Annotated in this window: 42 protein-coding genes and 3 tRNA genes (1 of these 45 cut by a window edge); 14 read left to right on the top strand and 31 right to left on the bottom strand. The window is 68.7% G+C overall.

Annotated features, from left to right (window positions below):
• The 3 genes in view from atzF to BMW75_RS26205 are tightly spaced (at most 27 nt apart) and all read left to right on the top strand, a layout consistent with a single transcriptional unit that may run on beyond the window.
• Positions 1 to 114: the final stretch of an allophanate hydrolase gene (gene atzF, locus BMW75_RS26195; protein WP_092582475.1), read on the top strand. It extends 1,728 nt beyond the left edge of the window; only the last 114 of its 1,842 coding nucleotides appear in the window; its start codon lies beyond the left edge, outside the window; it ends in the stop codon at positions 112 to 114.
• 27 nt (positions 115 to 141) lie between these two features.
• Complete coding sequence (gene uca, locus BMW75_RS26200; protein WP_092582476.1) at positions 142 to 3,780, top strand: urea carboxylase; 3,639 nt, start codon at positions 142 to 144, stop codon at positions 3,778 to 3,780.
• Positions 3,777 to 4,505: a GntR family transcriptional regulator gene (locus tag BMW75_RS26205; RefSeq protein ID WP_197685586.1), complete on the top strand. Its 729-nt coding sequence runs from the start codon at positions 3,777 to 3,779 to the stop codon at positions 4,503 to 4,505. Before uca ends, BMW75_RS26205 begins: the two co-directional genes overlap by 4 nt.
• A 96-nt stretch (positions 4,506 to 4,601) precedes the next feature.
• On the opposite strand, the gene BMW75_RS26210 is transcribed toward BMW75_RS26205, so the two are convergent.
• The 12 genes from BMW75_RS26210 to BMW75_RS26265 form a co-directional block, all read right to left on the bottom strand.
• Positions 4,602 to 5,429: an anti-sigma factor family protein gene (locus BMW75_RS26210; RefSeq protein ID WP_092582477.1), complete on the bottom strand. Its 828-nt coding sequence runs from the start codon at positions 5,427 to 5,429 to the stop codon at positions 4,602 to 4,604.
• Positions 5,426 to 5,956, bottom strand: coding sequence for an RNA polymerase sigma factor (locus BMW75_RS26215; RefSeq protein ID WP_076516205.1), 531 nt, complete (start codon positions 5,954 to 5,956; stop codon positions 5,426 to 5,428). Before BMW75_RS26215 ends, BMW75_RS26210 begins: the two co-directional genes overlap by 4 nt.
• Positions 5,957 to 5,980: 24 nt before the next feature.
• Positions 5,981 to 6,349, bottom strand: coding sequence for a COG4315 family predicted lipoprotein (locus tag BMW75_RS26220; protein ID WP_076516203.1), 369 nt, complete (start codon positions 6,347 to 6,349; stop codon positions 5,981 to 5,983).
• 97 nt (positions 6,350 to 6,446) lie between these two features.
• Entirely contained in the window at positions 6,447 to 6,911 is a 465-nt protein-coding gene (locus BMW75_RS26225; RefSeq protein WP_076516201.1) for a GNAT family N-acetyltransferase, read from the bottom strand.
• Between the two features lie 70 nt (positions 6,912 to 6,981).
• Positions 6,982 to 8,388 (bottom strand): DUF1501 domain-containing protein, encoded by a 1,407-nt coding sequence (locus BMW75_RS26230; protein ID WP_092582478.1) that lies wholly within the window; start codon positions 8,386 to 8,388, stop codon positions 6,982 to 6,984.
• Positions 8,389 to 8,417: 29 nt separating this feature from the next.
• Positions 8,418 to 9,968, bottom strand: a complete 1,551-nt coding sequence (locus BMW75_RS26235; RefSeq protein ID WP_092582479.1) for a DUF1800 domain-containing protein — start codon at positions 9,966 to 9,968, stop codon at positions 8,418 to 8,420.
• 140 nt (positions 9,969 to 10,108) lie between these two features.
• Positions 10,109 to 10,813: an SDR family oxidoreductase gene (locus BMW75_RS26240; protein WP_092582480.1), complete on the bottom strand. Its 705-nt coding sequence runs from the start codon at positions 10,811 to 10,813 to the stop codon at positions 10,109 to 10,111.
• Between the two features lie 47 nt (positions 10,814 to 10,860).
• On the bottom strand, positions 10,861 to 12,177 hold the full coding sequence (locus BMW75_RS26245; RefSeq protein WP_092582481.1) for a PQQ-dependent sugar dehydrogenase: 1,317 nt from the start codon (positions 12,175 to 12,177) through the stop codon (positions 10,861 to 10,863).
• 10 nt (positions 12,178 to 12,187) lie between these two features.
• Positions 12,188 to 12,616, bottom strand: a complete 429-nt coding sequence (locus tag BMW75_RS26250) for a universal stress protein (RefSeq protein ID WP_092582482.1) — start codon at positions 12,614 to 12,616, stop codon at positions 12,188 to 12,190.
• Positions 12,617 to 12,631: 15 nt separating this feature from the next.
• Entirely contained in the window at positions 12,632 to 13,057 is a 426-nt protein-coding gene (locus BMW75_RS26255) for a universal stress protein (protein ID WP_092582483.1), read from the bottom strand.
• Positions 13,058 to 13,143: 86 nt separating this feature from the next.
• A complete protein-coding gene (gene murI / locus BMW75_RS26260; protein ID WP_092582484.1) occupies positions 13,144 to 13,962 on the bottom strand; it encodes a glutamate racemase in 819 nt (272 codons plus the stop codon).
• Positions 13,963 to 14,071: 109 nt separating this feature from the next.
• On the bottom strand, positions 14,072 to 15,004 hold the full coding sequence (locus BMW75_RS26265) for a LysR family transcriptional regulator (RefSeq protein WP_076516181.1): 933 nt from the start codon (positions 15,002 to 15,004) through the stop codon (positions 14,072 to 14,074).
• A 138-nt stretch (positions 15,005 to 15,142) separates the two neighbouring features.
• Here BMW75_RS26265 and BMW75_RS26270 point away from each other — a divergent pair, with 138 nt between their 5' ends.
• From BMW75_RS26270 to BMW75_RS26285, 4 genes are all read left to right on the top strand, one after another.
• Positions 15,143 to 15,718 carry a chromate transporter gene (locus BMW75_RS26270; RefSeq protein ID WP_092582485.1) on the top strand — a complete coding sequence of 192 codons (576 nt, stop codon included), beginning with the start codon at positions 15,143 to 15,145 and terminating at the stop codon, positions 15,716 to 15,718.
• On the top strand, positions 15,715 to 16,239 hold the full coding sequence (locus BMW75_RS26275) for a chromate transporter (protein ID WP_076516177.1): 525 nt from the start codon (positions 15,715 to 15,717) through the stop codon (positions 16,237 to 16,239). The genes BMW75_RS26270 and BMW75_RS26275 overlap by 4 nt, the downstream gene beginning before the upstream one ends.
• Before the next feature lie 68 nt (positions 16,240 to 16,307).
• On the top strand, positions 16,308 to 17,066 hold the full coding sequence (locus tag BMW75_RS26280) for a DUF1345 domain-containing protein (RefSeq protein ID WP_092582486.1): 759 nt from the start codon (positions 16,308 to 16,310) through the stop codon (positions 17,064 to 17,066).
• 163 nt (positions 17,067 to 17,229) lie between these two features.
• Entirely contained in the window at positions 17,230 to 18,474 is a 1,245-nt protein-coding gene (locus BMW75_RS26285) for an arsenic transporter (protein ID WP_092582487.1), read from the top strand.
• A 30-nt stretch (positions 18,475 to 18,504) separates the two neighbouring features.
• On the opposite strand, the gene BMW75_RS26290 is transcribed toward BMW75_RS26285, so the two are convergent.
• From BMW75_RS26290 to BMW75_RS26320, 7 genes are all read right to left on the bottom strand, one after another.
• Positions 18,505 to 19,623 (bottom strand): methyltransferase, encoded by a 1,119-nt coding sequence (locus BMW75_RS26290; RefSeq protein ID WP_092582488.1) that lies wholly within the window; start codon positions 19,621 to 19,623, stop codon positions 18,505 to 18,507.
• 139 nt (positions 19,624 to 19,762) lie between these two features.
• Positions 19,763 to 21,430 carry an OFA family MFS transporter gene (locus BMW75_RS26295; RefSeq protein ID WP_092582489.1) on the bottom strand — a complete coding sequence of 556 codons (1,668 nt, stop codon included), beginning with the start codon at positions 21,428 to 21,430 and terminating at the stop codon, positions 19,763 to 19,765.
• A gap of 127 nt (positions 21,431 to 21,557) precedes the next feature.
• Positions 21,558 to 21,815 (bottom strand): formate dehydrogenase subunit delta, encoded by a 258-nt coding sequence (locus tag BMW75_RS26300; protein ID WP_092582490.1) that lies wholly within the window; start codon positions 21,813 to 21,815, stop codon positions 21,558 to 21,560.
• A gap of 18 nt (positions 21,816 to 21,833) precedes the next feature.
• Positions 21,834 to 22,655 (bottom strand): formate dehydrogenase accessory sulfurtransferase FdhD, encoded by an 822-nt coding sequence (fdhD, locus tag BMW75_RS26305; protein WP_092582491.1) that lies wholly within the window; start codon positions 22,653 to 22,655, stop codon positions 21,834 to 21,836.
• Between the two features lie 26 nt (positions 22,656 to 22,681).
• On the bottom strand, positions 22,682 to 25,558 hold the full coding sequence (gene fdhF, locus BMW75_RS26310; protein WP_092582492.1) for a formate dehydrogenase subunit alpha: 2,877 nt from the start codon (positions 25,556 to 25,558) through the stop codon (positions 22,682 to 22,684).
• 13 nt (positions 25,559 to 25,571) lie between these two features.
• On the bottom strand, positions 25,572 to 27,152 hold the full coding sequence (locus tag BMW75_RS26315; protein WP_092582493.1) for a formate dehydrogenase beta subunit: 1,581 nt from the start codon (positions 27,150 to 27,152) through the stop codon (positions 25,572 to 25,574).
• Positions 27,149 to 27,706, bottom strand: a complete 558-nt coding sequence (locus tag BMW75_RS26320; protein ID WP_076516148.1) for a formate dehydrogenase subunit gamma — start codon at positions 27,704 to 27,706, stop codon at positions 27,149 to 27,151. Before BMW75_RS26320 ends, BMW75_RS26315 begins: the two co-directional genes overlap by 4 nt.
• Positions 27,707 to 27,864: 158 nt before the next feature.
• On the opposite strand from BMW75_RS26320, the gene BMW75_RS26325 reads away from it, so the two are divergent.
• From BMW75_RS26325 to mobA, 3 genes are read left to right on the top strand one after another with little or no spacing between them, the layout of a single operon-like run.
• Positions 27,865 to 28,974, top strand: a complete 1,110-nt coding sequence (locus tag BMW75_RS26325; protein WP_092582494.1) for a substrate-binding domain-containing protein — start codon at positions 27,865 to 27,867, stop codon at positions 28,972 to 28,974.
• A gap of 7 nt (positions 28,975 to 28,981) precedes the next feature.
• The gene (gene moaA / locus BMW75_RS26330; protein ID WP_092582495.1) at positions 28,982 to 30,085 is read left to right on the top strand and encodes a GTP 3',8-cyclase MoaA; all 1,104 of its coding nucleotides are present in this window, start codon (positions 28,982 to 28,984) and stop codon (positions 30,083 to 30,085) included.
• Positions 30,078 to 30,737, top strand: coding sequence for a molybdenum cofactor guanylyltransferase MobA (mobA, locus tag BMW75_RS26335; protein ID WP_092582496.1), 660 nt, complete (start codon positions 30,078 to 30,080; stop codon positions 30,735 to 30,737). The genes moaA and mobA overlap by 8 nt, the downstream gene beginning before the upstream one ends.
• Here the strand turns inward: mobA and glp are convergent.
• Genes glp through moaC form a run of 5 tightly spaced genes read right to left on the bottom strand, consistent with a single transcriptional unit; the run spans position 30,722 to position 33,656 of the window.
• Positions 30,722 to 31,927, bottom strand: a complete 1,206-nt coding sequence (gene glp, locus BMW75_RS26340; RefSeq protein ID WP_092582497.1) for a molybdopterin molybdotransferase MoeA — start codon at positions 31,925 to 31,927, stop codon at positions 30,722 to 30,724. The two genes, mobA and glp, sit on opposite strands and share 16 nt — an antisense overlap.
• 3 nt (positions 31,928 to 31,930) lie before the next feature.
• Positions 31,931 to 32,452: a molybdenum cofactor biosynthesis protein B gene (gene moaB / locus BMW75_RS26345; RefSeq protein WP_076516140.1), complete on the bottom strand. Its 522-nt coding sequence runs from the start codon at positions 32,450 to 32,452 to the stop codon at positions 31,931 to 31,933.
• Positions 32,449 to 32,931 carry a molybdenum cofactor biosynthesis protein MoaE gene (locus tag BMW75_RS26350; protein ID WP_092582498.1) on the bottom strand — a complete coding sequence of 161 codons (483 nt, stop codon included), beginning with the start codon at positions 32,929 to 32,931 and terminating at the stop codon, positions 32,449 to 32,451. Before BMW75_RS26350 ends, moaB begins: the two co-directional genes overlap by 4 nt.
• Positions 32,932 to 32,935: 4 nt before the next feature.
• Positions 32,936 to 33,187, bottom strand: coding sequence for a MoaD/ThiS family protein (locus BMW75_RS26355; protein WP_092582499.1), 252 nt, complete (start codon positions 33,185 to 33,187; stop codon positions 32,936 to 32,938).
• Entirely contained in the window at positions 33,168 to 33,656 is a 489-nt protein-coding gene (gene moaC / locus BMW75_RS26360; RefSeq protein ID WP_092582500.1) for a cyclic pyranopterin monophosphate synthase MoaC, read from the bottom strand. The genes BMW75_RS26355 and moaC overlap by 20 nt, the downstream gene beginning before the upstream one ends.
• A 167-nt stretch (positions 33,657 to 33,823) precedes the next feature.
• Between moaC and BMW75_RS26365 the strand changes: the two genes are divergently transcribed.
• Together BMW75_RS26365 and BMW75_RS26370 are read left to right on the top strand one after the other, a co-directional pair.
• A complete protein-coding gene (locus BMW75_RS26365; protein WP_092582501.1) occupies positions 33,824 to 37,336 on the top strand; it encodes a DUF748 domain-containing protein in 3,513 nt (1,170 codons plus the stop codon).
• A 67-nt stretch (positions 37,337 to 37,403) separates the two neighbouring features.
• A complete protein-coding gene (locus BMW75_RS26370) occupies positions 37,404 to 38,282 on the top strand; it encodes a dienelactone hydrolase family protein (RefSeq protein WP_092582502.1) in 879 nt (292 codons plus the stop codon).
• 53 nt (positions 38,283 to 38,335) lie between these two features.
• Here the strand turns inward: BMW75_RS26370 and BMW75_RS26375 are convergent, their stop codons facing one another.
• Complete coding sequence (locus BMW75_RS26375; protein WP_092582503.1) at positions 38,336 to 38,758, bottom strand: hypothetical protein; 423 nt, start codon at positions 38,756 to 38,758, stop codon at positions 38,336 to 38,338.
• Between the two features lie 251 nt (positions 38,759 to 39,009).
• Between BMW75_RS26375 and BMW75_RS26380 the strand changes: the two genes are divergently transcribed.
• Positions 39,010 to 39,513 carry a peroxiredoxin gene (locus tag BMW75_RS26380; RefSeq protein ID WP_076516125.1) on the top strand — a complete coding sequence of 168 codons (504 nt, stop codon included), beginning with the start codon at positions 39,010 to 39,012 and terminating at the stop codon, positions 39,511 to 39,513.
• 85 nt (positions 39,514 to 39,598) lie between these two features.
• Positions 39,599 to 40,978 carry an MFS transporter gene (locus BMW75_RS26385; RefSeq protein WP_092582504.1) on the top strand — a complete coding sequence of 460 codons (1,380 nt, stop codon included), beginning with the start codon at positions 39,599 to 39,601 and terminating at the stop codon, positions 40,976 to 40,978.
• 58 nt (positions 40,979 to 41,036) lie between these two features.
• Here BMW75_RS26385 and BMW75_RS26390 read toward each other — a convergent pair whose 3' ends face one another.
• From BMW75_RS26390 to BMW75_RS26415, 6 genes are all read right to left on the bottom strand, one after another.
• Positions 41,037 to 41,912: a DMT family transporter gene (locus BMW75_RS26390; protein WP_076521766.1), complete on the bottom strand. Its 876-nt coding sequence runs from the start codon at positions 41,910 to 41,912 to the stop codon at positions 41,037 to 41,039.
• A complete protein-coding gene (gene bioB / locus BMW75_RS26395) occupies positions 41,909 to 42,934 on the bottom strand; it encodes a biotin synthase BioB (RefSeq protein ID WP_092582505.1) in 1,026 nt (341 codons plus the stop codon). The genes BMW75_RS26390 and bioB overlap by 4 nt, the downstream gene beginning before the upstream one ends.
• Before the next feature lie 261 nt (positions 42,935 to 43,195).
• Complete coding sequence (locus tag BMW75_RS26400) at positions 43,196 to 44,689, bottom strand: helix-turn-helix transcriptional regulator (RefSeq protein ID WP_092582506.1); 1,494 nt, start codon at positions 44,687 to 44,689, stop codon at positions 43,196 to 43,198.
• A 221-nt stretch (positions 44,690 to 44,910) separates the two neighbouring features.
• Positions 44,911 to 44,987, bottom strand: a tRNA-Asp gene (locus BMW75_RS26405).
• Positions 44,988 to 45,076: 89 nt separating this feature from the next.
• Positions 45,077 to 45,152 (bottom strand) — tRNA-Glu (locus tag BMW75_RS26410).
• Positions 45,153 to 45,202: 50 nt separating this feature from the next.
• Positions 45,203 to 45,278, bottom strand: a tRNA-Ala gene (locus BMW75_RS26415).

Here is a 45,278-nt window from a genome sequence, read left to right on the forward strand (position 1 = left end):
CGGCTCGTCAAGGGCTTCATCTGCGAGCCGCGCGGCCTGGACGGCGCGCGCGACATCACCGCCTTCGGCGGCTGGCGCGCCTACCTGGCCAGCCTCGGCGCCGCCACCCGATAACCCCGCCCTATACCTGGGAGTCGCATCGTGTTCGATACCGTTCTGATTGCAAACCGCGGCGAAATCGCCGTCCGCGCCATCCGCACCCTCAAGCGCCTGGGCATCCGCAGCGTCGCGGTCTATTCCGACCCGGACCGCAACGCCGCGCATGTGCGCGAGGCCGACGTGGCCGTCGCGCTGGGCGGCGAGAAAGCGGCAGACAGTTACCTGCGCATGGATCTGCTGCTGGCCGCCGCGCGCGAGCATGGCGCGCAGGCGATCTATCCGGGCTATGGCTTTCTTTCCGAGAGCGCCGATTTCGCCGAAGCCTGCGAGGCCGCGGGCATTGCCTTCGTCGGTCCCACTCCGCTGCAGATCCGCGAGTTCGGCCTGAAGCACCGTTCGCGCGAACTGGCGGCCGAGGCCGGCGTGCCGATGACGCCCGGCACCGGGCTGCTCGCCAGCCTGGGCGAGGCGTTGTCGCAGGCCGAGCGCATCGGCTATCCGGTGATGCTCAAGAGCACGGCGGGCGGCGGCGGCATCGGCCTGTCGCGCTGCGAGAACGAGGCCGAACTCACGGTGGCGTTCGACAGCGTGCAGCGCATGGGCGAACACTTCTTCCGCGATGGCGGCGCCTTCATCGAACGCTATGTGGACAATGCGCGGCACGTCGAGGTGCAGATCTTCGGCGACGGCGCGGGCCGCGTGCTGGCGCTGGGCGAACGCGATTGCTCGGTGCAGCGCCGCAACCAGAAGGTCATTGAGGAAACGCCGGCGCCGGCCTTGCCGGCCGCCACGCGCGCCGCGCTCCTGGACGCCGCCGTCAAGCTCGGCGAATCCGTGAAATACCGCTCCGCCGGCACGGTGGAGTTCATCTACGACCCCGCGCGCGACAGCTTTTATTTCCTGGAGGTCAACACGCGCCTGCAGGTCGAACATCCGGTCACCGAGGCCGTCACCGGCCTGGACCTGGTGGAATGCATGCTGCGTGTCGCGGCGGGCGAACCGCTGGACTACGCGGCCATGTCGCGCGCCCCGCAGGGCGCATCCATCGAGGTGCGCCTGTACGCCGAGGATCCGCTGCGCCAGTTCCAGCCTTCGCCCGGGGTGTTGACCGAAGTGTCCTTCCCGGATGGCGTGCGGGTCGACGGCTGGGTCGAGACCGGCACGGACGTGCCCGCCTTCTATGACCCGATGCTGGCCAAGCTGATCGTGCACGCGGACACGCGCGAGGCCGCGCTGGACAAGCTGGCCGACGCGCTGGCCCGTACGCGGCTGCACGGCATCGCGACCAACCTGGACTACCTGCGCCAGATCGTCGCCGACGAACGGTTCCGCGCCGGCAAGCTGTCCACGCGCTTTCTGGAAAGCTTCGCGTACCGGCCCGCGGCCATCGAGGTGCTGGAAGCGGGCACCTACACCAGCGTGCAGGACTATCCCGGCCGTGCCGGCTACTGGGACATCGGCGTGCCGCCGTCCGGGCCTATGGACGACTACGCCTTTCGCATCGCCAACCGCATCGTGGGCAACGCGCCGGACGCGGCCGGCCTGGAAACCACGCTGGTCGGCCCGACGCTGCGCTTTCACGGCGACGCGGTCGTGGCGCTGACCGGGGCGTCCTGCGCCGCCACGCTGGACGGCGAGCCCGTGCCCATGTGGCAACCCATCTCCGTGCGCTCGGGGCAAGTGCTGGCCACCGGCCGCGCGCTGTCCGGCTGCCGCAGCTATCTGGCGGTGCGCAACGGCCTGGACGTGCCGCTCTACCTGGGCAGCCGTTCCACCTTTGCACTGGGCCAGTTCGGCGGCCATGCCGGCCGCACGCTGCGCGTGGGCGACATGCTGCCCGTGATGCGGCATGAACTGGCCGGCGCGACGGCGGCGGCGCCCCAGGCGCAGCCCCAGGCCGCGCCCGCCGCGCTGATTCCCGAATACGGCAACACCTGGGAAATCGGCGTGCTGTACGGCCCGCATGGCGCGCCGGACTTTTTCCAGCCCGAAGCCATCGACGCCTTCTTCGCCGCGGACTGGGAGGTGCACTACAACTCCAACCGCCTGGGCGTGCGCCTGATCGGCCCCAAGCCCACCTGGGCGCGCGAGAACGGCGGCGAGGCGGGGCTGCATCCGTCCAACATCCATGATTGCGAATACGCGGTCGGCAGCATCAACTTCACCGGCGACAGCCCCGTCATCCTGACGCGCGATGGCCCCAGCCTGGGCGGCTTCGTGTGCCCCGTCACCATCGCCCGCGCCGAGTTGTGGAAGGTCGGGCAGGTCAAGCCCGGCGACCGCATCCGGTTCGTACGCATCGACTACCCGCAGGCGGTGGCGCTGGAAGCCGCGCAGGACCGGAGCATCGTCGACCTGGCGCTGGCGGCGCCCGCGGCGACCGCGCCCGCGCCGGTGCCCGCCACCGTCTCCGAGACCATCGTCGCCGCGCTGCCGGCCGAAGGCGCGCGCCCGTCCGTGTCGTACCGGCAGGCGGGCGACGGCTACCTGCTGCTGGAATACGGCGACAACGTGCTGGACCTGGCGCTGCGCATGCGCATCCACCTGTTGATGGAGGCGCTGAACGCCGACCCCGTCTCGGGCGTGCTGGAGCTGTCGCCGGGCGTGCGGTCGCTGCAGATCCGCTACGACAGCCGCGTCATTCTGCAAGGCGCGCTGATCGCGAAGCTGCTGGAGATCGAGGCGGGGCTGGCCGACGTCGCCACGCTGAAGGTGCCGACGCGCGTCGTGTACCTGCCCATGGCGTTCGAGGATTCCGCCACGCTGGGCGCCGTGCAGCGCTACCAGGAGACCGTGCGCGCCAGCGCGCCCTGGCTGCCGAACAACGTGGACTTCATCCAGCGCATCAACGGCCTGGACGACCGCGACGAGGTGCGCCGCATCGTATTTGACGCGAGCTACCTGATCATGGGCCTGGGCGACGTCTACCTGGGCGCGCCGTGCGCGGTGCCGATCGATCCGCGCCATCGCCTGCTGACGTCCAAGTACAACCCGGCGCGCACCTTCACGGCCGAAGGCACGGTGGGCATCGGCGGCGTGTACATGTGCATCTACGGCATGGATTCGCCGGGCGGCTACCAGCTCGTTGGCCGCACGCTGCCCATCTGGAACAAATTCCTGAAGAACCCGGTGTTCCAGGACGGCAAGCCCTGGCTGCTGCGCTTTTTCGATCAGGTGCGCTTCTATCCCGTCACGGAAGCCGAACTCGACGTCCTGCGCGAGGATTTCCGCGAAGGCCGCGCCACGGTCCGCATCGAAGAAGAGATGTTCGACTTCGCGGCGCACCAGCGTTTCCTGGCCGAACAGGCCGACAGCATCGCCGACTTCCAGGCCCGCCAGAAGACGGCCTTCGATGCCGAGGTGGCGCTCTGGAAGACGGAAGACGTGGCGGCCGAACCGCCTGCCGCCGAACCCGAGGCCGAGACCGTCCTGCGCGACGGCGAGCGCCTGGTCAGCGCCGACATGTGCGGCAACATCTGGAAGATCCCGGTCCAGGTGGGGCAGAGCGTCTCGGCCGGCGACACGCTGGTGGTGGTCGAAGCCATGAAGATGGAGCTGTCCGTCATCTCGCCCGTGTCGGGCACGGTGTCGGCCATCCGCTGCGTCCCCGGCAAGCCCGTGAACGCGGGCGATCCGCTCATCGTCATCACTGAAGACGCCACGTGCGTCGTCGCCGGATGATGCGCCTGGAAGCCGTCCAGGCCGGTCCGGCCATCCGCCAGGCGCCGGCGCTGGCCGGCTCGCTGGCCGATCAGGTCTACCAGCGCATCAAGGACGACCTGTTCGCCTTTCGCATGCTGCCCGGCGAACGCTTCACCGAGGCCGACCTGGTGGCGCGCCTGGGCGTGAGCCGCACCCCCGTGCGGCTCGGCCTGGCGCGCCTGGAACGCGAGGGCTTCGTGCTGGCTCGTCCGCGCAGCGGCTGGCAGGTCCGTCCGTTCGACTTCGAACGCTTCGAGGCGCTGTACGACGTGCGCGTGGTGCTGGAACTGGCGGCCGTGGACAAGCTGTGCGCGCGCGAACACATGGACACGACCGGGATCCTGGGCGCGCTGACCGACGTGTGGCTGGTGCCGCCGCCGCAGCGCATCCTGGACGGGCGGCTGGTGGCGCAGCTGGATGAGGCGTTTCATTGCTCGCTGGTGGCCGCCGCGGGCAATCCCGAGATGGCGCTGATCCACCGCGACGTCACGGAAAAGATCCGCATCGTGCGGCGGCTGGATTTCACCAAGGATTTCCGCGTCGACGCCACCTACGACGAGCACGCGGCCATCCTGCGCGCGGTGCTGGCGCGCCGCGCCGACGAGGCGGGGCGCATGCTGCGGTCCCATATCGACATGAGCAAGGCCGAGGTCCGCAAGATCACGCTGCACATGCTGCACGAGGCGCGCGCCAGCGCGGGATGAAGGCCAGGCGAAGGCCGGGGATAGGTCAGATGCAGGCCGGATGCCGGCCGGATGCGCCCCGCCGGCCGCGGGCCGGGGGCGCTGGGCGATCGGGACCTAGCCCTGGCCCTCGCCCTGAAGCTGCCGATAGACCTCTTGCGACACGCGCTGCAGCTCATCGCGGCTGACGGTGCCGGACAAGGCATAGCCGAGCCCGCCTTCGACCCAATAGAACACCCGCACCGGGCCTTCCTGCGTGAACTGGAAGGCATTCTGTCCGCCGGCCGCTTCGCGCGTGACGTACAGGGTCAGGCGCTGGCCGTCGGCCGCGCCGTACATGAATTGCGCCACCGGCCCCGCGCCGCCGGGCAGCAGGCGTCCGCCGATCAGCGCATACCCCGCCTGCGACAGCGACGGCGCGCGCATCGGCTCGCCCATGCGCTTGGTCAGCCAGGTCACCAGCCCCTTCTCGTTGTCGGCGCCGACCTCGACGGGGCGGCCCATGTCGGGCGCATAGACCGCGTGGGCGATGGCGGCGCGCTGCGCGTAGCTGGCCGCGGCGCGGTCCGCGCCGGCAGCCGCCAGCACCGTTTGCAGGTGGCGCGCGTCCATCGCGCCGCGCGCGACCCACGCCGCGCTGGCGCTGACCACGGCGACCGCCACGCTGGCCGCCAGCGCGCGCCAGGGCCAAGCGCGAGCGGGCGCCTTGAGCGGCAGGCGCAACGGCAGGGGCTCGTCCAGCACCGGGTCCAGCATGGCGCGCAGCGCGCGCCGCTGCGCCTGCCAGTCGTCCACGCGGGTCTGGTCCTGCGGATGCGCGGCCAGGAAGGCGGCCACCTCCGCATGGCGCGCGGCCGGCAGTTGGCCGTCGGCGTAGCCATGCAGATCGGCTTCGGTGATCGGCGTGCCCGCGGTGGGAACCGGTTGGAGGCGTTTGTCGTTCATGGCATTTCACGCGGGGTGGGTACGGGCCGCAGGCGCCTGCCGGCGTCGCGGCCCTGCATCAGCGCGCCGAGCTTCTCGCGAGCCCGCGAGAGGCGCGACATGACGGTGCCGATCGGCACCGACAGGATCTGGGCGGTCTCCTGGTAGGTCAGGTCTTCCACGGCGATCAGCAGCAGGATTTCGCGCTGTTCGGCGGGAAGGGCCTGCAGGCAGCGGTCCAGGTCCCGCACCTCGAGCTGGTCGGCCTGCGTGGCGCGCACCGGCGCGTCGGGCAGGTCGCCCGGGACCGTCACGTCGGTGCGCCGGCCGGCGGCGCGCACGCCGTCGATGAAATGGTTGTGCATGATGCCGAACATCCACGCGCGCAGCTCGCCGCGCCGCTGCCATCGGGAGTAGCGGCTCCAGGCGCGCTCCAGCGTGTCCTGGACCAGGTCGTCGGCCCGGTCGGGATCGCCCGTCAGCCCGCGCGCGTAGCGGCGCAGGCTGGGGATGCAGGCGAGGATGCGGGCTTCGTCTTCGGCGCGCATGGCGTGGCCGGGCGACCGTCCGGATCAGGGCTTGACGACGTGCCAGATGTCCCTGACGTTGTCGCCGGTCCTGTCGCCCGGCTTGGCGTCCTTGGCGAACAGATAGAGCGGCTTGCCCTTGTAGGCCCACTGCTTGCTGCCGTCGTCGCGGGTGATGATCGTCAGGTCGCCCATCGGCTTGGCGTCGGCGGCGGCCATGGCGGGCGGCCAGGCCTTCGCGCACTGGTCGACGCAGACGCTCTTGCCCGCGGAGTCCTTGTCGAAGGTGTACAGCGTCATGCCGGCGCTATTGACCAGGATGCCGTCCTGGGTCTTGACGGCCTGGGCGTGGGCGCCGGCCGAGAACAGGGCGGCGCAGGCGAGTGCCAGGGCCGCGGCGGTGTGTTTGCGCATGGTGTGCCTCGTAGGTGGGTAAGGTTGGGGACTGCCCTCTACGGACGCTTGCGGGCGCCGCCTTATTCCAGCGGCGCCAAAAAAAACCGCAGAGAGGTCAGGCGCCCGGCCGGACTGCGCCGGGTTCATACCGCATTTCATGCTCCAGCTCGGTCTCCTCGACGGGGGTGAAGCCCAGCGCTTCGTACAGCCGCCGGGCGGGATTGCCTTTCAGCACGCTCAACGTGACGGGCGCGCCTTCCGCGTCCGCCCGGTCCAGTACCCCGGCCAGCAGCCGGCGGCCCAGCCCCTGGCCCTGGAAAGCGGGATCGATCTGGATCTGCACGATGCGCCAGCCCACGGCGTCGCGGTAATGCTTGAACAGCCCGGCCGGCCGGCCGCCCAGCCAGACGATCTGCGCGTCGTCGAAGCGGTACTGGATCCGCGCCAGGTGCTGCGCGTCGTCCAACGGCGCCCCGGCGCGCCGCAGATGCTCGGTCATGGTCGACTTGCGCAGGGACAACAGGAACGGCAGGTCTTCTTCGGTGGCGGACTGCAGCGCCAGATCGGGGGACAGGTTCATCGTGCGGTGCGAAGGAAATGAAAGGAAACGCCATGCGCCGCCGCCAGGCGGGCGGGCCGTATGCATGACGTTATAGAACGGATGCGGGGCGGTGCGCCAGAATGTCCAACGGCTCAGGACCGAAATGCCGCAAATTCGGGAACACCGTCCGCAGGTCGTCCCGGCTGGCGCCGAACCACGCGCCCAGTTCGGCGCCCAACTGATCGACCGCCGTGGTGGGCAGCAGGCGGCCATTGTCGACGAAGCCTGGCCCGTTCAGGGCGATCTCCGGATGGGCGCCGTAGCAGCGGCCGCCGTTGACCGCGCCGCCCAGCACGAAATGGTGCGAGCCCCAGCCGTGATCCGAGCCGTTGCCGTTGGAGCCCAGCGTGCGGCCGAACTCGGACGCCGTGAAGGTGGTGACCTGTTCCGCCACGCCCATCGCCGACAGTGCCTGCTGGAATGCCGCCAGCCCCTGACCCAGCTCCTTCAGCAAGGCGGGGTGGGTGTCGTTCAGGCCGGTGTGGTTGTCATAGCCGTTCTGCGACACGAAGAACACCTGGCGGCGCGCGCCCAGCGCCTCGCGGGCGCCGATGATGCGCGCGACGATCCGCAACTGCTGCGCGAGCGGCGAGGAAAAGTCGCCGGGGACCGCCACGTCGGCCAGGGCCGCGCGCAGGCGCTTGTCGGCGGAGATGGACTGGGCGGCGATGCGCGACATTTCGCGCTCCATCAGGTGCTCGCGCGGCTCGGTGATCAGCGCGCGCAGCAGGGCGGTGCAGGCGCTGGAGCCGTACATGTCGCGCTGCAGCAGGTCGATCTGCGTGGACCCGTTGATGCCGACCCGATAGCCCGCCACCTTGCGGCCCGCCAGCAGCACGGTGCTGCCGCCGGCCGTGATGCCGGTGAAGGTGCGCTGCGCATTCGCGTCCGCGAACAGGTCCGTCAGCCGGCCGGCCCAGCCCGACGAGGCGCCCTCGGGGGCCAGCGCCTGCCAGACGGATTGCTGGTCGTTGTGCGAGAACAGCTTGGGCGGCAGGGGCACGCGCGCGCCGATGTATTCGGCCTTGGTGGTGGGCACGATCAGCGGGCCCACGTTCAGCAGCGCGGCCATCTCGCCGCGCTCGTACAGCGGGGCCAGCGGCGCGAGCGCCGGCGCCAGGGCGAACTGCATGCCGCCCTGCGTGTCCGCCTTGCCGCGCAGCGCCGTGGCGCGCAGCGCGTCGCGGGGCAGGGCGATGTCGCCGCGCGCCGCGGCATAGGCGCGGTAGGACGACGGATCGTAGGGAACCAGCGTGTTGTAGGGATCGTTGCCGCCGTAAAGGAAGACGCACACGAGCGCCTTGTAGGCCGGCGGAGCGGATTGCGCCGCCGCCGCGCCGATCGCGGCGAGATTGAGCGCCAGCGGGGCGGCGGCCCCGGTCGCGCCCAGCGCGCAGGCGCGCAGCAGAAAGTCGCGGCGGTCGATACCGCGGCGGTCGACACCGGGGCGGTCCATACCGCGGCGGTCGAGGCTGGGGCGGTCTGTCATTTCTGCACCAGATATTCAGGGGTGGCGGCCACCAGCATGATGGCGGCGCGGACCCGGTCGCGCGGGCGGTCCGGCGGCAGCGTGGCGACCGCCTGGGCGATGGCGGCTGCCGTGCGCGGGCTGAAGGCGTCGCCCGCCAGCAGCAGCACCACGCGCGCCACCAGCGCCTCCGGATTCCCGGCGAGCGCGATCTCCGGCGCGTAGTCGGTCTGCAGGTCTTCCCAGCCGCGGTCCGCGTAGATCGCCAGGAAGTTCAGGTAGCCGGCGATGCTGGTCTCGTCCGTGATCTGCAGTTCCGGCGCAACCAGGTGGCGCCGGGCCAGTTCGGTCACCGGCGGCACGTAGCGCGGCCGGAAGAAGTTGAACACCGTCGCCGACCGCATCGGGCTCTGCGCCAGCCGGATGGTGTTGTCGGTGGTGTCCGGCATGGCCCATTCGCCGTTGGTGGATGTCGCCCCGAAGGCGCGCGCCCAACCCGAAAAGCGCAGGATGGGCTCGCGCACCTTGCCCCAGTAGGGCGAGCCCAGGTCCGGCTGGCGCGCCTCCGGATCCAGCAGGATGGCGCGCACCACCGCTTTCAGGTTGCCGCGCCGGCCACGGCCGTCGTCGTTGAACACGGCCGACACGCGGCCGACGTAGGCGGGACTGGGATTGCTGGTCACCATGCGCTGGATGAGCTGCATGCCGATGAATGGCCCCACGTTCGGGTGGGCGCTGATGACTTCCATGGCGCGCTTGAGCGACAGGTGGCCGTCGGTGCCGGGCGGGATGACGGCGCCCAGGAAGCGCTTTTCCGACAGGGAGTGCAGGGCGTTGTTCAGCGCCATGGGACGGCGATGGAACTCTACGTCCGTTTCCGGGCCGTTGATGTCCCAGCCGGTGAAGACCTTGGCCAGGCCCTGCACGTCGGCGTTGGTGTAGGTTTCCACGGGCGCGCCGTTGACCCGTTTCACCGTGCCGTCCTGTTCCAGTTCCAGCAGGCCGATGCTGAAAAGCTGCATGACCTCGCGCGCGTAGTTCTCGTCGGGATGGCGGCCGGTCTTGGGGTCTTCCTTGCGGTTGCCGCGATACGTCAGCATGCAGCCCATCGAGAGATTGCGCGTCACGGCGGTCAGCAGGTCCTGGTAGTTGCCCAGCGCGTGCTCGGCGAGCAGGTCCATGAAGCCCGCCGCGCCGAAAAGCGGCCACGATGCGGTGATGGATGACACGCCGACGACGAAGATCTCCGACAGCGAAAACGCGACCCGCGTGCGCACCTGGTCGGGCGCGCTGATGAATTTGCGCCACAACGTGGATTCCAGCGGCGCGTTGATGCCGTTGCCCTTGAAGGCCTCGGTGTTCTTCTGCTGCAACAGCAGCCAATCGAAATGCGTCTGCGACGGCGGCATCGCCAGCTGCGCGTCCAGCCAGGCAGCGTACCCGTCACGCACGACGGCCTGGATATCGTCCGGCGTGGGGCCGAACGTGGCCTGCGCCAGAAAGCGCGAGGCCTGGCCCGGGGTGGGGGATGCGGACTGCGGCGCAGCCGCTGACGGCAGAGCGGACATGCGCCAGGCACCTCGTCGAATGCGAACACCTACGGTACTAAAGGCCGGGGGCGGGCTTCAATACCGTCATTCGGACGAGGGACTACGCCAAATGCATGATCCTCATGGCGATGGCGCTGGCGCCGTCGCGCCGCGGCGTCCTACACGGATCGCGTGATGCCGCCGTCGATGCGGATGTTCTGCCCGGTGATGTAGGAAGACGCGTCCGACGCGAGGAAGGCGATCAGGTCCGCGACCTCCTGCGCCGTGCCGTAGCGGCCCATCGGGATGCGCACGCGGCGGTCGTCCTTTTCCGGCAGGCTGTCGATAAAGCCCGGTAGCACGTTGTTCATGCGCACGTTGTGCTGCGCGTATTCGTCGGAAAACACCTTGGTGAAGGCGGCCAGCCCGGCGCGGAACACGCCCGACGTCGGAAACAGGGCTTCCGGCTCGAAGGTGGCGTAGGTGGAGATGTTGACGATGGCGCCGGACTGCTGCTGCTTCATCACCGGCGCGACCAAGCGCGTGATGCGCACCACGTTCAACAGGTAGAACTCCATGCCCAGGTGCCAGTCGTCGTCGCTGATTTCCAGCAGCGGCCCTTTCGGACCGTGGCCCGCGCTGTTGACCACCGCATCCACGCGGCCCCACTTCTGCAGCGCGGCGTCCACCAGGCGGGACAGGTCCTCGGGCGAGCGGTTCGAACCCGTGACGCCCAGACCGCCCAGTTCCTGCGCCAGGGCTGCGCCCTTGCCTGACGACGACAGAATCGCAATGCGGTAACCGTCGGCCGCCAGCTTGCGGGCCGCCGCCGCGCCCATGCCGCTGCCGGCCGCCGTGAGAATCGCCACTTTTTCCGTGCTCATGCTCGCTCCAGTCTGGAATTCGGGAGCGGCCATTGTAGGGGCGGCGCCTAGGGCGCGGGCGCTACCCGCCAGACCACGTTGCCCACGTCGTCCGCCACCAGCAGGCCGCCCCGCTTGTCGATGGCCACGCCGACCGGCCGGCCTTGCGCCTGCCCCGCGTCGTCCAGGAATCCGGTCAGCACGTCCCGCGCGGGCCCGGCGGGCCGGTTCTGGTCGAAGGGCACGAAGATCACTTTGTAGCCGCTGCGCGGATCGCGGTTCCAGGAACCGTGCTGGCCCACGAACATGCCGTGGACAAAGGGTTCCGGCAGCGCGGCGCCGCCCGACCAGGCCAGCCCCAGCGACGCGGTGTGCGGACCCAGCGCATAGTCGGGCACGATCGCCCGCGCCACCAGATCCGGCCGCGGAGGCTGCACCCGGGTGTCGACATGCTGGCCGAAATAGCTGTACGGCCAGCCATAGAAGCCCCCGTCGCGCACCGAGGTCATGTAGTCGGGCACGAGGTCGCTGCCCAGTTCGTCGCGCTCGTTGACAGCGGTCCAGAGCGTCTTGCCGTCCGGCGCCCAGGCCATGCCCACCGGATTGCGCAATCCCGTGGCGTAGAGGCGCTTTTGCCCGCTGGCGACGTCCAGTTCCCAGATCGCGGCTCGGCCTTCCTCGATGTCCAGGCCGTTTTCGCCCACGTTGCTGTTGGAGCCGACGGACACATACAGCCGGGCGCCGTCCGGGCTGGCGATCAGGTTCTTGGTCCAGTGGTGGTTCAGGCCCGCGGGCAGGTCGGTGACCCGCACGCCCGGCGCCGTGATCCGGGTCTGGCCGGGTTCGAAGGGATAGCGCACGACCGCATCGGCATTGGCCACGTAGAGATGGCCGTCGACGAACGCCATGCCGAACGGCGAGTTCAGCCCTTCCAGCAGCGCCGTGCGGGTCTCGGCCACTCCATCGTGGTCGGCATCGCGCAGCAGGGTGATGCGGTTGGCGCTGACGGTCTTTGCGCCCGCGCGCTTCATCACCAGGCCGGCGGCCCATTGCTTGATGCCGCCCGGCGCGTCCTCGGGCTTGGGCGGCGCGTTGGTCTCGGCCACCAGTACGTCGCCATTGGGCAGCACGTACAGCCAGCGCGGGTGGTCCAGTCCGCTGGCAAAGGCCGTCACGGCCAGGCCCTGGGCGGGTATCGGCTGCGCGCCCGGCGCCCAGCCCACGGCCTTGGCCGTGTTCACCGTGGGAATGAGGGTGGGGTTGGGGGCAGGCAGTTGGGGGTTCGGTCCCATGCCGGCTTCGACGGGCAGTTTGGCGACCTCGCCGCAGCCGCCGAGCATCGTCAACGCCAGCCCGGCCGCCAGCACGAGTCGCAGGGGGTGCATGGGTTTTGGCCTACTTCACCAGCGTGACCGGCACCTGCGCCAGCTGCACCACCTGGTTGGCGATCGAGCCGATCAGGATGTTGAGCAACTTGCCGTTGCCGCGCGTGCCCATGACGATGCGCGCGCAGCCATGGTCCTGCGCATAGCCCGCGATTTCGGTGGGCGCGTGCCCGAAGACGACGTGGCTCACGTAGTCCACGCCCGCCGCATTGAGCAGCTTGCGCGCTGATTCGGTGGCCTCCTGGCCCTCGCGGGCGTAGAAGTCATTGATCATCTCTTGCGTGATCAGCCGCGACACGCCGGCCCGCCCGCGCGGCGGCGTCTGGATGTTCAGGAGATGGATGCGCGCGGACTGGGCGCCTTGGGCAAGGCGGCGCGCGTACACGACGGCGCGGTCGGCGTTCTCGGAGCCGTCGACGGGAACCAGGATGTTCAGCATGGATGCTCCTTTGCCTTACTTGACCAGCGTGATGGGCAGGTCGGTCAGGGACAGGACACCCGTGGCGACCGAGCCCATGAAAAACGCCGACACCGAGCCCAGGCCGCGCGTGCCCATGAAGATCTCGTTGGCGCCGGTTTCATCTGCCACGCGGGCGATGGTCTCGGCGGGAGAGCCAGCCAGGATGTGGGTCTCGAACGGCACCCCCGACTGCGTCAGCAGGTCGCGGGCGGCCTGCAGCGCGGCCTCGCCTTCTTCCTGGTGGTAGGCGTCGATCTCTTCCTGCGACAGGCCGCTGCCGAAGGCCCCGGCCTGCAGGGGAAGCTGCACGGCCAGCAGGTCGACCCGTTCGACCGGATCGTAGCGGCGGGCGTCGAGCAGCGCCTTGACCGCATTCAGCGCGGGTTCCGAGCCGTCGACGGGGATCAGGATGCGTTTCATGGGCATTTCCTTGTGCGGGCCGTGGGGCGGTCTTGCCAATGTATCTCACATTCGCCCCGCCGGCGCCGCCCGGAAGATGCGCCAGATCAAGCCGCGGGCGTTCCCCGCCAGCGCTCGGGCACGGCGTGCGCGACCAGGTCCTGGCCCAGCAGCCCGCTTGCCAGGCGGGACAGCGCGGCAGCCTCGCCCGTGGTCTGCAGCGCCAGGGTGCCGGGGCCTTGCCCGCGCAACAGGCCGCGTTCCTGCAACTGGTGGCGCAGCCAGCGCGCCACCGGGGCGCCCGTCTCGAGCAGCGGCACGCCCGGTCCGGCCGCCTCCTGGATCAGATCGCGCAGGAAAGGAAAGTGCGTGCAGCCCAGCACCAGCACGTCCGCGCCAGCGTCCCGTAGTTCGGCCACCGGGGCGCGCACCGCGGCCTGGGCCTCGGGTCCGGACAGCACCCCCCGTTCGACCAGCCGCACCCACTGCGGGCAGGGCCGCAGCAGGATGCGCACTTCGGGCGCCTCGCGTTGCGCCAGCGCGGCGAACTTGGGGCTGGCGAGCGTGCCGGTCGTGGCGAAGACGCCCACCACGCCCGTGTGCGTCAGGTGCGCCGCGGGCTTGATGGCCGGTTCGACGCCGATGATGAGCAGGCCGGGATGGCGCTGGCGCAGCAACGAGATCGCGGCGGCCGTGGCCGTGTTGCAGGCCACCACCATCGCGCGCGCCTGGCGGGACACAAAGTAGTCGGCGATCGCGCAGGCGCGGCGCTCGACGAATTCCTGGGATTTTTCCCCGTAGGGCACGTGGGCGGCGTCGGCCACGTACAGCAGCGGCTCATGGGGCAGCGCGTCGCGGATCGCGCGCAGCACGCTCAGGCCGCCGACGCCGGAGTCGTACACGCCGATGGGGGATTCGGAAAGCATGGGATAAGGCGGGTGCTAAATGCGGTGGCGGCAAGTGTAGCGCCGGGGCAGGGAGGCGGCGCCGGGCCTCGTTCCTGGTGCCGCGCCGCCCCGGCGCCGGGAGCGCGCCTCAGAGGCCTTCGCCCGCCTGCGGCTCGTCCCGCTGCCGCCGCGCCTGGTCGATCAGCTTGCGGGCGGCGCCGGACAGGGGCTCGTCCCGCCAGATCAGATTCAGCGGCGCGCGCAGCGCGGCGGGATGCGTGACGCTGACGTACACCACGCCCTCGATGTTCACGCGGCGCAGCGACGCCGGCACCAGCGACACGCCCAGCCCGGCGGCCACCAGGCTCAGCGTCGACAGCATGCGGGGCGCCTCCTGCGTCACCCGCGGGCTGAAGCCTTCGGCGCTGCATGCGGTAATGATCGCGTCGTACAGGCCCGGACCGCTGTGGCGGCGATACAGGATGAGCGATTCGTCCGCCAGCTCCGACAGGGCGATGTGCGTGCGCGTACGCCCCTTCACCGCGGGATGGTCCGCCGGAAAGGCCGCCAGCATGGCTTCTTCAAGCACGGTTTCCATCTGCACGCCGCGGTCCGCGCCGTGCGCGCCCCGGATGAACGCCACATCGATGCGCCCTTCGGCCACGGCCTCGCGCAGTTCGCCCGTGCTGCTTTCTTCGAGCACCAGGCGCACCTGCGGCGCGCTCTCGCGGAAACGCCGGATCACCGCGGGCACGAAGGGGTGGAACGCGGCCGATCCCGTGAATCCCACCGTCAGGCGGCCGGCTTCGCCCTGCGACACGCGGCGCACGCCGTCCACGGCCTGGTCCACCATCGCGATGATGTTGCGCGCATCGTCCAGCAGCGCGCGCCCGCTTTCGGTCAGTTCCATGCCGCGCGGCAGCCGATGGAACAGCGTGACGCCCAGCTCCGCTTCCAGCACGCGGATCTGCTGGCTGAGGGGCGGCTGGCGGATGCCCAGCCGGGCCGCGGCCTTGGTCAGGTGGGCTTCTTCGGCAACAGCCAGGAAATAGCGCAAAAGCCGCAGGTCTACGGATGCCATATTTTGTCGATATGAATATTGAGTCGTCCATATATTAGACATTATCTTTAACGAAGCGTAGGCTGCGATCCTGATATCCACCCCAGGCGCGCCGCCGCGCCCGCCCCGATTGCCGGCTCCGCACCGGCCAGACTTCACATGAATGCAGCACCCACCACCCCGCCGGCCGGGTTACCGCCGCCTCCCACTTGCGGCCAGTTGTTCCAAGGATTCCTGATGCTCGGCCTGACCGCTTTCGGCGGCGCCTTGCCCCTGGCGCGCCGCATGGTGGTCGAAAAACACCGCTGGCTGAGCGGCGCCGAATTCACCGAGCTGCTGGGCCTGTGCCAGTTCCTGCCGGGCGGCAACATCATCAATCTGTCCGTGGCCCTGGGCATGAAATTCCGGGGTCCCCGCGGCGCCTTCGCCGCCCTGATGGGGCTGATCCTGGCGCCATCGCTCATCGTCGTCATGCTCGGCATGGTGTACGACCGCTTCCAGGACGACCCCCACATCCAGCATCTTTTTGCCGGCCTGGCTGCCGCGGCCGCGGGGCTGCTGATCTCGATGGCGGTCAAGATCGGCATGCCCGTCGTCAAGCGCCGCGACTGGCTCGCGGGCGTCGTCGCCACCGCCTGTTTCATCGCCATCGCCGTGCTGCGCGTGCCGCTCCTGCCGACCATGGCGGTGCTGACGCCGCTCAGCATCCTGATGGTCTGGAGGCAACGCCAATGATCCACACCCTGATCGCCCTCGTCCTGATTTTCTCGGAGCTGTCCGTGCTGGCCTTCGGCGGCGGCAACACCATCCTGCCCGAGATGCAGCGCCAGGTTGTCGACGTGCACGGCTGGATGACGGCGGCCGACTTCTCGGCGCTCTTCGCGCTGGGCCAGGCCGCGCCGGGTCCCAACCTGATGGTCGTCACCCTGGTCGGCTGGCACGTCGCCGGCTGGGCCGGCATGCTGGCCACCACCATCGCCAAGTTCGGCCCGTCGTCCCTCATCACCATCTTCGCGCTGGGGCTGTGGGAACGCTTCAAGGACCGGCCGTGGCGCGGCGTCATCCAGGCGGGCATCTTCCCCATGACCGTGGGCCTGGTCGCGGCCAGCGCGGCGCTCATCACCGAGGCCTCGGTGCATTCCTGGCTGCTCGGCGCCATCGCCGCCACGGTGGCGCTGCTGGGCAGCGTCACGCGCATCCATCCCCTGTGGCTGCTGTTCGGGGGCGCGCTGGCCGGTTTGCTCGGTATCGGTTAGCGTAAGGGCCTGCGCGGCGCGCCGGGCGCGAAACCAGCCCGGGGCCGCGCCGCGGACAGGAGCCCGTCATGCAGCCGCCCAAGGATGACAGGGTCCGGGATCACGATGCCCGGAACCACACGGCCCGGCATCACAACGCCCGGCAAGCCAGGACCCGCGACGCCGACACCCCAGACGCGTCGCTCCCCGACCGCCTGCCGTTCCTGCACGCGCACCGCAGGCTGATGCTGTGCGCCGGCCTGCTGCTGGCGGTGACGGCCGTGCTGGACGCCGCCGGCCTGCCGCCCAGCCTGTCCATCCTGCTCGGCTTCGACGCGGGCGCGCTGGTCTTCCTGGTGCTCACCGCGCGCGTCTTCGCCCGCACCAGTCCAGCCCAGATGCGACTGCATGCGCGCCAGCACGATGTGGGGCGCTCGGGCGTGCTCTGGAGCAGCGTGGCCCTGTCCTGCATGGTCCTGGTCGCCCTGTGGGTCGAACTGCGCGCCCAGGGCAGCGGCGGCGCCGTCGTGGACATGCTGGCGGCCGCGGTCACCATCGTGCTGTCGTGGCTCTACATGAACATGATCTATGCCTTGCACTATGCGCACGGCTACTACGGGCACGACAGCGCCATGCACAAGGGCCTGGATTTTCCGGGCACGCAGGATCCGGACTACTGGGACTTCGCCTATTTCTCGGTGGTGCTGGGCATGACCTTCCAGGTCTCCGACGTGCAGATCGTCAACCGGCGCGTGCGGCGGCTGGCCATGACGCATGGCGTCATCGCGTTCTTCTTCAATGTGTTCATCATTGCGATCAGCGTGAATGTGGCGGCGGGCAGGGCATAGGGCATCGCGAGAGCCCCGGCGCCATCGCCGGGCCGCGAAGCTGTCATCCCGTTGAACGTCGCCGCGACGGCTGCGCGTGGTCGCTGACGCTGGAAAGGTTGTGCTCTAACATGCGACTTCCCTGAGGGCCTCTTCTTCCCTTCCTTGATTCCCTGTTGAAAGCATGTCGCTATCCCATGCCGTGATCTGGTTGATTGCCGCCGCAACCACCATGGCCATCCTGTTTCGTCCCTGGCGGCTGCCCGAATACGTGTGGGCCTGCGTCGGCGCCATCGCCCTGGTGGCATTGGGGCTGGTGCCTGCCGGACAGGCCGGCGCCGCCATCCTCGAAGGCACCGACGTCTACTTGTTCCTGATCGGCATGATGCTGGTGGCGGAGGTCGCCCGTCAGGAAGGCCTGTTCGACTGGCTGGCGGTCGCGGCCGCCAACCATGCCGCCGGGTCGGCGCGGCGGCTTTTCGATCTGGTGTTCCTGGTGGGGACCGTGGTCACCGTGCTGCTGTCCAACGACGCCACCGCCGTGGTGCTGACGCCCGCCGTCTATGCGGTGACGCGCGTGGTCGGCGCGCCGCCCTTGCCCTACCTGTACGTCTGCGCCTTCATCGCCAACGCGGCCAGCTTCGTGCTGCCGATTTCAAACCCGGCCAATCTGGTCGTGTTCGGCGACCGCATGCCCGCGCTGGCGCCGTGGCTGGCGCACTTCGCCCTGCCATCCGCGCTGGCCATCGGTTCCACCTACGTCACGTTGCGCCTGGTGTTCCGCCATGACCTGCGGCAGCCCTTGAAGCCGTCGCCGGCCTTGCCGCCCATGGCATTGCCGCTGCGGATGGCCGCGCTGGGCGTGGCCGTCACCGCGGGCACGCTGCTCGTCACGTCGGCCCTGGGGCACCGCCTGGGCTTGCCCACGCTGGTGGCCGGCTGCGTGTCGGCGGCGCTGGTGCTGGCGGTCACGCGATCCAGCCCGCTGCGCCTCGTCAAGGGCGTCGCGTGGGGCGTCTTGCCGCTGGTCGCGGGATTGTTCGTGCTGGTCCAGGGCATGGCCGCCAGCGGCGTGTTGCAGGATCTGGCGGACGCGATGCGCGGCCTGTCGGCGGACGCGGCGCTGTGGGCAGGCGGCGTGGGCGCCGCGCTCGCGGGCAACGTCATCAACAATCTGCCTGCAGGACTGATGGCGGGCTCGTTGGCGCGCATGGCGGACCTGTCCGGCTCCGCCACCGCCGCGCTGCTGATCGGGATCGACCTGGGTCCCAACCTGTCCGTGAGCGGCTCGCTCGCCACCTTGCTGTGGCTGCTGGCCGTGCGCCGGGAAGGCATGCACGTCAGCGCGCTCAGCTTTCTTCGGCTGGGTCTGGTGGTCATGCCGCCCGCGCTGGTGCTGGCGTTGGGGGCGCTGCACGTCTTCAGTTGAGGGCGCGACGGGGGGCGTCGCGCTGCGCATTCAAGCCGCGCCCAATCTCCACAGCGACGTGACTTCCTTGGAGCGCGCCGCGAACAAGGGATCGTCCGCATCCCTTGCCTTGCCGTGCATCGGCCGCGTGTCCAGCTTCTCGATCACGCGAAGGCCCGCCGCTTCGATCATCTCCAGCAACTGCGCCCGCGTGCGCAGGCCCAGGTGCTCGGCCAGGTCCGACAGGATCAGCCAGCCCTCGCCATTGGGCGTCAGATGGTCCTTCAATCCGTTCAGGAACCCGCGCAGCATGCGGCTGTCCGGGTCGTACACCGCGTGCTCCAGCGGCGAGCTGGGCCGCGCGGGCAGCCACGGCGGGTTGCAGACGATCAGCGACACCCGGCCTTCGGGGAACAGGTCGGTCTGTTCGACGTCGACCTGTCCGGCCAGGCCCAGCCGTTCCAGGTTTTCGCGCGCGCAGGCGATGGCGCGGGGATCCATGTCGGTGGCGATGACGCGCTTGCCGCCGCGCCGGGCGATCACCGCCGCGAGCACGCCGGTGCCGGTGCCGATGTCGAAGGCGACGCTGCCGCGCGGCATCGGCGTGTTGGCGACCAGTTCCACGTATTCGCCGCGCACCGGTGAAAACACGCCGTAGTGCGGGTGGATGCGGTTGTTCAGGGCGGGAATTTCGACGCCTTTCCTGCGCCATTCGTAGGCGCCGATCTGGCCGAGCAGTTCGCGCAGCGAGGCGACGTAGGGTTCGTCAGCCGGGCCGTGCGCGGCTTCGCAGGCCAGATGGGCGTCGGGGGCGCGGCGCAGCGGGATGACGTGGCCGGCCTCGAAGGGGATGAGCAGCATGCCCAGGATGCGGGCGCGTTGCGACTGCGTCTGGCGGTGCTGGTTGAAGGCGTCCAGCAGGGTGTCGACCGGTTTGCGCGGGCGCTTGTCGACGCGCCGGGTCATCGCCTGCAACAGCTGGCGCGCATTCTGGAAGTCGCCGCGCCACAGCAGGCCGACCCCTTCGCAGGCCTGGCGGTAGGCCACGTCCGCGGTGATCGTGTCGTCGGCGACGACGACGCGCTTGGGCGGCGTGGCGCCGGTTTCCGAGCGCCAGCGGGCGGAGCGGGCAACGCCGTCCTCTTCCCAGTGCAGTTCGGGGGCGGTCAAGATGTCGCTCCGGCGGGGAAACGGGGGAAGGGCAGGATCATGGGGAAGGCATAAAAGAAAAGGGCGCGGGCTGCCAATGTAGCAGCTTCGCGCCCTGGCGCGGCGCGCGGCGCCAGGGCGCCGCGGCTGCGCGGGGGGATCAGTGGAACAGGACGACGGCCTTTTGCAGCGTGATCCAGATGCCCCAGGCCAGCGGGATGCCCACGCAGGCCCATGCGAACGCGATCAGCGCGGGCGGCGTGCGGAAGCTGGACTTGCCCACGCCATGGGTTTCGGCCGCAACCGCGCGCTCGTGCGCCAGGGCTTTTTCGCGGGCGAGTTCCTCATCGGTCATGAAGTACTTGGCGTTGACCGGCCGGATCGCCAGATTGCACAGGAACCCGACGACCAGCATCCCCGCCAGGATGTACATGGTGATGTCGTACACCTGGGCGCGCGGCACGCCGATGGACAGCTGGTATTCCCGGATGTAGTTGACCAGGACCGGACCGAAGATGCCGGCCGCGGACCACGCCGTCAGCAGGCGTCCGTGGATGGCCCCGACCATCTGGGTGCCGAACAGGTCGGCCAGATAGGCGGGCACGGTCGCGAAGCCGCCGCCGTACATCGACAGGATGACGCAGAAGGCGGCGACGAACAGGGCCAAAGCGCCCATGTGCGCGGTCCAGGGGATGGCGGCGTACAGGAAAAAGCCCAGCACGAAGAAGACGAAGTACGTCATCTTGCGGCCCAGCTTGTCCGACAGGCTGGCCCAGAAAAAGCGGCCGCCGATGTTGAACAGGCTGAGCAGCCCGGTAAAGCCGGCCGCGATGGCGGCGATGGCCGCAAGCTGGTCCTTGTCGAGCTGGCCGAACCCCAACTCCGGTTTGTCGATCAGGCCGCCGCCGAACACTTCCTGCAGCAGCGGCGAGGCCATGCCCAGGATGCCGATGCCGGCCGTGACGTTCAGGCACAGCGCCCACCAGACCAGCCAGAATTGCGGCACGCCCCACACGCGCTTCACGTGCACGTGGCGCTGCGTGATCATGACGTTGTTGACCTGCTTGGCGGGCGGCGTCCAGCCCGCGGGCTTCCAGCCGGTGGGCGGCACGCGGTAACCCAGCGCGCCCGACATCATGAAGATGAAGTACACCAGCGCCATGGTCAGGAAGGTCTGCCACACGCCCGGCGAGGTCGGCGTCGCGAAGTGGCGCATCAGCAGGTCGGCCAGCGGCGCGCCGATCATGGCGCCGCCGCCAAAGCCCATGATGGCCATGCCGGTCGCCATGCCGCGGCGGTCCGGGAACCACTTGATCAGCGTGCTGACCGGCGAGATGTAGCCCAGGCCCAGTCCGATGCCGCCGATGACGCCGGACCCCAGCCACAGCATCCACATCTGGTGCAGATAGATGCCGATGGCCGAGATGACCAGGCCGCCGCACCAGCACAGCGCCGACACGACGCCCGCCTTGCGCGGACCGGCGCGTTCCAGCCAGCCGCCCCACAGCGCGGCCGAGCAGCCCAGCAGCACGAAAAAGAGGGTGTACATCCACCCCATGGTGGAAATCTTCCAGTCGCAGCTCGTGGTGAAGAGCTCGGCCACGAGACTCATGTCGGGCGGGCACGCCAGCGGCTTGGACCCGCCCACCACCTTGGACAGCGGCAGCCAGAACACCGAAAAGCCGTAGGCCATGCCGATGCACAGGTGGATGGCCAGTGCGGCCGGCGGTACCAGCCAGCGCGAGAAGCCCGGCCCGGCGATGGTGCGTTCTTTGTCGAAAAAGCCCGGCCGTGAGCCGGGCAGGTCCAGGGTGGCACTACTTTCCATGATGTCTCCTCAAGGGTGCGGCTTTATAGCGTGCGTAGGCCGGAAAAGCCCGGTCCCGCCGCCTCTTTTATGGATCTGTTGCTGTCCTGCGACTTCGGAGCGGCCGTCATGTTACGGCCCGGATGCGCTAGGTGACGCGCGCCTGCGGCGTGAGGCGCGTTCGATGCTGCGTGACCGCCTGCAGCACCAGCGGGTGCAACTGTTCTTCGCCGGCATCGCCATCGGGGCTGCGCGCCAGGAAGTCCAGCAGTTCGGTGCGCATGCGCGGCTCCCAGAACTTCTGGATGTGATTGGCGACGCCCTCCAGCGCCTCGGCCCGGTCCGGCATGGCGTCGAAGAATTGGCCGATGCGGTTGGCCATGCGGATCAGATTGAGGATTTCCATTGCTGTCGTGCGTCCGGTTCAGGTAAGGATGCGTTCGGGGTGGGCGTAGATGGCGGCGTCGTCGTCGCGCAGAAAGCCCAGCAGCGTCACGTTGGCGTCGGTGGCCAGGCGGATGGCGAGTGCGGTCGGGGCCGACACGGACGCCAGCACGGCGACGCCGGCGGCGGCCGTCTTTTGCACCATCTCGAAACTGGCGCGGCTGGACACCACGACGATGCCGTCGGCGGCGTTCACGGCCTGGCGGGCCAGCGCGCCGACCAGCTTGTCCAGCGCGTTGTGGCGGCCCACGTCCTCGCGGACCAGGGCCACGGCGCCATCGCCGCCGGCCCATCCGGCGGCGTGCGTGGCGCCGGTGATGTCGTGCAGCGTCTGGCGCGCGCGCATGTCGCGCATGGCGGCCAGCACGGCCCCGATGCGGACCGGCGCGCCGTTGGTCACCGGCGCCACCGGGCGCAGCACTTCCGGCAGCGTCTCCACGCCGCACAGGCCGCAGCCGGTGCGGCCCGCCATGGCGCGGCGCCGCGTCTTCAGGCGCATTTCGCAGGCCGAGGAAATTTCCAGCTGCACGACGATGCCGCCGCATTGCGGCAGCACGTCGATGCCGCGCACGTCGCTCACGCTGTCGATGATGCCCTCCGACAGCGAGAACCCCACGGCAAAGTCTTCCAGGTCCGCCGGCGTGGCCAGCATGGTCGCGTGGCTGATGCCGTTGAACTCCAGCGCCACCGGGGTTTCCTCGGCGACGTGATCGGTTTCGGCGTCGGGGGCGATGACGCCCGCGCGCACGCGGATCACCTGGGTCGGCGTGCAGTCGGGGCGGGCGTGGGTTGGCGTAGGCATGGGATCCCTGGCGTGCTGGCGGTCGGTTACTTCCCGGTCAGCGCCGCCTCGGTCTCGCGCGAGCGTTCGCGCAGCAGCTTTTGCTGGATATCCGCAAATCGCGACCACTGGCGCTGCCATTCCGAGGGCTGGGACACGCGCGTGACCTGCACGGCCGTGACCTTGTACTCGGGGCAGTTGGTCGCCCAGTCGGAACTGTCGGTGGTGACGACGTTGGCGCCGGACTCGGGAAAGTGGAACGTGGTGTATACCACGCCCGGCTGCACCCGGTCGGTCAGCGTGGCGCGCAGCACGGTCTCGCCGCTGCGGCTCTGGATGCCGACCCAATCGCCCTCGGCCACGCCGCGGTCCTCGGCGTCCTGCGGGTGGATTTCCAGCACGTCCTCGCTATGCCACATGACGTTGGGCGTGCGGCGCGTCTGCGCGCCCACGTTGTATTGCGACAGGATGCGGCCCGTGGTCAGCAGCAGCGGGAAGCGGCGCGTGCTGCGTTCGTCGGTGGGCACGTACTTGGTGATCATGAACCTGCCCTTGCCGCGCACGAACTGGTCGATGTGCATGATGGGCGTGCCGTCCGGCGCATCGTCGTTGCAGGGCCACTGCAGGCTGCCCAGCTTGTCCAGCTTGTCGTACGTGACGCCGGCGAACGTGGGCGTGAGCCGCGCGATCTCTTCCATGATCTCGCGCGGGTGCCTGTAGGTCATGGGGTAGCCCAGCGCGTTGGACAGCGCCACGGTGACTTCCCAATCGGACTTGCCGTTCTTGGGCTCCATGACTTTGCGCACGCGCGAGATGCGGCGCTCGGCGTTGGTGAACGTGCCGTCCTTTTCCAGGAACGACGAGCCCGGCAGGAACACGTGGGCGTACTTGGCGGTCTCGTTCAGGAACAGGTCCTGCACCACGATGCATTCCATCGCGGCCAGGGACGCGGCCACGTGCTGCGTGTTGGGATCGGACTGCACGATGTCCTCGCCCTGGCAGTACAGGCCCTTGAAGGTTCCGCCCAGCGCGGCCTCGAACATGTTGGGGATGCGCAGGCCGGGCTCGGGCTGCAGCGTGACGCCCCAGTCCTTTTCGAACTGCGCGCGCACGGTGTTGTCCGAGATGTGGCGATAGCCGGGCAGCTCGTGCGGAAACGAGCCCATGTCGCACGAGCCCTGCACGTTGTTCTGGCCGCGCAGCGGGTTCACGCCCACGCCTTCGCGGCCGATGTTGCCGGTGGCCATGGCCAGGTTGGCGATCGCCATGACGGTGGTCGAGCCCTGGCTGTGCTCGGTGACGCCCAGGCCGTAATAGATGGAGCCGTTGCCGCCCGTGGCAAAGAGCCGCGCCGCGCCGCGCACCGCCTGCGCCGGCACGCCGGTGATTTCTTCCATGGCCTCCGGCGAGTTCTCGGGCAGCGAGACGAAGTCGCGCCATTCCCTGAATGCCTTTTCCTCGCAGCGTTCGGCCACGAAGTCTTCGGCGATCAGGCCCTCGGTGGCGATGACGTGGGCCAGCGAGGACAGCAGCGCGGTATTGGTGCCGGGCCGCACCTGCAGGTGGTAGTCGGCCTTGATGTGGGGCGAGCTGACCAGTTCGATGCGGCGCGGGTCGATGACGATCAGCCGCGCGCCTTCGCGCAGGCGGCGTTTCAGGCGCGAGGCGAACACCGGGTGGCCGCTGCTGGGATTGGCGCCCATGACGATGACCACATCCGTGTGCATCACGGAGTCGAAGGTCTGCGTGCCGGCCGATTCGCCCAGCGTCTGCTTCAGGCCATAGCCGGTGGGCGAATGGCACACGCGCGCGCAGGTGTCGACGTTGTTGGTGCCAAAGGCCGCGCGCACCAGCTTCTGCACCAGCCAGGTTTCCTCGTTGGTGCAGCGCGAGGACGTGATGCCGCCCACCGCGTCGCGCCCGTACTGGTTCTGGATGCGGCGGAATTCGGACGCGGCGTAGTCGATCGCCTCTTCCCAGGACACTTCCTTCCAGGAATCGGTGATGTGCTTGCGGATCATGGGCTTGAGCACGCGCTCCTTGTGCGTGGCGTAGCCCCAGGCGAAGCGCCCCTTCACGCAGGAATGGCCGCGGTTGGCCTGGCCGTCCTTCCAGGGCACCATGCGCACCACTTCCTGGCCTTTCATTTCGGCCTTGAAGCCGCAGCCCACGCCGCAGTAGGCGCAGGTGGTCACGACCGAGTGTTCGGCCTGGCCCATCATGATGACGGTCTTTTCCTGCAGCGTGGCGGTGGGACAGGCCTGCACGCAGGCGCCGCAGGACACGCACTCGCTGTCCAGAAACGGCTGGTCCTGTCCCGGCGACACGCGGGACTCGAAGCCCTTGCCGGAGATCGTCAGCGCGAAGGTGCCCTGCGTTTCCTCGCAGGCGCGCACGCAGCGGTTGCAGACGATGCACTTGGAGGCGTCGTAGGTGAAGTAGGGGTTGGACTCGTCCTTCTCCGCCTTGAGATGGTTGGCGCCGTCGTAGCCGTAGCGCACGTTGCGCAGGCCCACCACGCCGGCCATGTCCTGCAGCTCGCAGTCGCCGTTGGCGGGGCAGGTCAGGCAGTCCAGCGGGTGGTCCGAGATGTACAGCTCCATGACGCCGCGGCGCAGGTCGTGCAGCTTGGGCGTTTCGGTGTAGACCACCATGCCGTTTTCGGCGGGCGTGGTACAGGACGCGGGATAGCCGCGGCGGCCTTCGATCTGCACCAGGCACAGCCGGCACGAGCCGAACGGCTCCAGGCTGTCGGTGGCGCAGAGCTTCGGGATGTTGATGCCCGCGTCCGCGGCCGCGCGCATCAGCGACGTGCCTTCGGGCACGGTGACTTCCTGGCCGTCGATGGTCAGGGTGACGGTGTTTTCGGACACGCGCGCCGGCGTGCCCATGTCGCGATCGCGCTTGATGACGGTTTCTAGCATGGCGGTCTCGGGTTCAGGCCGCGTGGGCGGCAGAATGGGAGGACTCGATGCCGAAGTCCTGCGGAAAATGGTTCAGCGCGGACAGCACCGGGTAGGGCGCCATGCCCCCCAGCGCGCACAGCGAACCGCCCAGCATCGTGTCGCACAGGTCGCGCAGCAGGTGCACCTGCTGTTCGCGCTGCTCGCGGCTCTGGCCGCCGGCGGCGATCTTGTCGATGGTTTCCACGCCGCGCGTCGAGCCGATGCGGCAGGGCGTGCACTTGCCACAGGATTCGATGGCGCAGAACTCCATTGCGTAGCGCGCCATGCGCGCCATGTCCACGGTGTCGTCGAACGCCACCAGCCCGCCGTGGCCGATCATGGCCGAGATCTGGACGTAGGCTTCGTAGTCCAGCGGCACGTCCCATTGCGACTCGGGCAGGTAGGCGCCCAGCGGGCCGCCCACCTGGACGGCGCGCAGCGGCCGTCCAGATGCGCTGCCGCCGCCAAAGCCGTACAGCAGGTCGCGCAGAGTCAGGCCGAACGCCTTTTCCACCAGCCCGCCCTGCTTGAGGTTGCCGGCAAGCTGGAACGGCAGGGTGCCGTGCGAGCGGCCCACGCCATAGTCGCGGTAGTACGCCGCGCCCTTGGCCAGGATGATGGGCACCGTGGCCAGCGAAATCACGTTGTTGATGACGGTGGGCTTGCCGAACAGGCCGGAAATGGCCGGGAGCGGCGGCTTGGCGCGGACCACGCCACGCTTGCCTTCCAGGCTTTCCAGCAAGGAGGTCTCTTCGCCGCAGATGTAGGCGCCCGCGCCCTTGCGCACCTCCAGGTCGAAGCGGCGGCCGCTGCCGTGCACGTCGTCGCCCAGCCAGCCGACGCTGCGCGCCCGCGCGATGGCCGCTTCCAGCGTGGCGATGGCGTGCGGGTATTCGGAGCGCACGTAGATGTAGCCGTAGGTCGCGCCCACCGCCAGGCCCGCGATGGTCATGCCTTCGATCAGGACGTACGGATCGCCTTCCATCAACAGGCGGTCGGCGAAGGTGCCGGAGTCGCCTTCGTCGGCGTTGCAGACGATGTACTTGGTGTCGCCGGGCGTGCCCGCCACGGTCTTCCATTTGACGCCGGTGGGAAAGGCCGCGCCGCCGCGGCCGCGCAGGCCGGATTCGACCATTTCGTCGACGATCTGGGCGGGGGGCATGGACAGCGCCCGCTTCAGGCCCTGCAGTCCGCCATGCGCGGCGTAGTCCTGCAAGGACAGCGGATCGATCACGCCAACGCGGGCGAAGGTCAGGCGTTCCTGCTGCTTGAGATAGGGGATTTGTTCGGTCGGGCCCAGGTGCAGCGGATGCTCGCCGCCGGTGTGGAAACCCGCGTCGAACAGCGATGCCACGTCTTCCGGCTGGACGGGACCGTAGGCGATCCGGCCCTCGGGGGTGGCCACCTCGACCAGCGGCTCCAGCCACAGCAGGCCGCGCGAGCCGTTGCGCACCACCTGCACGGCCAGGCCACGCTGGTCGGCGATGCGTTCGATGTCGCGGGCCACGGCGTCGGCGTCCATGGCCAGCGCCGCTGCGTCGCGCGGCACGTAGATGACGAGGGGGGCGCTCATGGCGTGTCCTCCAGCGTGCGGGCCAGCAGGCGGTCCAGCTTGGCTTCGGTGACGCGGGCGTGGGGCTGGCCGTCGATCATGACCGCCGGCGACTGGGCGCACAGGCCCAGGCAATAAACCGGCTCCAAGGTGAAGTTTCCGTCCCGGGTGCTGCCGTGGAAGTCGCAGCCCAGCGCGGCGCGCGCATGGGCAGCCAGGCGTTCGCCGCCCATGGACTGGCAGGCCTCGGCGCGGCAGACCTCGAGCGTATGGCGCGCGGCCGGTTCGGTGCGGAAATGGGGATAGAACGTGATGACGCCGTGGACTTCGGCGCGGGAGAGGTTCAGGGCCTCGGCGATGGTCTGCACCGCCTCGGCCGGAATACAGCCCAGCTCGTGCTGGACCGCATGCAGCACCGGCAGCAGCGGGCCGGGCTGGTCTTTGAGCCGGGCAAGGATGCGGGCCGTGGCCGCGATGGCCGGGGTGGGGGACGCCTGGGCGGCGTCCAGGGCGAGCTTGCCGCCCCGGGCTCCACCGCTGGATGCCAGATCGGATTTTGCCTCGCGCAGGTGCACGTCGGTCTCCTCCTGTGTTGCGTGACCCCATCAAGGGGGCGTTTTGCGGGGCGGGATCGGACGCTGATTAATATGCTTTAAAAAACATATAAAACGCCCGTCTGCCTCATTATTTGTGTACTCTAACGGCGTACTTGAACGCCTTCAATAAGAAATAAATGACATATAAGTTCCGAATCGGCCTAAGGCCGCAATGGACGCTGGGCGGAGACGACGAGGCGGGGCCCGTGCCCTTGCAGGACATGCTCGCCCTGCTGGCGGCCATCGATGCCACGGGCAACATCTCGGGCGCCTGCCGCGCCTGCGGGCTGTCGTACCGGCACGCCTGGGGCGTGCTGCGCCGCTTCGAATCCATCTTCGGCACGCAACTGCTCATCACCAACCGCCGCCAGGGCACGCAGTTGTCGCCCTTTGCGCAGCGCCTGCTGTGGGCCAACCGCCGCATCGAGGCGCGGCTGATGCCCACGCTGGACAGCATGGCCTCGGAACTGCAAGAAGAGCTGGAACGGCTGCTGCCCGAAAGCGGCCCGCACCTGCGCCTGCACGCCAGCCACGGCTTTGCGGTGGAATCGCTGATGCAGCACATGAGCGGGCGCACGCCCGGGCTGGAACTGCGCTATCGCACCGCGATCGAGGCGCTGGCCTCGCTGGAACGCCACGAATGCGACCTGGCCGGATTCCAGGTGCCGCTGGGCGATTTCGAGGCGCCCATCATGGAACGCTACGCGCAATGGCTGCACGCCGACGACTACCTGCTGATCCACCTGGCCGTGCGCAATACGGGGCTTTTCGTCACGGCGGGCAATCCCAAGCAGATCCGCGGCATGGCGGACCTGGCGCGCACGGACGTGCGTTTCGTGAACCGCCAGATCGGCTCCAGCACGCGCTATCTGGTGGGGCTGATGCTGCAGCGCGCGGGCGTGTCGATCGGCGAGGTGCAGGGTTACGAAACCAACGAATTCACCCACATGGCGATTGCCGCGCACATCGCCAGCGGCATGGCGGACACGGGCGTGGGTGTGGAGACGGCGGCCTGCCGCTTCGGCCTGGACTTCATTCCGCTGGTGCGCGAGCGTTATTTTTTCGCCATCCGCAAGGCGTCGCTGGACACGCCCGCCATGCGCGACCTGCTGTCCATCATGCGCAGCCCGGATTATGTCGGTTACGTAGGCCAGCTCGTGGGCTACGATGCCCGCGACACGGGGCGGCTGCAGACGCTGGAAGAAGCCTTTCCGCGGGAGCGCGCGCCGCGATCCGCCGGGATATGATGTGGCCATGAGCAAAGTGATCTTCCTTGCCGATCATCGCGGCAGTCCGCCGGCCCCTCTGGCGCCGGGTGAACTGCCGCCGCACGGGCAGCCCGCGCTGGACCAGCGCGCGCGTCCGCTGCGCGATCTGCGCATTTCCGTCACGGATCGCTGCAACTTCCGCTGCACGTATTGCATGCCGCGCGAGGTCTTCGACAGCAGCTACAGCTTCATGCCGCATTCGGCCCTGCTGTCGTTCGAAGAAATCAGCCGGCTGGCCGGCATCTTCACGCAGCTCGGCGTCGAGAAGATCCGTCTCACGGGCGGCGAGCCCTTGCTGCGCAAGCACATCGAAAATCTGGTCGGCATGCTGGCCGACCTGCGCACGCCACAGGGCCGTCCCCTGGACCTGACCCTCACCACCAACGGCAGCGTGCTGGCGCGCAAGGCCGCCGCGCTGAAGGCCGCCGGGCTGACGCGTGTGACGGTCAGCCTGGACGCGCTGGATGCGTCGATGTTCCAGGACATGAGCGACAGCGGCTTCACGCCCGATGACGTGCTGCGCGGCATCGATGCGGCGGCCGACGCGGGCCTGGCGCCCGTGAAGGTCAACATGGTGGTGCGCAAGGGACTGAACGATGGGCAGATCCTGCCCATGGCCGAACGCTTTCGCCACAGCGGCCACATCCTGCGTTTCATCGAGTACATGGACGTGGGCAACAGCAACGGCTGGAACCTGAAAGAAGTGGTGCCCAGCCGTGACGTGCTGGACCGCATCGGCGCCGTGTATCCGCTGGAACCCGTGGAATCGACGGAGATGGGCCGCGTGGCCGAGCGCTGGCGTTACGTGGATGGCGGCGGCGAGATCGGCGTCATCTCCAGCGTCACGCATGCCTTCTGCGGCGGCTGTACGCGGGCGCGCCTGTCGCCCGAGGGCAAGCTCTACCTGTGCCTGTTCGCGCACGACGGCCATGACCTGCGCGCCCCGTTGCGCGACGGCGCGTCGGATCAGGGGCTGGCGCGCATCCTGGCGGGCATCTGGTCGGCGCGCGGCGACCACTATTCCGAACTGCGCGGCCAGAACATGGCGGACCCCGCGCGCAAGATCGAGATGAGCTACATCGGTGGCTGAACCGGATCGCGGCGAGGTCGCGGGGCTGATCCTCGCGGGCGGGCAGGGCTCACGCATGAATGGCCAGGACAAGGGACTGGTCGTGCTGCACGGCGAACCCATGGTCGCGCACGTCGCGCGGCGTCTCGCGCCGCAGGTGGGTCGCCTCATCATCAGCGCAAATCGCCACGCGGACCGCTATGGGCGCTACGGCGAGGTTGTGGCCGACGGCGATCCCGGGCTGGGCGCCTGGCAAGGGCCGCTGATGGGAATCGCGGCGGCGTTGCTGGTCGTATTCCGGCAGCGTGCATTCGAGCCGGGGGTTGCCGCGTCGAACCTCGCCACGCCGCAATGGCTGGTGGTCGCTCCCTGCGACACGCCGTTCCTGCCCGCCGACATGGCAAGCCGCCTGATCGGCGCGGCGCTCGCGGCGCAGTCGCCCATGGCCTATGCCGTGGCGCACGGCCAGCGGCATTCGGCCTGCATGGCGCTGCGCACGTCGCTGCGCCCGGGACTGCTGGCCTACCTGCAAGGCGGCGATCGCAAGGTCGGGTTGTGGCAGGCCAGGACGGGCGCGGTCCAAGCGTTGTTCGACGACGCGCCGCCCCATGCCTTCATGAACGTCAACACGCCAGAAGACCTGGCGCAGGCCGAACGCTACGCCAGCCAGTGACGCAGGTCGTAGTACGCCACCCTGTCCCCGTCCCGCACCGGCACGTCCGCCGGCAGGCGCGCCAGCCCGGTGGCCCACGGCAATGAGCTGATCACGCCCGACCCCTGGTGGCCGTAGGGCGCGAGCTCGCTGCCGCCGTCATCCGCGACGCGGCACTGCACGCGCAGGAATTCCTCGCGGCTATCCTGGCGCGGTTGCGCGGTGCGCAGCGGCAACTGGCTAATGGGCGGGAAGATCGTTTCGCGGCCCTGCATGCGGCGCATCAGCGGCGTCACCAGCGTGGCGAACACGGCATAGGCCGACACCGGATTGCCCGGCAGGCTGACCATGGGCTTGCCGTCGATCTGCGCCAGCGCCACCGGTTTGCCGGGCTTCATGCGCACCTTCCACAGCGACAGCTCGCCGCCCAGCGCGGCAAGCGCCGGCTTGACGAGATCGCGCTCGCCCACCGACACGCCGCCCACGCTCAGGACCAGGTCGCAATCGGCCAGCAGCGTCTTGAAGGCCTGCAGCAGATCGGCCTCGGTATCGCGGGCGTGCAGCACGTGGACGGGCTCGGCGCTCATGCCGCGCACCATCGCGGCCAGCATCGGCCCGTTCGAGTTGTAGATCTGTTCGGTGGCGCGCGGCTGGCCCGGCTGGACCAGTTCGTCGCCGGTGGTCAGGATGCCGACGCGAAGCTGGCCGTAGACGGGCACGGCCGCCATGCCTTGCGAGGCCAGCAGCGCGACGTGCGCGGCCTGCAGCAGCGTGCCCGCCGGCAGCAGCGCGGCGCCTGCCATGGTGTCTTCGCCGCGGCGGCGGATGTGCTGGCCCGGCCGGGGTTCGCGCGAGATCTGCACCTGGTTGTCGGCTTCGACGGCGTCTTCCTGCATGACCACCACGTCCGCGCCCGCGGGAATCACGCTGCCCGTGAAGAGGCGGATCGCGTGGCCGGGTTTCAGGGGTTCGGGCACGTCGCCCGCGTAGCAGCGCTGCTGGATCGGCAGGCGGGCTTGCGGGGTCCAGTCGGCCAGGCGCAGGGCATAGCCGTCCATCGCGCTGTTGTCGGCCGGCGGGATGTCCACCGTGGCGTCGAGGTGGCTGGCCAGCACCCGGCCGCAGGCCTGCGCCAGTTCGACGTGTTCGGTGCGTGGGAGGGGGCCGGCGGCATTGGCCAGCAGGGTCTGGGCTTGATCGAAATCGAGCATGGGTCAGGCTTCTTCTACGCGTTTTTTGAACTGCGAGGCGAAATTGCAGGGGCCGTGGCGGCTGTCGAGCTGCTCGCGCAGGATCTGCGCCCAGGCGGTCTCGCAGGCGTTGTTGGACCCGGGCAGGCAGAAGATCAGGGTGTTGTTGGCCGAGCCCGCGAACGCGCGTGACTGGATCGTGGAGCTGCCGATCTCGGTGTAGGAGATCTGGCGGAAGAGTTCACCAAAGCCGGGAATCTCGCGGTCCAGCAGCGGCATTATGGCCTGCGGCGTGTAGTCGCGATGCGAGAAGCCCGTGCCGCCGGTGGTCAGGATGACCTGCACCTCGGGATCGGCGATCCAGTCGCTGATGACGCGTCGGATCTGGTAGATGTCGTCGCGCACGATGTCGCGCCGCACGCACTGGTGGCCGGCCTGCGCCAGGCTGTGCGCCAGCAGATTGCCCGAGGTGTCGTCGCCCGCGCTGCGGGTGTCGCTGACCGTCAGTACGCCGCAGCCCAGCGGGACCGGGGTGGCTTCGTTCATGGATTCTCCTTTTTGTCGGCGGTGTCTTCATCCCAGGAATCGGTGCGGTCCTGGTCGGATTGACGCTGTTCCACCCAGAAGCTGCTGCCGCCCGCCAGGGTTTCGCGCTTCCAGAAGGGCGCGCGCGTCTTGAGCGCGTCGATGATGTATTCGCAGCCGCGGAAGGCGTCGCCGCGATGGGCGCTGGCCGCCGCCACGAACACGATCTGCGCGTTGCGATGCAGCGCGCCCACCCGGTGCACGATGACGGTGCCGGCCAGGTTCCAGCGCGCGCGGGCCGTGGCGGCGATGTCCTCGAGCTCGCGCTCGCACATGCCCGGGTAGTGTTCAAGAAACAGCGTGTCGGTGGGCCTGTCCGGCGCGTAATCGCGCACGTAGCCCACGAAGGTCACGATGCCGCCCACGCCGGGGCCGGCGGATTCCCGCAGCCCCGCGGTCAGCGCGGCGGCGTCGAAGTCGGCTTCCTGCACGCGGATCATGGCGTCAGCCTCCGGTGACCGGTTCGAACACGGCGACCTCGTCGCCCGCGCGGATGGGCGCGGTCGGCTTGGCGTGGGTCTGGTTGATGGCCAGTTTCAGCCGCGCGGCCGGTTCAAGCTGGGGATAGCGTTCACCCAGCGCCGCGAGCAATTGCGCGCCGGTGGATTCGCCCGAGAGGGGCCAGGACTCGGCGCGCTTGCCGACCAGTTCGGCCACGCGCGCGAAGTACAGAAGGTTAATCGTTGCGCCATTCACCGCTTTTGCCTCCCGCCTTGTACTTAAGGCGAACTTGTTCGATCACGATGCCCTTGTCGGCGGCCTTGCACATGTCGTAGATGGTCAGGGCCGCAACGCTGCACGCCATCATGGCTTCCATTTCGACGCCGGTCTTGTAGCTGGTGCGGCACGTGGCCAGGATGTCGATGCGATGCCCGGCGTCGTCCAGCGAGAACTCCACGCCGACGAAGGCCAGCGGCAGGCTGTGGCACAGCGGGATCGTGTCGGCGCAGCGTTTGGCGGCCAGGATGGCGGCCACGCGCGCGGTGTTGAGCACTTCGCCCTTGCCCTGGCCCGGCTGGGTCAAGAGGCCATAGGCCACGGCGTTCATGCGGATGCTGGCGGCGGCGACCGCCACCCGCTCGGTGTCCGTCTTGGCGATGACGTCGACCATGCGGACCTGGCCGGCTTCGTCCAGATGACTCAGGGTGGGGGTGGACGTGGACATGGAATCGGGACCAAGAATTGTTAATGAATGAAAAGGGCGGGGCCCGGCAGGCCGGGCGGGGCCGCTGTTACGCCTATGATAGACGAGCAGTAGAGGGGGCGCGACAATCGCGCCTGTAGTCAGTGGAAGGACGAAAATCGCCTTCAATTTGGTTCAGGAGACTTTCGATGCCCGTGCGGATGCCCAAGCTACGGTTCACCCGACGCGCCGGCAAGATTCTCCTGGGTATTGTGGCGTTCGTGCTGATACTGTTTGGCGTTGCCGCCTGGCAGGTCCCGAAGGTCCTGCATGGCGTCCTGACCGACGATGTCTCGAAGATGATCGGACGCGACGTGTCCGTCGGCAAGATCACCTTCAATCCCTTCACGCTGACCGTCCGCGCGCAAGACCTGGCCGTGGCCCAGCCCGGTGCGCAGACGCCGCTCATGACCCTGGCGGAACTGGATGCCAGCGCATCGTGGACCTCGCTGTTCTGGTTCGCGCCGGTGGTCGACCGTCTGACGCTGCGCCAGCCTAACATCGCCATCGTCCGCGAAGACGTCCTGCGGTTCAATTTCTCTGACATAGAACAACGCGTGGCCGAATTGACGGCCGCCAAGCCCGACGAGCCGCCCAAGCCGGACGAAGGGCTGCCGCGCTTTTCGCTCAACAACATGGTGATCGAGGACGGCACCGTCACGCTGGACGACAAGGTCACCGGGCGCAAGCAGGTCGTGGACGAGTTCACCATCGGCGTGCCGTTCATCTCCACCTTCGGCTACGCCACCGACATCGACGTGCAGCCGCGCCTGCATCTGCGCATCAACGGCAGCCCGTTCGACCTGACCGGCGTGGCGCGTCCGTTCGACGTGGTGCCCTCGTCCACGCTGCGCGTGGCCTTCGATGGCCTGCAACTGGAGAAGTGGGCCGACGTCTGGCCCATGCCGCTGCCGTTCAAGGTGCAAAGCGCGCTGCTGGACTCGAACCTGCAGGTCGTCTTCGAGCAGCCCAAGGACGCGCCGCCCAAGATCCGCATCGTCGGCGACGTGGGCTTGCGTCGCCTGGACCTGCGCGACCCTGCCGGCGGCGACCTGGCGGCCTGGAGCGCGTTGACCGTCAGCCGGCTGGAACTGGAGCCGATCGCCCGCCAGGTGTATATCGGCGAAATCGGCCTGTGGGCGCCGCAGGTCCACGTGCGGCGCCAGGCCAATGCCAACCTCAACTGGCAGGACGTCGTCGCCGGGCTGAAGGCGCTGGGCGGCGTGGAACCGGCCGCCACGCCGCTGCGGGACGAAATGCGCAAGGCAAGCGGGCTCAAGCCCAGGGCCGCTGGCGAGCCGCCGGCGCCCGCCGATCCCGCCTCCGTCGCTGCGCCGCCCGCGGACCCGTCCGCAGTCCCCCCCGCAGGTCCCGCCGCAGATCCCCCCGCGCCCGCGGAATGGAAGGTCACGCTCGACGCCTTCAACCTGCATGAAGGCGAGGTCTACGTCGCCGACGCGATCAGCAAGCTGGACTACGTGATGACCGGCCTGGCCGCCACCGTCGAAGGCGTGGAGCTGCCGCAGCAGCCGGACCGGCCCATCAATCTGTGGCTGACCATGGACAACAGCGCCGACGGCGGCTGGCTGCGCGCCAAGGGGCCGCTGGTGATCAAGCCGCTGTCGCTCGACATGGACGTGCGGCTGGGCAATGTGGCGCTGGCGCCGCTGGCGCCGGCCGTGCGTAGCGCGGCCCCGGTCACGCTGCTCGATGGCCGGCTGGCCGCCACCGCGCAGGTCCACGTGCGCGAGAAGGGCGGCGCGGTCGATGCGTCCGCCACGGCCGTTCAGGCCGACCTCACGCAATTCAAGGCCCGCGACGAATCGCTCCGGCCCGCGCTGGACGTTGCCCTGCAAAGCCTGCGCGTCACGGCCGACCGCCTCGCCCTCGGACCGGGCCCCAGCAATTTCACGCTGGCCGCGGCTGGCATCCAGGGCAACGGCAAGCTGGATCTCAAGGGCGTCCTGACCCCGCAGCCGCTCACGCTCAAGACGTCCGTGGCCCTCTCGGGGCTGAATGTCGCCTCGTTTGCGCCGTATTTCGCCTCCAGCCTGAACGCCACCGTCCGCGCCGTCACGCTGGGCGCCCAAGGCAACGCCGAATTCGCCGCCGCCTCCGGCGCGGCGCCGATGAAGGCCGCCTGGAAGGGCGCCGTCGACGTCACCGACCTGGACCTCCAGGACCGCGTGAACCAGGACGACTTCCTGAACTGGAAACGCCTGGGCCTGACCGGCATGGACATCGCCGTGGCGGGCGACCGGATCGTCGCCCGGCTGGGCGACATCGCCCTGGAAGATTTCTATGGCCGCATCCTGCTCAACGCCCAAGGCCGGCTGAATGTCATGGACCTGGTGGCCGCGCCCGGCCAGGCCGGCGGCTCCATCACGCAGGACACGCAGACGCCCGGCCGCAGCGCCGAACCGCCGCCAGCGCCCACCGCCTCCGCCAAGGGCAGCGGCGCCGCTTCCATGCCCGACATCTCGGTCAACAGTGTCACGCTGACCCGCGGCCGCATGACCTTCACCGACCGCTTCGTCAAGCCCAATTACGTGGCCGAGCTGTCCAGCATCGAGGGCGGCATCTCCGCCGTGTCCTCCACCAATCCGCAGCCCGCCAAGGTCAAGGTCACGGGACGGGTGTACACGACCGCGCCGCTGTCCATCAGCGGCGTGGTGCAGCCGTTCGCCAAATACCTGTCGCTGGACCTGAAGGCGTCGGCCAAGGGCGTCGACCTGCCGCGGTTCAACACGTATTCGGCCAAGTACGTGGGTTATCCCATCAAGCGCGGCAAGCTGTCGGTCGACCTGGAATACAAAATCAAGAACCGCGCCCTGCAGGCCACCAACCATGTGGTGCTCAACCAGCTCACGTTCGGCGACAAGACCAACAGTCCCGACGCCACCAAGCTGCCGGTGCTGCTGGCCGTCGCGCTGCTGAAGGACTCGCGCGGCAACATCGACATCAACCTGCCGATCTCCGGCTCGCTGGACGACCCCGAATTCTCCGTCGGCGGAATCGTGGTGCGCGTGCTGATGAACCTGGTGGTCAAGGCGGTGACTTCGCCCTTCAGCCTGCTGGCCTCGGCGTTCGGCAGCGGCGAAGAGCTGTCTTACGTCGAATTCGCGCCGGGCAGCGCCGTCCTCACCGACGACTCGCAGCAGCGCATCGACACGCTCATCAAGGCGCTGACCGAGCGGCCGGCGCTGAAGATGGACATCAGCGGCCGCGCGGACCCCAAGACCGACGGCGAAGGCCTGCGGCAGGCCTGGGTCGACGCCCGGATCCGCGCCGCCAAGGCCGCCGACGTCGCTCCGCGAGGCAAGAAGCCCAATCCGGCGGGCGTCGAGGTGTCGGGCGCCGAACGCCCCAAATACCTCGAAGCGGTCTACGATGACACCGACCTCAAGGACAAACCGCGCAATTTCATCGGCATGGCCAAATCCGTTCCGGCCGCGCAGATGGAGGCCATGCTGCGCGCCGCGGCCCCGGTCGGCGAGGAACAACTGCGCCAACTGGCCGATGCCCGCGCGCAGGCGGTTTATGAGAAGTTGCAAGCCCAGGAAGGACTCGCGGATCGCGTGTTCATCGTTGCGCCGCAGCTGGACGCCGATGGCATCAAGGACGAGGGGCAACCCTCGCGCGTGGACTTCTCCCTGAAGTGAACTCGGCAGGCCCAGGCGGGGCGCGAGGCGCGTCCCTGCCGCGCCCGCTTTTTCCAGGAGATGCTCGATGAAAGACCAGGACGCGCAGTTCGACAGCCTGCTCCCGCCCTTGCGGCTGGACCGGCGAGGCTTCATTGCCACCACCGTGGCGGCGGGGTTCTCGCTGGCGGCAGGACCGGCGGTGGCGCAGACCGCCATCGCCACGGACGCCAAGGGCCTCGTGGCCGGCAAGATCGACATTCCGGCGCCGGACGGCAAGATACCCGCCTACCGCGCCGCGCCCGAGGGCAAGAAGAACCTGCCCACGCTTATCGTCGTGCAGGAAATCTTTGGCGTGCATGAGTACATCCAGGACGTCTGCCGCCGCCTGGCCCACCGGGGCTATCTCGCCATCGCGCCGGAACTGTACGCGCGCCAGGGCGACCCGTCCAAATACACCGAAATCCCGCGGCTGCTGGCGGAAGTCGTCAGCAAGGTCCCGGATGAACAGGTCATCGCCGACCTGGACGCCACCGCCGCCTGGGCCGCCGCCAACGGCGGCAACCCCGACAGGCTGGGCATCCTGGGCTTCTGCTGGGGTGGCCGCCAGGTCTGGCTCTATGCCGCCCACAACCCCCGGCTCAAGGCCGGCGCCGCCTGGTACGGCCAATTGGCGGGCGAACCCACCGAGCTCAAGCCCAAGTCCGCGCTGGTCATCGTCAATGACCTCAAGGCCCCGGTCCTGGGCGCCTATGGCGGCAAGGATGCCGGCATCTCGCAGGCCGACGTGGACCGCATGCGCGTGGAACTGGCCAAGGGCTCCGCGGCCGCCAAGGCGTCGCGCATCGACGTCTACCCCGACGCGCCGCACGCCTTTCACGCGGATTACCGACCTTCTTACCGCAAGTCAGAGGCGGAGCAGGCCTGGACGCGCATGCTGGATTGGTTCAAGCAGCACGGCCTGTAAGTCGGAAAACGGGGTGGCGCGCGTGCCGGGGCACGGGCGCCGCGCCCGCGGGGCTATCGCGCCTTTTCGCCCGGCAGCCCGTCGCCAACCTCGGCAAAACCCCGCTTCATGCCCTCGTACGTCATGACCCGCTCGCTCTGGAAGCCGCCCAGCACGCCCCGGCACCCGTCGACGCCAGAACGCTTCATGTCGTCCATCATCGTCTTGCCTTCGGCCTGGCCCTGCTTGAACAGGGCGTCATAGTTGCCGGCCGCAAACTGGTACTCGTCGGCATAACGCATCAGGTTTTTGCGCGCCGTGTCCTGGTGTTGCGCCAGGTCGGGTTCGGACGCGCCGCACGCGCGCGCCGCGCCATTGGAGGCGCCTGCCGCGATGACGAAGGAATCGTATTGGGCCTGTTCGGCGGCGTCCGGAGCCGCCCAGGCCGGGGCGGCGGCGGCCAGCATCCATGCCAGCCCGGTCAGGATCTTGCGCATCGAAAGTCTCCCGGTGAGGCCCGGCGCGGCACACGGCCTTTCGCGGCGGCGGCGGGCGATGTCTCTCTATCACGCGATTATGGCAAGCGGGCGTTTCCGGCTCGTGTGGGCGCGGTGTGGAGTCGTTTCAGACTGTTCATCTTCTTTTCCCCCGCCGCCAAAGGCAGCAGGCCGGCCGCGCACGAACTATGATGGGGGCTGTGAGGCGCTCTTGCCTCAATGCATTGCCCCCCTTTACCTTGGAGATCTACATGACGATCAAAGTCGGCGACCGCGTGCCCGATGGCACGCTGACCGAATTCATCGAGACCGAAACCGCCGGTTGCTCGCTCGGCCCCAACGCGTTCCAGGTCGCCGACCTGACCCGCGGCAAGACCATCGCGCTCTTTGCCGTGCCCGGCGCCTTCACGCCCACCTGCTCGGCCAAGCACCTGCCGGGCTACGTCGAACAGGCCGACGCCCTCAAGGCCAAGGGCATCGACGAAATCTGGTGCGTGTCCGTCAACGACGCGTTCGTCATGGGCGCGTGGGGACGCGAACAGAAGACCGAAGGCAAGGTCCGCATGCTGGCCGACGGCTCCGCGCTGTGGACCAAGGAACTCGGCCTTGAACTGGACCTCGTCCAGCGCGGCATGGGCGTGCGCTCGCAGCGCTACTCCGCCCTGATCGTCGACGGCGTCGTGAAGCAGCTCAACGTGGAAGCGCCTGGCAAGTTCGAAGTCAGCGACGCGGCCACGATGCTCTCGCAAGCCTGATCCCCGCAGTTCCCCGTTTTACCGCGTGACGCGCGGGCCGCCCCGGCGGCCCGCCGCGCCAGCGCCAGCAGCGGTTGTCGACGCCATGCTCTCCACGATTTCCTCGTTTTCGTCGCTCTATTTCGCGACCTTGCTGATGCTCATCGGCACGGGTCTCTTCAACACCTACATGGGCCTGAGGCTGACCGCGCAGTCCGTCAGCGAAGTGTGGATCGGCGTCCTGATCGCCGGCTACTACCTCGGCCTCGTGTGCGGCGCGCGCCTCGGGCACAAGCTCATCATCCGCGTCGGCCACATCCGCGCGTTCGTCGCGTGCGCGGCCATCGCCACCAGCATGATCCTGGCGCAGACGCTGGTCGACTCCATGCCGATGTGGCTGGTGTTTCGCATCATCTCCGGCATCGTCATGGTGACCGAGTTCATGGTCATCGAAAGCTGGCTCAACGAACAGACCGAAAACCACCAGCGCGGGCGTGTGTTCTCCGTCTACATGGTCGTCTCCGGACTGGGCACGGTGCTCGGACAATTGGCGCTCACGGCCTACGCCACGCTGGATCTGCGACCGCTGACCCTGGTGGCCATGTGCCTGGTGCTGTGCCTGGTGCCGCTGGCCGTCACGGCCCGGTCGCACCCGCCCACGCCCTTGCCCGCGCCCCTGGACGTGCGGTTCTTCATGCGGCGCGTGCCGCTCTCCATGACGGTCCTGTTCGTGGCGGGCAACCTGTCGGGCGCCTTCTACGGGCTGGCCGCGGTGTACGGCGCCAAGCACGGGCTGTCCACGTCGCAGGCCGCCGTCTTCGTCGCGGCCGCCGTCACGGCGGGGCTGTTGTCGCAGTGGCCCATGGGCTGGCTGTCCGACCGCATCAACCGCGCGGGCCTCATCCGCTTCAATGCCTTGCTGCTGGTCCTGCTGCCCACGGTCATGTGGGGCTGGATCGCGCTGCCGTTCTGGGCGCTGGTCGCCATGTCCTGCGTCTTCGGCATCCTGCAGTTCACGCTCTATCCGCTGGGCGCGGCGTTTGCCAACGACCACGTCGAGTCCGAGCGGCGCGTCAGCCTGTCGGCGGTGCTGCTCATGACCTATGGCGTGGGCGCCTGCCTGGGGCCGATGATCGCGGGCGTGATGATGTCGTGGGGCGGTCCCAGCATGTACTACGTGTTCATCTCGGCCTGCGCCGTGATCCTGGTCTGGCAGGTGCGTCCCACGCGCGTCACCGGCGCGCACCAGGTCCAGGAGGCGCCGACGCATTTCGTGCCCATGCCCGATACGCTCCAGAGCTCGCCGGCGGCCGCGGTGCTGGATCCGCGGGTGGATCCGGAGAACGACATCGCCATGGAAATGGTGCAGCCCGATCCGTCCGCGGCACCCGCGCCGCCCGAACCCGTGGGCGACCCGGCGCCGGATCCCGTGGCCGACGCCGAACCCGAGGCCGAACCCGAGCGGCAGGTCCGCACGGGCACCTGATCCGCCCTTACTCGGGCATCGTCAGCGGCATCATTGCCACGGGGCCGTCACCGGCGCTTCACCAGGGCGTCATCAGCAGGATGGCGGACAGCGCCAGCGCGATGCCCAGCCCATTCACGCGCGTCAGCGGTTCGCGAAACGCCAGGGCGCCCACCAGGGTGCCCAGCGTGATCACCCCCATGTTCATCGATGCGAAAACCAGCGCCGGATGGTCTGGCAAGGACTGGTGCGCCCGGACGTAGGTGAGGATGTTGCCGAAGTTCGCCAGTCCCAGCGCCACGCCGGCGGCCAGATGGCGTCCCTGCCAGCGCACGCGGCGCCACAGCAGATAGGCCAGCATCAGCGCGCCCGCCATCAGGAACGACACCAGCAGGCCGCCCGAGAACGCGGTGCCGGCGCGCGCAAGCTGCTTGAACAGGATGTCGATCACCCCATAGCCCGCCCACACCACCAGCGGCCACAGCCACATCGCGCGCCGGTCTTGCGCCGCGGTGGACTCGGACAGGCGGATGCGCGGCGGCTGGCGCAGCAGGCAGAACAGGGCGGTGAAGGCCAGCAGGATCGCCGCCAGCTTGCGTCCGGTGACCGGCTCGCCGAAAAACAGGAAGGCCGCGAGGAGCGGAATGAAGAGCGACAGGCGCTGCGCGGCGTCGCTGCGCACGATGCCGGCGTGCCGCAGCGCCGCCGCCATCGCCAGGAACACGCTGGGCAGCAGCACGCCCAGCGCCGCCAGCACCATCCAGGGCGTCTGGGGCGCCAGCAGGCGGGCGGGATCGGGACGCAGCACCAGCCAGCAGAGCAGGGCGGCCACTGCGTAGTTCATGGCGATGGCCTGGCGCACGTCCACCTGCCAGCGCCGCGCCAGCTTGAGCATCACCGCCACAGTGACGCTGCACGCGACGCTGGCCGCCAGATACATCAGGCCCGGCGTCAACGGCATGATTCGCTCTCCCCGTGGCCATGGCCGTGGCCGGCCGCATCGACGCGCATGCCCAGACGCTCCAGCAGGCGCTGGTCGGCCTCGATCTGCGGATTCGCCGTGGTCAGCAGCGCGTCGCCGTAGAACATGGAGTTGGCGCCGGCCATGAAGCACAGCGCCTGCAGCGCGTCGTCCATGGCCTCGCGCCCGGCCGACAGCCGCACGGCGGCGCGCGGCATGGCGATGCGCGCCACGGCGATCGTGCGGACGAACTCGAACGGATCCAGCGCCTGCACGCCCGACAGCGGCGTGCCTTCGACCTGCACCAGGTTGTTGATCGGCACGGACTCGGGGTAGGGCTCCATGCTGGCCAGCTGTGCGATCAGGCCCGCGCGCTCGCGGCGCGATTCGCCCATGCCCACGATGCCGCCGCAGCACACGCTGATGCCGGCGTCGCGCACGCGGTCCAGCGTGTCCAGCCGATCCTGGTAGGTGCGCGTCGAAATGATCTTGCCGTAGAACTCGGGCGAGGTGTCCAGGTTGTGGTTGTAGTAGTCCAGCCCGGCGTGCTTGAGCTGTTCGGCCTGGCCGTCGCGCAGCATGCCCAGCGTCACGCAGGTCTCCAGGCCCAGCGCCTTGACCGCGCTGACCATCTCGGCCACGGCATCCAGGTGATGCGGCTTGGGACTGCGCCAGGCGGCGCCCATGCAAAAGCGCTGCGCGCCGCTGGCCTGCGCCGCGCGCGCCGCGGCCACCACGTCCGCCAGCGGCATGAGCTTGTCGGCCTCCACGCCGGTGTCGTAGTGCGACGATTGCGGGCAGTAGGCGCAGTCCTCCGGACAGCCGCCGGTCTTGATCGACAGCAGGCTGGAGAGCTGGATGACGTTGGGGTCGAAATGGGCGCGGTGCGTCTGCTGCGCCCGATGCAGCAGGTCCATGAACGGCAGCGCGTAGAGCGCCAGGATGTCGTCGGCGGTCCATGCCGGGGCAGTCTGGCGCTTGGGCGCCGTCGGGACGGGGATATACGCGGTCTGCAAGGTCTGGCTCCTTCGTTCGTGCTCGATTCGCGCCCGCTGGCGGGGCCAGGGGCTGGATCGGCGGATCGTAAGAAGCTGCGGCCGTTTTGCGCAATGCGCTCAACAAGGCCGTTTTTGCAGGTGACTTGACGTATAGATAGGAAAAATTGACCGCTTTTGAAGGTCGGCTCAACCGAACGCGGCGTCATCTTCGGCGAGTGCGAGTCGCCGAAAATATGGTGTCAATTTGTAAATTCCAGACGGTCCGCTCAAGCAGCCCGCTCAAGACTTGGCGGGCTTGTCCCGGTTGCGCGTGCTCTCGTGTCCGGTGATACCCCGGTCGCGGGCCCACACGATGGCGGCGCTGCGACGATGCACGCCGATCTTGCTGTAGATCGTCGCCACGTGGTTGCGCACGGTGTTGCGCGACAGCTTGAGCGCCTTGGCGATCCCGTCATCGTCGTGGCCCTGGCACAGCAGGCCCAGGACCTCGCGTTCACGCGACGTCAGTTGGGCCAGCTCAGCCACGTCGCGCGTGGCGGGGGCGGGCTGGCGCAGTTGCGCCAGTTTTTCGATGATGCCGCGGCTGAACCACGAGGTGTCCTGCATGACCGCCTCGATCGCCGTCAGCAGTTCGGTCTCGGACCGCTTGCGGTCGGTGATGTCCTGCATCACGATCAGCACGCGCCGCAGCCCGCCGATCATGACGGGTTCGGCGGACACCAGGCAGTCCAGCTCGCCACCGTCCTGGGCGATCATCGCCGCTTCGCGGTTGCGGACGCTTTCACCACGCTTCAGGCTGGCCACCATGCCTTCATAGGGCCGCAGCCCCAGGTCGGTGAGGTCCTGTTCGTTGTTGTCCTCCAGCGCCACTCCCGTCACGGCCGTGAAGGCGTCGTTGACGTTCAGCACGTTGAGCGTGTCGCCGTCGCACACCGCCATAGGCACGGGCGCCAGCCGGAACGCCTTCGAGAAACGCTCTTCGCTTTCGCGCAGCGCCTCTTCGGTCCGCTTGCGGCCCTCCAGGTCGATGAAGGTGAACAGCATGCAGGGCTCGTCATGCATGTCGATCGGCTGCCCCGCCACCACGACGAATCTGCTCGAGCCGTCCGGCAGCTTCAGCACGCCCTCGCGCTGGGGAATGGTGCGGCCTTCGTTCAGGCGCGCGACGGCGGACTCTTTGTCCTCGCCGCCATCCAGCACGTCCAGTTCATAGGCCGACTTGCCCAACACGGCGTCGCGCGCGTAGCCCGTCATCTCCAGAAAGCCCTGGTTGACCTTCACGTAGCGCAGGTCGGACAGCCGGCAGATCAGCGCGGGCGCCGGATTGGCCGAAAAGGTGCGTTCGAATCGCACCTCGGCGTTGATCTGCGCCGTCTGGTCATGCAGGATCAGCACCCGGTACGGGAAGGGCCCGCCGTCGTCCAGGTTCAGGCCGCGTGCGAGCAGGTTGCGCAGGAACTCTTCATCGTCCTTGCGGCCCAGGTCCAGCAGCAGGTCGTCGAACTCTTCGCCGGCCGCCAGCCGGTCCAGGGGATACTGGCGTGCCGGCACGCGGTGGTGGTTGCGGTACGTCAGCGTGTATCGCTTGCGAAAGCCGGCGGGCGTGCCGCCCAGGTCGTCGATGTCTTCGACGCCATGCAGCGCAAGTGCGCTGGCGTTGGCCCAGGCGATCGACCCGTCGGCCTCAAGCAGAATGATGCCCTCGTTCAAGCCCGCAATGATGCTTTGCAGGTGTTGGCGATGTGCTTGGGGTGCGGCGTCATTGGGGGTCACGTAGGCCTCTTTTCTTTGTCTGGCGTATACGCGCAAGCATGAAGCCGCGTGGCGACGCTGTCCAGAGGTCAAAACGGACGAGTCTCGCGGAAGGGGTACAGCGGGAGGGGATTGCACCGCGCGAACGGCGGCGCCGGAAGGCCGGGCACAAAACAAAAAAGCTCCGGAATCCGGAGCTTTCTGGGTGTGCCGTGAACGGCGATCTGCAGGCACAAAGTGCTTGGCGGAGCGGACGGGGCTCGAACCCGCGACCCCCGGCGTGACAGGCCGGTATTCTAACCAACTGAACTACCGCTCCGCAGCGGCCTAAACAGACGTCATCAAACAGACGACTTGAACAACTACGCTGCGGTGTCAAGGCAGCTTTTACTACATGCCAACCAAAGCTGGCGTCCCCTAGGGGATTCGAACCCCTGTACTCACCGTGAAAGGGTGATGTCCTAGGCCTCTAGACGAAGGGGACCTGGAACCAACAACTTTACTACTGTACTGCGTTACTACAGAACTGCGTACTGGTGGAGGTAAGCGGGATCGAACCGCTGACCTCTTGCATGCCATGCAAGCGCTCTCCCAGCTGAGCTATACCCCC

It is taken from the genome of Achromobacter sp. NFACC18-2 (assembly GCF_900108985.1).
In the GTDB taxonomy this organism is placed as follows: Bacteria; Pseudomonadota; Gammaproteobacteria; order Burkholderiales; family Burkholderiaceae_B; genus Achromobacter.

Coding starts and splice junctions, on each gene's coding strand:
- BMW75_RS26205 (WP_197685586.1), top strand. CDS start 3,777: ATGATGCGCCTGGAAGCCGTCCAGGCCGGTCCGGCCATCCGCCAGGCG.
- BMW75_RS26210 (WP_092582477.1), bottom strand. CDS start 5,429: ATGAACGACAAACGCCTCCAACCGGTTCCCACCGCGGGCACGCCGATC.
- BMW75_RS26215 (WP_076516205.1), bottom strand. CDS start 5,956: ATGCGCGCCGAAGACGAAGCCCGCATCCTCGCCTGCATCCCCAGCCTG.
- BMW75_RS26220 (WP_076516203.1), bottom strand. CDS start 6,349: ATGCGCAAACACACCGCCGCGGCCCTGGCACTCGCCTGCGCCGCCCTG.
- BMW75_RS26225 (WP_076516201.1), bottom strand. CDS start 6,911: ATGAACCTGTCCCCCGATCTGGCGCTGCAGTCCGCCACCGAAGAAGAC.
- BMW75_RS26230 (WP_092582478.1), bottom strand. CDS start 8,388: ATGGACCGCCCCGGTGTCGACCGCCGCGGTATCGACCGCCGCGACTTT.
- BMW75_RS26235 (WP_092582479.1), bottom strand. CDS start 9,968: ATGTCCGCTCTGCCGTCAGCGGCTGCGCCGCAGTCCGCATCCCCCACC.
- BMW75_RS26240 (WP_092582480.1), bottom strand. CDS start 10,813: ATGAGCACGGAAAAAGTGGCGATTCTCACGGCGGCCGGCAGCGGCATG.
- BMW75_RS26245 (WP_092582481.1), bottom strand. CDS start 12,177: ATGCACCCCCTGCGACTCGTGCTGGCGGCCGGGCTGGCGTTGACGATG.
- BMW75_RS26250 (WP_092582482.1), bottom strand. CDS start 12,616: ATGCTGAACATCCTGGTTCCCGTCGACGGCTCCGAGAACGCCGACCGC.
- BMW75_RS26255 (WP_092582483.1), bottom strand. CDS start 13,057: ATGAAACGCATCCTGATCCCCGTCGACGGCTCGGAACCCGCGCTGAAT.
- murI (WP_092582484.1), bottom strand. CDS start 13,962: ATGCTTTCCGAATCCCCCATCGGCGTGTACGACTCCGGCGTCGGCGGC.
- BMW75_RS26265 (WP_076516181.1), bottom strand. CDS start 15,004: ATGGCATCCGTAGACCTGCGGCTTTTGCGCTATTTCCTGGCTGTTGCC.
- BMW75_RS26270 (WP_092582485.1), top strand. CDS start 15,143: ATGAATGCAGCACCCACCACCCCGCCGGCCGGGTTACCGCCGCCTCCC.
- BMW75_RS26275 (WP_076516177.1), top strand. CDS start 15,715: ATGATCCACACCCTGATCGCCCTCGTCCTGATTTTCTCGGAGCTGTCC.
- BMW75_RS26280 (WP_092582486.1), top strand. CDS start 16,308: ATGCAGCCGCCCAAGGATGACAGGGTCCGGGATCACGATGCCCGGAAC.
- BMW75_RS26285 (WP_092582487.1), top strand. CDS start 17,230: ATGTCGCTATCCCATGCCGTGATCTGGTTGATTGCCGCCGCAACCACC.
- BMW75_RS26295 (WP_092582489.1), bottom strand. CDS start 21,430: ATGGAAAGTAGTGCCACCCTGGACCTGCCCGGCTCACGGCCGGGCTTT.
- BMW75_RS26300 (WP_092582490.1), bottom strand. CDS start 21,815: ATGGAAATCCTCAATCTGATCCGCATGGCCAACCGCATCGGCCAATTC.
- fdhD (WP_092582491.1), bottom strand. CDS start 22,655: ATGCCTACGCCAACCCACGCCCGCCCCGACTGCACGCCGACCCAGGTG.
- fdhF (WP_092582492.1), bottom strand. CDS start 25,558: ATGCTAGAAACCGTCATCAAGCGCGATCGCGACATGGGCACGCCGGCG.
- BMW75_RS26315 (WP_092582493.1), bottom strand. CDS start 27,152: ATGAGCGCCCCCCTCGTCATCTACGTGCCGCGCGACGCAGCGGCGCTG.
- BMW75_RS26325 (WP_092582494.1), top strand. CDS start 27,865: ATGACATATAAGTTCCGAATCGGCCTAAGGCCGCAATGGACGCTGGGC.
- moaA (WP_092582495.1), top strand. CDS start 28,982: ATGAGCAAAGTGATCTTCCTTGCCGATCATCGCGGCAGTCCGCCGGCC.
- glp (WP_092582497.1), bottom strand. CDS start 31,927: ATGCTCGATTTCGATCAAGCCCAGACCCTGCTGGCCAATGCCGCCGGC.
- moaB (WP_076516140.1), bottom strand. CDS start 32,452: ATGAACGAAGCCACCCCGGTCCCGCTGGGCTGCGGCGTACTGACGGTC.
- BMW75_RS26350 (WP_092582498.1), bottom strand. CDS start 32,931: ATGATCCGCGTGCAGGAAGCCGACTTCGACGCCGCCGCGCTGACCGCG.
- moaC (WP_092582500.1), bottom strand. CDS start 33,656: ATGTCCACGTCCACCCCCACCCTGAGTCATCTGGACGAAGCCGGCCAG.
- BMW75_RS26365 (WP_092582501.1), top strand. CDS start 33,824: ATGCCCGTGCGGATGCCCAAGCTACGGTTCACCCGACGCGCCGGCAAG.
- BMW75_RS26370 (WP_092582502.1), top strand. CDS start 37,404: ATGAAAGACCAGGACGCGCAGTTCGACAGCCTGCTCCCGCCCTTGCGG.
- BMW75_RS26375 (WP_092582503.1), bottom strand. CDS start 38,758: ATGCGCAAGATCCTGACCGGGCTGGCATGGATGCTGGCCGCCGCCGCC.
- BMW75_RS26380 (WP_076516125.1), top strand. CDS start 39,010: ATGACGATCAAAGTCGGCGACCGCGTGCCCGATGGCACGCTGACCGAA.
- BMW75_RS26385 (WP_092582504.1), top strand. CDS start 39,599: ATGCTCTCCACGATTTCCTCGTTTTCGTCGCTCTATTTCGCGACCTTG.